This is a genomic window from Paenibacillus sp. CR_12 (genome assembly GCF_041953985.1).
Taxonomy (GTDB): Bacteria; Bacillota; Bacilli; order Paenibacillales; family Paenibacillaceae; genus Paenibacillus_AQ; species Paenibacillus_AQ lautus_A.
Genome location: NZ_JAVFHO010000015.1, coordinates 1 through 57,671, shown reverse-complemented (window position 1 = coordinate 57,671; position 57,671 = coordinate 1). Strand labels below are relative to the sequence as shown.

The window sequence follows — 57,671 nt, the reverse complement described above, 5'->3', positions numbered from 1 at the left end:
TTCCTTCCAGCACGTCTTGTGCCGGAGCTCCAAGCGCGGTTTGGATAAACCTTTTGCGGGAGGTAGCCAGCAGTACCGGAAACCCCAGCCCCACAAGCTGATCGAGAGATGCCATCACTTTCATGTTCTCGTCATAGTCCTTAGCAAAACCGATGCCCGGATCAAGCAAAATTTGGTGATCCTGCACACCGGCAGCGCGCGCAATTTCGACGCTTTCCAGCAAATCGCGTTTTACGTCTTCTATCAGATTCGTGTAATTTCGATCGCGTCGATTATGCATAAGAATGACGGGGCATCCGAGCTCTGCCGCCGTCTTAGGCATATCAGGATCGTCTTTAAAGCCCCAGATATCATTAATGATATGAGCCCCCGCTCCAATAGCCTGACGCGCCACTTCCGCTTTATAGGTGTCAATCGACAACGGAATTTGCGGCGCGTGCCGGTGAATAGCTTCAATAACTGGGATTACGCGGGCAAGCTCCTCTGAAGCTCCAACCGGCTCGTGTCCCGGCCGCGTCGATTCCCCGCCGATATCGATGATGTCGGCTCCCTCCTCAATCAGCTGAAGCGCATGCTCAACTGCTCGCTCCGTGTCGTTATAACGGCCTCCGTCCGAGAACGAATCCGGCGTCACATTCAATATGCCCATAATGAGCGTCGATTGACCGAGCTTTAACTCAGCGTCCTTGCTCAAACGATATTCACGTTCATAGATGGTTGTTTTCATATATCAAGCCCTGCTTTCCTTCTATACGCATACAGCAATGTACGGGTTATCGGGCCGGCCACTCCTTGTCCGATGGTCAGTGCCTCACCTTCAACTCCAATCAACGTCGTGACCGGAACAATCTCCTGAACAGAGCCTGTCGTAAATATTTCATCCGCTCCGGTAAATACATCCCAACCATAACGGCCTTCTTCGGCCTCGATGCCAAGATCGGCAGCCAATTCCAGCACCACCGCCCGGGTAATCCCCGGCAAAATGCCGGTACCCACGTCCGGCGTATATAAACGCCCCTTCTTGACGAAAAAGACGTTGCTGACGATGCCTTCGGCCACGTCTCCCGCCGAAGTTAACATCAGCCCCTCTGCCGGACCACCCGATGGTTCCGGATATTTTGCCAATTCCCGCTTTGCGAGTATATTGTTCATATAATGCAGGGATTTCATCCGGACCGATGATTCCGGCGTGTTCCGCGGTAGGGACAGCAGCCTCATGGCTCTGCCTGTCTCGTAGAGCGCAGCGTTGGCGGCCGGCAGCTCTTTGGCGAATAGTACCTCGGCCGGCTTCGCATAATCTCCGGCAGGCAAACCGAGCAATCCTTCTCCTGCGGTTACGGTGTACCGTATATAGGCATCCTGAAGGCCGTTCGCCTCCATCAGCTCGGCAATCCAGCCGCTGATCCTCTCGGCATCCGCCTTGTGGGCGATCCCGAGCTCCCGACAGCTGTCCGTCAGCCGGTTCAAATGCCGCTCTAGCAAAAAGGGCTTCCCCTGATACGTGCGGAAGGTCTCGAATAGACCCATTCCATATAAAAGCCCATGATCCATCACAGGTATGACCGCGTCGGCAGCTTCAACGATGCCGCCGTTCATGCCTATATATTTCATGCCTTAGCGCCAGCCGTGCGCTTCAGGAAGTTGCGCAGCATCTGATGGCCATGGTCGGTAATGATGGATTCCGGATGAAACTGTACACCTTCCACGGGATAATGCTTGTGCCGAAGCCCCATGATTTCGCCCTCTTCCGTCCAGGCGGTAATCTCCAGCTCCTCGGGGAGGGTCTCCTTCTCAACGATCAGCGAGTGATATCGCGTTGCGGTGAACGGAACCGGCAAACCTTCGAAGACCGATTCTCCTGTGTGTTGGATGGCGGATGTTTTTCCATGCATGAGGCGCTCCGCACGGATGACGTTGCCGCCAAAGGCTTGCCCGATCGCCTGATGGCCGAGGCAGACGCCGAAGATGGGAATGATCCCTTTGTAATGCGAAATCACGTCCAGACTAATGCCCGCTTCATTCGGCGTGCACGGTCCCGGCGATATCAGGATATGGTCCGGCGCCAACGCTTCGATGCCGGCGATGTCGATCTCATCATTCCGGTAAACCTTGACTTCCTCGCCGAGCTCCCCCAAATATTGAACCAGGTTATACGTAAACGAATCATAATTGTCGATGACAAGTATCATGTTATTTCCCCCCTATATAGGCAGCCGCCGCTGCGGCTTCTTCTTCACTGCACATCAGCGCCGCTATCAAAGCTTTGGCCTTGTTATGGCACTCCCGGTATTCCCGATAAGGATCGGAATCAATGACGATCCCAGCACCTGTCTGAATGTAACCGACCCCATCCTTCACGGCGAGGGTTCGGATAATTATGTTAAGCTCCATATCGCCGTTATAATCGATCCAGCCCATGGAGCCGGTATAAGGCCCCCGCGTCACGGGCTCCAGCTCTTCGATGATTTCCATGGTCCTGATTTTGGGTGCGCCGGTAATGGTGCCGCCAGGGAACGCTGCCGCAATGACATCATATGCATTGTTGCCCTCAGCAATCCGCCCTTCCACTTGGGACACCAAATGCATGACGTGCGAGTACCTCTCCACGGTCATCAGCTCCGGAACATGCACCGTCCCGTATGCGGCAATGCGGCCGATGTCATTCCGCTCCAGGTCGACCAGCATAATATGCTCGGCCCGTTCCTTCTCGCTGCCAAGCAGCTCCGCTTCCATGGCCGCGTCCTCTTCCGGATTTCTCCCCCGGCGGCGGGTACCCGCGATCGGCCGGGCTGATACGGTATCGCCATCCAGCTTCACCAGCAATTCCGGTGAGCCGCTGGCCAAACTGAAGCCTGGCGAGGATAAGTACCCCATGTAAGGTGAAGGGTTCAGAATGCGCAGCCACTCGTAAATATCGGAAGGTTCCGCATGAAGCTGCAGATGCCGGCGAAGAGACAAGTTGACCTGAAAAACATCGCCCTGCCGAATATATTCTTGGATCGAGAGAACCGCCTGCTCGAACGCTTCCTGCGAAAAATCAATCTCCAGCCGATCCCAGATCTCCACATTCGGCCCTGACAGCTCCTGCGCTTTTTTCCATCGTTCCTGCCGCACCCGTTCATCTTCGGATCTCGAATCGTTCTCCGGCCCCGTTCCGTACATTTGATTCCATTGGGAGAGCATCGATTCGGCTCTTAGGCCGGCCTTCTCATATAATTCCTCCAAAATTCCTTCCTGCCCCTGTGAGAGCTCAGAACCTTCAGAAACATTCGCTGAATCCTCAAGCGCCGTCGCCTCCTTCGAATCTTCCCCGCTCCCGAAAGCCCAAGGCAGAGGAACATGCACCGAGCAGTATAGGCTGTCGTCCGCATGATCGTAAATCCAGACTTCTTCCATGCGCATCCACAAATAATCCGGAAAGCCGGGCTCATCCTTGGCCATCACGGGCAGCTGCTCGATCGAGCGGATGACATCGTAGCTCAGAAAGCCTGCACAGCCTCCCCGAAAATCCGGCCATCCCGGCACTCGGGGTGATTTCCACGCTTTCATCCACTGCTCCAACAGACGCAGCGGCTCTCCCGTTACCTGCGTTCGCAATCCGCCTGACATTTCGACGACCTCGCCCTGGCTTCCTTTTCCCTGCAAAATGGACACCGGTCGTAACCCAAGATACGTGTAGCGTCCGCCCTTACCGCTCTCCAGCACAAAGGCATAAGGCGATGCCGCTTTCCAAGCATGTCTCCATGACAGGGGTAATCCTCGTGTTGCTCCTTTATATTGAACCAGATAGGGAACGACGGACCAGCCCTCTTTAGCCCATGACTGCCACTGGGCCAGCTCCACTCTTCTCTCCATGCCGATCCTCCCTTAGTCTTCAAAAGCCTTACTGTTGCCTGTCAGTATACTGTATCCCGCTTCTCTTGAAAACCCTAAATAGAGGCTTGTCCAACAATAATTTTTGAAGCGGTCAGCCCTTGATTCCATTAAAGCGTTATCTTAGGGAGTAGTATACGCAAAAAGCCCTCAATGCTATAAAAAACACATTGAGGGCTCCCTTCTCGCAGCACATTACCTCACTTGGGTGAGATGAAAATGCACAGCCTATTCCAGAACATTTTATTCGAAGTTATAGAGCGGCGTGCTCAGGTAACGCTCTCCGTTGCTTGGAATGACAGCGACAACCCGCTTGCCTTTACCAAGCTCTTTGGCGACCTTCAAGGCAGCATATACAGCCGCACCGGAGGAAATACCGCCAAGAACGCCTTCTTCCTTCGCCACGCGGCGGGAAGTTTCAAAGGCATCGTCATTCTCTACATGGACGATTTCATCGTACACTTCTTGGTTCAAAATTTCCGGGATGAAGTTTGCGCCAATGCCCTGGATTTTGTGAGGGCCTGGCTTGCCACCGGCAAGGATTGGCGATGCAGCAGGCTCCACCGCAATAATCTTGATGTCAGGGTATTGCTCTTTCAGCACTTCCCCAGCGCCTGTAATTGTACCGCCTGTTCCGATGCCAGCCACGAACGCATCCAGGGAACCGCCGATCGATTGGATCGCTTCAACGATTTCCGGACCAGTCGTTTCACGGTGGATCTTCACGTTCGCTTGGTTCTTGAACTGCTCGGCCATGAAGAATCCGGCATTTTCCTTCAGGATTTCTTCGGCCTTCTTAACGGCACCGTTCATTCCTTCCGATCCCGGTGTCAGGACCAGTTCCGCTCCGTAAGCACGCAGCAGGTTTCGGCGCTCCAAGCTCATGGTTTCAGGCATGACGATAACCGCTTTATAGCCTTTAGCCGCTGCCACCATAGCTAAGCCGATGCCGGTATTGCCGCTGGTCGCTTCAATGATCGTATCGCCCGGCTTCAAACGTCCATCCTTCTCTGCCTCTTCCACGATGCTGATCGCGATCCGGTCTTTAACGCTGGCGCCCGGGTTCTGGTATTCCAGCTTCAGATAGATCTCTGCGCTATCCTCAGGTACGATCCGGTTCAAACGGACGAGCGGGGTTTCACCGATTAATTCTGTCACATTATTTACGACTTTTGCCATGAAAGAAGACCTCCTCTAAATATGGATCTGGATAAAAATAGTGAATACATAATGGTGTTATTCATTCGAATGTCGAATCATGAATTTGTAGGTTCTCGATGTTAAAAAAATGGGAGCCGGCGGATTAATAAAATTCCTGTTGTTCAATGGCTCTCCAATATCCGAGTAAAAAGGTAGGTTTTTGTACCTTCATCTTATCAACGTTACAGGCCATTGTCAATATCCAGCTGCTCGAAAATCAACATTTCTAGGTGAATTTTCCTGCGACTCACGAACGAGCCGAACGCGAAATCCTTCGGAGGACTTCATGCGGGATAACCGCCAATTTTCCGCAGCCATCCAAGCTCAGGCATTAACTACAGCGAAAAAAGCCCCTGCAGCCAGATCTTTCTCCGCCACAGCGAGCTTTCCTCATGTTGTTGCTCTATTTACAGCGTAACCGTACCCGCACTGATCCGTGCCTCGTATTTCTCGCGAAGCTGCCGCTCCAATTCCGATAAGGACACCGACTGCTCCAGGGCCAGCTGCTTGCGAACCGCCTTCCGGATACTTTCCTCGCTAGGAGCTTGAGGCTCAATAATATCCCTCACATATACTATGGCGTATGTGTCCGTGAGCGATACAGGTCCCGCAATATCTCCGGGCTCGAGCGATAAAGCTGCTTCAAGCAGCTCTGGCGGCAAAAAGGGGTCATCCTCTTCTACCAAGCCGATCTGTCCGCCGTCTTCCCGAGTGTACTCGTCAAGGGAAACCTGAGCTGCGAGATCCGCAAAATCCTCCCCATTCTCCAGCCGATCCATGACGCGTTCCGCTTCATCTTCCGAAGCGACTTCAATCATGGATAAATTCAGCTGTTTCTTGGGCCGAAATTGATCAGGGTACTGTTCCAGATACGAATCGATTTGCTGCTCCTCGATGTGAACATCGGAAGTCGCAATTTTCTCAAGCAGGAGCCGATAAGTCGTCTCCGTCTTTAACTCACTCTCCGTAATGCCAAGCTGATCTTCCATTTCCGATAAGAACCGTTCCTTAGAGCCATAGCTTCGGCTCATGACTTCGATTTCCGTTTCGACTTCCGCGGTCGTCACATCAATGCCCTTCGCTTTCGCTTCCAGCGCCACGGCGTGCCGATTCAGCATGGTCATCAGCATTTCGCGCCCATATCGCTTCTTCAGCTCGTCAACCCACTCGTCTTCGGTAATCGCCCTGTCCTGGATGGATGCAACGGGCTGGGAGCCTGTTTTCCACGGCGGTGAAGCCTCCTGCGAAAAGCCCCCGGAAAACAGCATCCAGCCCCCCATACCCAATACGCATGCTGTCAAGACAATGACGGTCGCCCACAATCCCTTCTCTTGTCTCGTCATCACGGTCGCTCATCCCAACATTAAGATTTGGCCCGCTCTAGCACGGATTTAAGCTGTTCTCGGTCAAACGTATATCGTTCATTGCAAAAATGGCAGGAAACCTCTGCTTTGCCGTCCTCTTCGATCATCTGCTCAAGCTCTTCCCGTCCCAAGCTGATCAGTGCGCGCTCCACCCGCTCATGCGAGCAGTCGCAGCTGAAGTAGACTTCCGTTTCCTCCAGAATCGTCACATCCGGAACGACGCGTTTCAGGATATCCTCGAGATCCAGCCCTTCCTCCAGCATCTCGGTGATCGGAGGAATCTTGCTTAACGCAAGCTCGATCTCCGTAATCTCTTCATCGCTAACGCCGGGGAGAAGCTGAATGATGAAGCCGCCGGCATTGGCCACGGAATAATCCGGCGAAACCAGAACGCCCAAGCTTACCGCCGAGTTGGTCTGTTCGGATACGGCAAAATAATACGTGAAATCTTCGGCCAGCTCGCCCGAGATAATCGGCACGCTGCCACGGTAAGGCTCCTTCAATCCGAAATCCTTGACCACATCGATCTGACCGGTGGTCCCTACCGCAGCGGCTACGTCCATCTTGCCCGGGCGTATATTCGTCAGCTCCACATGCGGATTTTTGACATAACCGCGTACCTCGCCCTTGGCATTGCTCTCCGCCGCAATCAGACCGATCGGTCCATCGCCGCGAACCTGAATGCTAAGACGCTCATCTCCCTTCAGCATAGCTCCCATCATCGCTGCTGCTGACACGGTGCGGCCCAAAGCGGCTGTGACGACAGGGAACGTATCGTGTCTTCGGCGAAGCTCTTCCACCAGATCGGTTGTCCGAACGGCAAATGCGCGCACTTTCCCGTTTAACGCCGTTCCCCGCAGCATACGGTCTTTTTGATTACCCATCTTGAGGCCTCCTTGTCTTTCTGGTTGTTTGTAATATCTAACGGTTTTATATCGGTTCTAGTTACGCTCGTAAATAATACGCAAGCCTTCCAGCGTCAAGAGGGGGGAAATCTCTTCGATGGATTCCGTTTCGCCGGCAATCAGCTCAGCCATTCCCCCCGTGGCGATAACCTTAACATTGTCCGTTCCCATCTCGGCTTTTATGCGTTTAACCAGGCCATCGACCTGTCCTGCATAACCGAATACGATGCCGGCCTGCATGGCATGAACGGTGTTGCGCCCAATCACCTTTTTCGGCTTTTCGAGCTCTACGCGAGGAAGCTTGGAAGCACGCTGCACAAGGGCTTCCGTGGCAATGCCAATGCCCGGCACAATTACGCCGCCCAGATAGTTGCCTGCTTCATCAATGCAATCAAACGTCGTCGCCGTACCGAAATCCACTACGATCAGCGGCCCCCCGTACTGCTCGACGGCTGCTACTGCATTCACGATCCGGTCAGCCCCCACCTCGCGCGGATTCTCATACCGCAGATTGAGTCCGGTTTTGATCCCCGGCCCAACGATAAGGGGCGCCTTGCCAATATATTTATTGCACATTTCCTCGACCACGCGCACAAGCGGAGGAACTACGGAAGAGACAATAACGCCTTCTATTTGGCTTACCAATATATTGGACATTTGAAACAAATTGTGGATCAATACACCGTATTCGTCCACGGTAGACTGACGCGATGTACTGATCCGAAAATCATGCAGCAGTTTTTTTCCCTGGTACACACCCAGCACAATATTGGTATTCCCTACGTCCACAACGAGAATCAACCCTCTGCTCCTCCTTTCTTTGCATTCAGATCCAAACTAATATCGAGACTATGGAATGAATACGTCAGCCGTCCAACCGAAATGACATCGACCCCGGTCTCCGCAATCCCGCGCACGGTCTCCAGCGTCACGTTCCCCGACGCTTCGACGCGAACGTGGGGCGACTTGGCCTTGATTCTCCGCACGGCCTCCGTCATCATGTCATGACTCATGTTGTCCAGCATGATAATATCCGCGCCTGCAGCCAAGGCTTCTTCCACTTGCGCCAGGCTCTCGGTTTCAACTTCGATCGTCATGGTGTGCGGAATATGGGCTCTGGCCCGGCTGACCGCCTGGGCGATGCCGCCCGCACCCTTGATGTGATTATCCTTGATCATGACGGCATCGTACAGGCCGAAGCGATGATTCGCGCCGCCGCCGACCCGCACGGCATATTTCTCAAGCATCCGGTGGCCTGGCGTCGTTTTGCGGGTATCCACCAGCCTTGTCGGCAATCCCTCAAGCACATCAACAAAAGAACGTGTTTTGGTTGCAATGCCCGATAGACGCTGAAGCAAATTTAACGCGAGCCGCTCGCCTGTCAAAATACGATGGGTGCTTCCTTCCACCTCAGCGAGAACCGTCCCTTTTTCCACCACGTCTCCGTCACGGACCAATGCCGTAAACGTAAGCGTTGGATCTACCGTTTCGAATACCAGCTCTGCCACCGGCATGCCTGCCACGATGCCTGCCTCTTTGGCATGGATAACCCCTTTGGATTCGTGACCCGGCTCGATCGTGGTGAGGGTCGTAATATCCCCCGACCCAATATCCTCCTGAAGCCAAGTCCGTATGCTCTGGAGAAGGCCATCGTTATATCCGTTAAACATCATCGCTCAATTCCTCCGTCATTTCTTGGTCCCGTATAAACACAATATGCTTGCGCCATTCGCTGTCATTTCGCTCCGGATAATCCTCTCGGTAGTGAGCTCCCCGGCTTTCTTCCCGTCCCAGCGCGCCTTGAACCACCAGCAGGGATGCAGTCAGCATGTTCGCAAATTCGTATTCTTCACGCTTGGAGAGCATCGATTGGAACAAGGGCAGCTGACGGCCAAGCTCTTCCGCCGCTCTTATTAGAGTATCCCGATTTCTCCGAAGTCCTGCATAACGCACCATGACCTTCTGAAGCTTCAAGCGTTTTTCCACCATCGCTTGCGACGGAGCGTCCTTGCGGCCCAGATGAAATGATACCCCAAGAGGATCCCCAGAGGGTTCCGGGAGGCTCTTAATGCGCTCGACAATCCGACTGCCGTACACGACCGCCTCCGAAAGCGAATTGCTGGCCAACCGGTTCGCTCCGTGAACACCGGTAGACGAGACCTCTCCGCAAGCAAATAATCGCTTCACGCTGCTCTCGCCGTGCAGGTTGGTCTTGATGCCCCCCATCATATAATGCGCAGCCGGGGAGACCGGAATCCAATCGGACGATAAATCCAGCCCGTACTGCATGCATGTTTCATAAATCGTTGGGAATCGATGTTTGACCATTTCCGGCGACTCATGGGTAATATCCAGGTATACGAAGGTCGATCCCGTCGCTTCCATTTCACTGACAATGGCCCGTGCCACGATATCCCGGGGTGCCAGCTCCTGTAACTCATGGTATTTCGGCATGAACCGTTCCCCTCTTATATTACGAAGCACGGCACCTTCGCCGCGAACCGCCTCTGATATCAGGAAACGGGGAGCGCCCGGATAGCTTAGCGCCGTCGGATGAAACTGGATAAACTCCATATCCCGAATTTCCGCGCCTGCCCGATAAGCCATGGCGATGCCATCTGCGGTCGCAACCTCCGGATTGGTCGTGTACCGGTACAACTGACCGGCCCCGCCGGAACACATAATCGTCGCACGGCCGCGCACGAATACCCGCTTGCCATCCCGCATCTGTACCAATGCGCCGTGACACTCTCCCTGCTCGGTAATCAGGTCAATGACAAAATGATCGTCCCATACTTCTATATTGTGAAGCATTTCGACCTGAATGGAAAGAGCGCGCACAATTTCATAACCGGTAGCATCCCCGTTGGCATGAAGGATTCGTCGATGGCTGTGCGCACCTTCTTTGGTCAATGCAAGCTCGCCGTTCTCCACATCAAACGTCGTGCCGAGGCGAATCAGCTCCTGAACCCCGACGGGCCCCTCGTTTACAAGCACATCCACCGCGGCAGATGAGCATAGACCGGCCCCTGCTAGGAGGGTATCCTGGCGGTGATATGCTGGCGAGTCATCCTCCGCCGTTACGGCCGCGATCCCGCCTTGAGCATAACGCGTGTTGCTCTCGAGGAGCGATTTTTTCGTAATCAAAAGCACATTCTGAGTCGCACTTGCCATGATCGCCGTATATAAACCCGCAATGCCTGAACCGATCACGATGACATCCGTCTCTACAACCGGGAGATCGTTCAGCTCAAAATCAATCAAATACTGCGGTATCACGTTGCCTCACCTGTCTTTTCACGAAAGAGTAGCGCATGCTACTTAACCTGTAACATGCGCTCTAATGAAGTTCTGGCTTTCTCTGCAACGACCGGCGGCACATAGATCTGCGGCTTCATCGTTTCAAGTGCTCTCACCAGCTTTTTGAGATTATTCACTTTCATATTTGGACATACCAGGAATTTCGTCGCGAAGTGGAACGATTTATCCGGGCTATCCAATCGAAGCTGATAACCGGTACCGTCCTCAGTTCCCACGATAAACTCCTTGGCCGATGACTGTTTGCAATATTCCAGGATGGCGGTTGTGCTTCCCACAAAGTCACCCATGGCAACAACCTCCGGACGGCATTCCGGATGCACCACAAATTCAGCCTGAGGATATTTGGCCCTCATCTCGACGACATCCTTAACGGTCAGCATGTCATGCGTGTTGCAGTATCCTTCCCAAATAATGAGTTTCTTGTCGGTATGCTGCTGAACATAATGCCCCAGGTTCTTATCGGGAACCCATATAATTTCGTCCGAATCCACCGACTGAATCACTTTCACGGCGTTGGAGGAAGTGCAGCAGATATCCGTTTCGGCCTTGATTTCAGCGGATGAATTGATGTACGTAACCACCTTCGCATTCGGATGCTGCGCTTTCAATTTCCGCAGTCCGTCCACGTTCACCATATCGGCCATAGGACAGCCGGCCCGTTCATCCGGAATGAGAACCGTTTTGTTTGGTGCCAGGATTTTGGCGCTCTCGCCCATAAAATGCACGCCGCAGAATACGATGACCTCGGCGTCGGTTTGTGCCGCCTTCTGCGCGAGCAAGAAGGAATCCCCCCGGAAATCAGCAACCTCCTGAATTTCGTCCCGTTGATAATAATGAGCCAAAATAATTGCATTGCGTTCCTTCTTCAACTGCATTAACCGCTCACGCAGTTCACGGTTCTGTTCTGCCTTGCGCTCCAGTGCCAAAGCTTCCATGATCGACCCTCTCCCTTTATGTAGTCCGGCTGTTCGCCGCTGATGACCATGTGACTTTCAGGATGGTTTCCACCTTTGTGAAAGGAAGCGCATCCTTATTTAACAACTAATGTACACGTTCGTTCTGTCCCCTGTCAATGTGATAGAAAGCACAAAAAGAACCGGAAAACGAATTATCGTTCTCCGGTTCTTCTTTTTTATTCGGTATTCGATGTTTTATCAACGAATATTACGTTAATCTGCTGTTACCGTTGTCCGATCCGCCTGGAGGATCCTTGCGTTCGGAATCTTTGGTTTCCGGTGCTGGATCATTCGAATCCATCGGGTTGTTCGGAATTTCTTCCGTGGAAGTCGACTGCCCGCCGTCTTCTTTCCCTTGGATGCGAACTTTCACGTCGCCAATGTTGTCGATGATCGGTTCGCCGTTCTCCGAGGAACCTTCACCTTCGCCACTGCCATCGCCTTCAGCCGATCCGGTCTCAATGAGGTTCTTAATCTGCTCAAGCTCCAGTGTTTCCTTCTCCAGAAGCGTGTTAGCAATCAGATGAACCTCTTTGGAATGCTTGGTCAGAAGCTCTCTACACTTCTCATAACATTCGTTAATGAACCGCTGCATTTCCTGATCGATTTCATAAGCGATTGCATCACTATAGTTCTGCTCGTGTCCGATATCACGTCCCAGGAACACTTGTCCTTGGGATGTACCGAACTGCATCGGTCCGAGCTTCTCACTCATACCGTATTCAACAATCATGCTGCGGATGATGCCCGTTGCTTGCTGGAAGTCGCTGTAGGCTCCGGTTCCGATTTCGCCGATGAACAGCTCCTCGGCGACACGGCCGCCAAGCAAACCGGTTACGCGGTCCAGCAATTCCTGCTTCGTTACGAGCATCCGATCTTCCTTCGGCATCATGATGACATATCCGCCGGCACGGCCGCGAGGAATAATCGTTACCTTGTGCACCGTATCGGCATGCTCAAGGAAGTAACCCACAATGGTATGACCGGCTTCATGGTAAGCTACGATGCGTTTCTCGCGGTCGCTGATCACGCGGCTGCGCTTCTCGGTACCCACGATAACGCGGTCAATCGCTTCATCCACTTCTCGCATGGAGATATCTTTACGGTTGCGGCGAGCCGCAAGCAAGGCAGCCTCGTTCAGGAGATTCTCCAGATCGGCGCCCGTAAAACCGGTTGTACGTTTGGCGATGATGTCGAGCTTGACATCCTTCGTCAACGGTTTGTTGCGTGCATGAACCTTCAGTACGGCTTCACGGCCCTTCACATCCGGGCGATCGACGGTAATCTGACGGTCAAAACGTCCCGGGCGAAGAAGCGCCGGGTCCAAAATATCCGGTCGGTTGGTCGCAGCGACGATGATAATGCCTTCGTTCGCTCCGAAACCGTCCATCTCAACCAGCAATTGGTTGAGCGTCTGCTCGCGCTCGTCATGACCGCCGCCGAGACCGGCACCGCGCTGACGACCTACAGCATCAATCTCATCAATGAAGATGATACATGGTGCATTCTTCTTCGCGTTTTCGAACAAGTCGCGTACGCGAGAAGCACCGACGCCGACAAACATCTCTACGAAGTCGGAACCGGAAATACTGAAGAACGGCACTCCCGCTTCGCCGGCAACGGCGCGTGCAAGGAGCGTCTTACCGGTTCCCGGAGGACCGACAAGCAGGACGCCCTTCGGAATGCGAGCGCCAACCGTGTTAAATTTGCGCGGATCCTTCAAGAAGTCAACAACCTCGACAAGCTCCTGCTTCTCTTCATCTGCTCCGGCTACATCTTCAAATGTAATCCGTTTCTTCTCTTCATTATATAAGCGGGCTTTGCTCTTACCAAAGTTCATCACTTTGCCGCCGCCGCCCTGAGCCTGATTGAACAGGAAGAAGAACAGAACAAACATAATGATGAGCGGAATAAAGGATGAAAGCAATGTCAGCCAAATGCTTTGGCCTTCCATTGGCACCACGGACAGTTTGACATTGTTGCTATCACTGGCTGCAGTCAGCTCTTGCATCGCTGCATCCGTGGCAGGAATATAGGTCGAGAAATTCTCCGATTTTTTCTCTTCGGATATCTCCCTATACTTACCGGTCACCAGATAAGCGTAACCGTCAAATTGTACCGTCATTTCCTCTATGTTGTTAGCTTTGACTTCCTGCCGCAGTTGATTATAACTAGGGGCATCGGCTTGCTCGCCGCCATTGGTGACGAATTGTACTATGCCCACCACGACTAAAAATAGAATCAAATAAAAACCAGAATTCCGGATGAACCGACTCATCCCCTACCTCCTCTCAAGACACATAAGATATTTTACCACAGCCTGTCTGGCCATCTCAACAAAGGCCCCCGATCTGTGGCAGCAGCCCATTGGCGCGGTTTAACTGCTGTAGATTTCCGGTTTCAGAATCCCGATGTAGGGGAGGTTCCGGTAATGCTCGGCGTAATCGAGCCCGTATCCGACAACAAAAGCATCCGGCAGCACGAATCCGGTATAATCAGCCTGCAAATCCACCGTACGGCGTGCCGGCTTGTCGAACAGGGTGACAACACGCACCGAGTTTGCCTTGCGGCTCTTAAGAAGCTCAATCAAATGGCTGAGCGTAAGACCGCTGTCGATAATATCCTCCACAATCAGAACATCCCTTCCTTCAACGGAAGCGTCCAGATCTTTAATGATCTTGACCACGCCAGAGGATTTGGTTGATGCTCCATAGCTGGATACAGCCATGAAATCCAACTCTAGAGGTACTGATATGGATTTAACCAAGTCGGCCATAAAAATAAACGCACCTTTAAGAACGCAAATAACGAGCGGATTGCGTCCCTCATATTCGGCGCTGAGCTTGGAACCGAGTTCCTTAATTTTTGCGCGAATCTCTTCTTCACTGATGAGTATTTCCTGAATGTCATTCTGCAACTTAAGTGGACCTCCTACGTTTATACTATGAAAGCGTGAAACGGGCCATTCTTCGTTTTACACTTGCCTTAAACATCCGACAGCTCCATTCGGAGAACTCGTGATGTGTGCCGCCCGCAAGCGGCGTGAACGGAACGTCGTACACCTGGAATCCATACGATGCTGCCGGAACCGTCACAAAGAATAGGAATCCGGGCACGGACAGACGGCGGGATTTTCTCATCAATGAGAATATCTTTCACCTTTTTGCTTCCGTTTAATCCCATGATCTTCATCTTGTCTCCCGGCTGTCTGTTGCGCACGGTTAAAGGAAACTGCAGCTCATCCGCATCAAAATCCGCCACAAAGGCCGATGGTCTGGAGCCGCTCCGGCTTTCGCTTCCTGTCTTTAACGACAATGTCAGCATTTTTCCGATTTCCTTAACATAAAGCTCTGACGCATCAGGAGAATCAAGAATGTATATGTACTGTCCCTGTTCTTCCGGAGGTTTAGGCCAAAACTGGATCACTCCGTACTCACGAACACAGGTAATGCCGTCACCCAGATCCAGACGCCAGTTGCTTCGCTGATCGTTAAGAATGCCGTGGCGCACCGTTTCAATCTTGACAAAATCGGTGTTTTCCTGATCTGAGGGCAGGTAATTTAATATTAGTTTAATCAAACGCCGTTGTAAAGCGACATGTAAGCCCAAAAAGGAAGGCGCGTCGAAAGCGAGCCTCCCATCGTTCTCCTGTACCAAACTCCGAAATTGCTTCGCAGCTTCAAGCTCCACAAAATCATCCTCCTGCTGGACAATTTCGGCCAGCTGATTGAGTGAGGAGGAGAACTGCCCGTTGTATCGCTCCAAAAAAGGAAATACTTCCAGGCGAATCGCATTACGGCGGTACTTCGTCTGCAGATTGCTGTGATCCACCGCATACTGGAATCCGCATACGCGGCAGAGCTCCACGATATCCGCCTTGTACATACGAAGGAACGGGCGGATAAGTTCCACTTTTTTTTCCGTGCGCTTAAATTTGATGCCGCCCAGGCCCGACAAACCGCTTCCGCGCAGTAGCCTCATGAATACCGTCTCGGCTTGATCGTCGGCATGATGAGCCAGAGCCACGGAGCGCGCATTGTGTTTCCGGGCCGTTTGCAGCAGAAATTCGTAACGCTTCTCTCTTGCCGCCTCCTGTCCACCCTTGCCGCTCTCTTCCATATAAGCGGGAATATCGATGAACGCCGTTTCCAATGGAAGTCCGAGCGACTCCGCCAGCTCGCGCACCATCTCCGCCTCCTGATCCGACTCTTTTCGAAAACCATGATGCACATGAGCGCAGATCAATCGGAGCGGCGTACGGTGCTTTGAGATTTCATGCAGAACGTGAAGAAGCGCAACGGAATCCGGTCCGCCGGAAACGGCAACCACGATACCGTCGCCTTCCGACCACAAATCAAACTCTGCGGCGGTACGCTCGATATGTTGGACGAATGTTCGTAAATAATCCTGTTTCACTTCCAGATCCCCTTTAGAGGTTGTTCAAAAAGTCCGCTTTTGATAAGAAAACCCCTATCGAGGCCACTTCAAGGATGAGCGACCGCGATGCATAGGTAGGTTTTCTTGCGATATAGAATTTCACCAGTTCCACTGATAACTCATAAATTCTATATCTAACACGAAGTGAATCCGGAAGCCACTCGGCATCGAATCTTGAATTCAGCCGGGCCTAAGCAGATGCTTTCGAAGTATGTTTCCTGCGGAAACATTTCAGGTGCTCACGTACCAAAGCGTACGCTCCATTCCTGACGTCCCTAGTTTCATTCAACTGAAGCGTTTTGAAAAAACGCACATCGGAGCATAACCTTCTCGGTGCTGAAAACCGACCTTTTTGAACTCGCACCTTTATGAACTTCCAGTAACAAGGCAACTACTCATGAGCGGAAGAAGAAATAAACGGCGCAGGCCATAATGACCAAGGACAACCCAAACGCGTTCCTTAGCCAGCGCGGCGTACGTCCCGGAACGGGGCGCCCGCTTTGGCTCGAGCCTTCATATATCCGTTTTCTCCACTCGTTCAGCGCTTCCCGTGAATCCGCGAATTCTCCCGACAATGCCTTGTTCAGCCAGACGGCGTACGGCTTGAATACGGGGTTTCTTCGCAGCACCAGCTGCAGGTCGGCAACGCTCCGGGTTTGGGGAAGCTGACAAGACGCCTCCTTAAGCGACTTCTCATCCAGCAGGCCGATGCACATCACGGCAAACGAGAACAAATCATAGGATACGTCGCCGGTCCGGCTCCCGGCATTCCAGTATCCCCGGTCGTACCATTCCGTAAACTGCTTTACGCTGCGCCCGAAAGAGCTGACGCCGCCGTAATCGATCAGTTCCACCCTTCCGTAGGCCGAAACCATCACATTATTCGGCTTCAAATCACCGAATGCATAACCGGATGCATGCAGAACGGACAGCTTCTCAAGCAGCTTCAGCCCGATCAGGCCGACCCATTCGGTGCCCCGTTTGCGAATAAAATGATGCAGCGGGCTCCCCTCGATGTAACGCATGACATAGAAGGACACTTCGCCGCTGCCGTCATGATGATCGTCCGCCTCCACGAGGTAAGGGTCCGTCATTTGTTCTTTGAGCGCATTCAGCACATTAATTTCGGATTGTAGATCCAGAGCGTCATAGCCTACTTTTAAAGCATAACGCTCGCGCACTCCTGCCCGGTGGACCAGATACACCTTGCCGTTAGCCCCTTTACCGAGCATACGTTCCACGATGTACCGGCTGTTCCGCCATTTGCCCTTAATTACGGTTCCTGGCGGATAACCCGGGTTAGACAACGTAGTCACCGAGCATCCCTTCCTCTTGGCTGGAACGACCCTGCCATGATTGATTACCTTCTAGTGTACCATATCGGTAAAATTCAATCACCTTTAACAAGGCAGGTCCTGTCGGCGTCGCCCCCTTCATCTGCAGCCTGCTGAACATGCCGCGGGCACCGTCAAGATCCGAGGTCCAATCCACGTCCATGACGATATCCTCGCCGCTATGTTTTCCGGGAAAGTGGAATACCGACAATTCGCTTGAGCCTGCGCGCGCTTTCAAGCTCAGCATCAGGTCGCGTATCGCTTCCTCAACGGCTGCCAGCTTAGGCTTCATGCTTGCACTTGCATCGATTAACAGCGCAACCTGAAGGGATGACGTCTCGGCCAGCTCATCCACCACTTCGACGACTTGCGAACGCTTGTCCGGCGGAAGTTCCTCCAGCGTCCCGCCTCCCAAAATATGCTGTATCTCCTTATTTACCGCTTGTTGGATCGTCTGAACCACCGTTTTCCGAGTCATCATCTGCATCGTCTGTGCAAGCTGCGGCGTACCCACGATCCGGTGTATGCCTCCTCCCGCTTTGGCTATCTCCTGTATTTCCAATCCCCCAAGTTCACCGATCGTCCCGTAATCAAGGACCCCCACCACGTTGACGACAATACCATCCTGCAGCGCATGCGCCGCGGCCAGAACCGGACTGGCACCGACATTCGAACACCCGTCTGTAATCAGCAAGATTTGTTTCATAATCAAATTGCCTCCCGTCTGATCCATCCTATCGATTGGATTTCTATCTCTATCATTTCCACATTCAAGAGAGTTCAAACGACAATCAGGAAGAATAGACGGAAAAGAATTGACCGGCTCCGGGCCTCCATTTCCCGGGTAATCGCTTTGTTATATTGTAAATCCTCAGCTAACCGTTCGAGGCCGCTCCATGCGGGCGAATCCCGGAACATGCACATTTGACCATTCCGGATGGAAGTGATCCACGCGCCCGACCACCACCGTCATATCATCATGGATTTGATTCTGTTGATAGCGGATCACCTTCTCAAGCAGGCAATCGGCTATTTCCTGCGGGTCTTCACTGTTCACCTCCTGGATCATTCGTTTCATCCATAACTCCTTGTTCACCGCGTAACCCGGCGCATCATAAATGCCATCCGTCATCATAATGAGAACATCGCCCGCCTGCAGCTGCAGGGATACCAAATCCACCTCGATATCCTGGATAATGCCGATGGGAAGATTGCTGGCCGAGACCGGTATGACATCATTGCCCCTTTTGATAAAGCTTGGCGTCGAACCGATCTTCATAAAAGTGGTCTGAGCCGTGTATTGATCGATGAGAGCCATATCGACGGTAGCATAGATTTCATCCGGCGAGCGCAGCATCAGGATCGAGTTGACCGATTTAATCGCCAGCTTCTCATCCATGCCGGATTGTAGCAGCTGCTCTAATATATTCAGGGCCGAGCTGCTCTCGAGCCTTGCCCTTTCCCCGTTCCCCATTCCATCGCTGAGCGCTACCGCAAACGTGCCGTTGCCCAGCTCAACCGTGCTGAAACTATCCCCTGATAAAATATCTCCTCCCTTGGCCGCTGCCGCTACGCCCGTCATAATTTCAAATGTTTTGGCCGAACCGAAACGCACCGTCGCCAATCCGTCCCTTGGATGGGTCAGGGTTTCTTCCATCACGGCGATATGCTCCCCGAGAATGTCGGACAGCAGCGGCCCGATAATCTTCCTGCATTCGTCGTATCCGCGGGTATATGCATGAACGATCTCAATCTCGACCTGACCCGAATCCAGGCTAATAATATCGATGCCTTGAATCGATAACCCCAACTGCTGAAGCGCTTCCCTGATCTGCTCCTCCTGAATGTGCATCGTCTGGCTTTCCCGTTTAATCTCCCGAGCCAAATCCTCCATGACCTGCGACACGCCCGATAATTGTTCCGCTACCAGATGGCGGCTATCGTATATTTGGCGTTTCCACTGCATATCATGTTGGTAAAGATGATACTGCTGCTTCAGGATGCCGAGCACCTCCTCCTTCTTGGCGCAGATCCGGCTCCACTCCGGCGGCAGATCGTCTGCTTCCATCTCGGGATTCTCCTCGATCGAGGTCATCATATCGGTCATATATTTATAAGTCTGGTAGAATTTCATGTCCCAGCACTGATTCCGTTTATAGCAGGTGGCGCAGCTTCCTTCCGCCACGGCATTCATGAAATGATTCATCTCCTCCGCCTGTTTGCCTGGAGGCTGTATGACCCCTGACGTTTGTCCGAAACTTTGCGAGAGCTGGCGGAACACCTTGGAGAATTGGGTCACGCGATCGGCTGTGAGGTCCCGGACCCGCTTGGCATATTCATGCTGAGAACGGGTATGATCCTGCGTCCCCGGCACATATCTGCCGATGGCCTGCATCACGCTTTTCGGTGTAATGAGGAACAGCACGATGGCTGCGCAGGTTTCCCATGTGGAGATCATGACTTCTCCGGGATTGCTGAAATAGATGGAAAGAATGGTTGCCCCGAGCAGCATGCCCAGCGAAACGCCGCCCTTCTTCCCTTCCTTCAGCATACCGGCGAGCATCCCGGAAAAGGCGAGCAGGCTCATCTGCGAGAAGGCCGATATATTGGCCAAACTGAGGATTAGGCCCGTCACTACGCCAACCGAGGCGCCCAGCGGCGCACCCCCTACCAACGCAAACAGCAGAATCAGATACCGGGATAAGACATGCTCCACCGACAGGGATTGAACGGTCCAGCCGACGGCACCTGTCATGACCGACGCCAGCAGAATGATGATGCATAAAATTTCTTCATTACGAAGAACATGCGTTTTTTTACGAAGCGTCAGCACCGGAATCGCCTGGATAAAGACCAGCGTCAATACGAAACTGAGTACGGCATTCAAGGTGAGCATCATCATGGAGTACCAGGTAATGCTTGGTCCGATGAGGACGCTGAACAAGTTCACAAAGAAGGTGGAGACAAATACCATCAAAGGTGCATAAGACAATTCCGCCCGATCATACGTCTCCAATCCCCGCATCATAAAATAAAAGATCAAAATCTCTGCCGGCACCATCCATGCCACCGGAAAGGAAGCAAATAAACTTCCTGCAACGATCGCTGCGCCTACCGGCAGCAAAACATCGCGTCGCATAAAGGCGATGACTGCGAAATAGGCGACGGCAAATGGAGAAAGTTCCCCCAGAATCATAGCTCGTCCGAGCAGAAGACCCATGAAGGTTAGCAGGATCATCCACTTCTTTGCGGCCAGGAAGTGGATGGGACGCTGCAGGAAAGGCAGCTGCCCTAACCGTTCCGCCACGCGGGCACGAATGGAACCCGCTCCCCCTTTAACTGCCTCAGTACCCGGAAACATCACCAGATTTCTTTTATCCATTACGCTGGCACCCCATTCTTCACGAATTTGTTGGTCCCATTATAAAACCCCCGTTTCGGAAAGTTTGTCAGAACACCGGACAAGCCCCAAAGAAATTTCCGACAAAATCAACGTGCCCTGCGAACGTTCGGGAAACGACCGCTCATCCCCCGCGCCCAGCCGGGTTTCCGCAGGTCTAGCCTGGGGCGTTCGGGCAGACCATTTCCCGAATTGAGGCGGCCACCCTGCGTTCATTCCGCAGATTGGCGCCGTAAAATGCGTAGGAACCTGTCGTACCCTTGGATGCAACGACAAAAAAACCGCAGAAGGCAATTTCCCTCTGCGGTCAGTTTATATTTTATCGAATTACATACGTTTGGCTCCGCGTCCGCCGCGTTTGCCTTCCGTATTCTTCTTGAGCGAAGAGATTCGTTCTTCACTGTCTTTCAGGAAGCGTGACATTTTATCCTCAAATGAAGGCTTGTTGGCCGCAGGCTTAAACGGGCGTCCACCGCGTTCGCGGTTGAATCCTCCTCCACCGCCACCTCCGAATCGTTCTCCGCCGCCTCCACTGCGTTCCGGTCTCGGTGCGCGGGGTGGACGACTTTCGGAAGCCGGCTTGTCGACAGCCTGCTTGATCGAAAGACCGATCTTGCCGTCCTTGTCGACATTAATCACCTTCACGGTAACGACATCGTTGATCTTCAAATGATCGTTGACATCCTTAACGTAGTTGTCGGCGATTTCCGAGATGTGAACGAGACCCGTGACACCTCCTGACAGATCCACAAATGCTCCAAAATGCGTTATGCCTGTCACCTTGCCCTCTAACTTGGTGCCCACTTCAATTGCCATAGAATAAAATGATCCTCCCTTAAAAATATACAGTCCGATTTAGAAATCGCGCTGCGGTGATTTGATTATACGATAATGACCTAAACAAGGTCAACAGACGTCTGTCATGCCTAATTACGGCGATTCGCCCGAATTTTGGGGCTGAATGATCGGCGTTTCATTCGGCAGATACAATCCGAACTTCTTGCGGGCAATCTGCCCGATATATTCTGGGTCCTTCAATCGCTCCACTTCGTGAGTAATCTGGATGAGCGACTGTTCAACGGACTTATAATCCTCTTGCTTCTGAGCTAGCGCTTCGTTCTGATTACGGATGCGGTCATTCTGGGACCAGAGCGTTGATCCTGCCCAGATCAAAAACAGCGCCATCATCGCCACAAACATTCTCTTACGCCGGCGGGCGCCTTTGTTCTTTGTCTTGGTTTGTTGGGGAGCCTGCTTCGATGGATCAGCAAATCTTCCCATGACCATACCTCCTAAAACCAGCGCTTCCACGCCTTGATAACCTTGTCCGCTAATTGCCTGCTCCATGCCGGCAGCCTGACCCTGGACGTGATCGGTCTCAGCGTCCATTTCAGGAGTCGCCAAAAAGGCATGAGGCATTTAAGGATTAAACGCAACAGCGACAGGAGAAACTTCCATAGAAACCTTAACAGCCCTAAGCCCAGCATCAGGATTCCTTTGATCGGATTCCATAACAGCATACGGAACAGCTTGTACAAAAAGGACAGCAAGCCTTTTGTCACTTGAATTAACATTACCACAAAACGCTGGGTTATGACACTCCATAATAAAAAATAGATCCAAACCCCTATAAATAGCCCCACAAACACATAAAAGCGTAGCTGCCCGTCATTGGTCATGTATAACATGCGAAAAATGAAGAAGGCTGCCGCAATCCAGTAAAGGAAGTCCAGGGCATGCTTGGACCATTGCGGGAAACGGAGCTGCCCTGCCAGCACCCGGTAGCTGTCGAAGGCGACTCCCATCGCTGCTCCGGAGAAGAGCATCCAGAGCAGCGTGATCCATTGTACGCTGGGATTCATTTAAAAAGCTTGCCCAGCAGACTCTTGTTCTTGGTCTGCGAACCGGGATTCAAATATATCAGGGAGTGCACCTGACCTTCAATCGACAAAAGCCCCTCTTCCAGGCTGAGATTTTTAATATGTAAATTTTGCCCCCGAATGGTCAGATGCCCAAGCTCGGTCTGAAGCAGGAATTCTTCGCTGTCAAAGCTCTCCACGTTTTGGACACCCGTAATGTCCAGCAGCTTCCGGTTCTGCATCCGCAGATCATGAAACTTGCCCTTCCCTTGGTCGATCATGGCATGTACCCCTCCTTTTAACAATAGCTTATGGGGAGGTGCCTGTCTTTAGAACCGGAAGCGGCGCACACCTTCATGAAAGATCGGAAAGCAGCCGGGATGCTACATAAACGAACGGGAGCCCGGATCTCCCGTACATATATACACGCCAGGATGAAAACAGAAACGTCCCCCCCACCTTATGGTGAGAGGGACGTTTCATGGAACGGCTCGGGCTGTTTACCAGTCCAATCCGCGATCTTTAACGATCGGTTCTTCCTTGACCAAGGTATAGAGGCTGGTCGCCTCATCTTTACGGGTTGTCTCGGTAAGACGCTCGACCCGGACGGTCACCAGCTTCTGGCCAAACTGGACGGTGATCTCATCGCCCACTTTAACCGTGCTGCTCGGCTTGGCCTCGCGGCCGTTGATCAGCACCCGGCCTTGATCCGATACATCTTTCGCTACGGTACGCCGCTTGATTAACCTCGATACTTTCAGGAATTTATCGACGCGCATTATTTTACAGCTTCTTTAAGCTTGTTGCCTGCCTTGAACGCAGGAACGTTGGATTCTGGAATTTCGATCGTGTTTCCTGTTTGCGGGTTGCGGCCTGTGCGTCCAGCGCGCTTGCGAGTTTCGAATGTACCGAAGCCGATCAATTGAACTTTATCGCCATTAGCCAAAGCTTCCGTGATTTCGCCAAGGAAGCCGTTCAGGACGTTCTCTACGTCTTTTTTAGTCAATCCACTTTTACCGGAAATGTTGTTGATCAGATCTGTTTTGTTCATGAATTAAATCCTCCCAATTATCAGAAAAATATAAGATTTACGGTTATTCGGTTATACCGCCTTGCACTCTGCAAGATTTCACCATTAATGATTATTCTGGATGCCTTGCGGAATTCCTGCCGCATATCCCTATTTTTTTATTTTTTACGTGAAAAGATGCGTTTTTTCACTCTTCGATACCGCCGTGATGCGCCGATCCCGTTTTGGCGGACTGCCACAGGGCTTCCATCTCGTCCAAGGTGCTTTCCTGCAGGGTTTTGCCCTGGGCGGCAAGCTGCTCCTCTATGTAGCTGAAGCGACGGATAAACTTCCGGTTCGTTCTCGAAAGCGCCTCTTCCGGATCCGCGCCGATGAATCTTGCCGCATTGGAAACCGCGAACAACAGGTCACCGAGCTCGAGCGCCGTTTCCTCGTCGGATTGACCCTCCGTCACCGCTTGTCGCAGTTCACCGAGCTCTTCCTCAATCTTCTGGAATACGCCGTCGATGTTATCCCAATCGAAGCCCACCTTGGACGCCTTCTTCTGGAGCTTGTACGCCTTCATCAAGGCGGGAAGGTCCCGCGGGATGCCGTCCAGCGCCGAAGCCTTCTCCGGGGAGAGCCCCTTGCGCCGTTTCTCTTCCGCCTTCATCTGCTCCCAGTTCTGCAGGGCGGATTCCGCGTCTTTGGCGCTGCTCTCGCCAAAAACATGCGGGTGACGGAAGATCAGCTTGTCATTCAGGGCTTGAATGACGTCGTACACCGTGAAGGTGCCCAGCTCTTCTTCCATCTGGGAATGCAGCATAATCTGCAGGAGCAGGTCGCCGAGTTCCTCCTGCATATGCTCGGGGTCATCCTCGTCAATCGTCTCCAATACCTCGTAGGTTTCTTCGATCAGATTTTTGCGGATGGATTCGTGGGTCTGCTCACGGTCCCACGGACAGCCTTCGGGACTGCGGAGAATGCCAACGATCTCATGAAGCCTCGCAAACGTCCGCTGCCTTAGATTACTGTCATCGCTTCGGGGTACATAGATCAGCGACAAATTGCCGTAGCCGTCGATGCGATCGAGCTCGAAGAGCGGCACTTGCTGGATCGCTTCCTCGCCCTCAACGCCCAGCGCATGGCCGACAATGACCGGATAATCGTCCGGATACAGCTCCATCAGCGCCAGTTTCACTTCCGAAGCCGTAAACATGTCATACACCTGGCCGATCAGGGTATGCAGCTGCGGCTGGATGACGCTTGCCCGAAGCTCAGCGGCATCGAGCAGCTGGAAGCCCTCAATGGGATCGAAACCAAGGCGGACGAAGGCCTCGTCCAGAAAGCTCTCGCCGCCGAGCACCGTAAGCGTCACATTCTCTCCGGGGCAGCGCTCGCGCAATAGCCGGACCGTTGCCTCCGCTACCATCGGATGCCCGGGTACCGCGTAGACGATCTCGCGCTCGTCGTCCTTCGCGGCTTTGGCCAAATTGATTAGAGCGGCCGCAATGGATTCGTACACCTCGGGAAAGGTGTCATGCGCTTCATACACATGGTCAAACGATTCCGGCTGTACCTGGAACTCTTTCAACGCAGCCATGACGGGATGGGATAATGTGCGCACATACACCTTCGATGCCCGCTGCATGGTTTTGATGATGCCTATCGTCAATCGATCCGGATTGCCAGAACCCAAGCCGACCACCGTAATGGATGCACTCATAAGCTACTTCCTTTCGTCTTCGTCCGCCTTTGTCGACGTCGTTATCGTACACTACTATATCACAGAAGATCAAACATCTGCACGTCTGCCCGGTTCAGCGCAGCACGCGCAGGGCCCGCAAGAAGGCTGCCAGCGGTCTTCCGACCTTCGGCAGCATCCGAAGCTCCTCCTCGGTGAGGAGCTTCGTGAGCGCGGCGCCGATGAGGAAGGCGCCGCAGCCGGCCGCGACGCCGCTCAGGCTCGCGACCGCGTGGGTCAGGCGGCCCGGAGCTACGCCGGCCGCCCCCAGAAGGCCGCCGGACGCGGCACCTGCGCCCCAGGCGGCCAGCGCCACCGCAGCGAGGACCGGCAGCGTCCTCGCGAGCATCCCGCCGGCGTCAAGACGGGCGCCGGCCCTTCGCGAGAGCAGCGCGAGGTTGAGCGCGGCGGCGGTCAGATGCGCTGCCACGCCGGCGATGGCCGCGCCGGTAATGCCGAACTGCGGCACCAGCAGCAGGTTGAGCAGCAGTTTCAGACCTGCCGCAGCCAGCAGGTGAATCGCCGGCCCCTTGACCATGCCGATGCCCTGGAGCAGCGCTGCCGTAATCGTGCTCAGCGTCCCCCCGGCCGCTGTAAAGGCAATCACCTGCATCGTGCCCGTACCTGCGGCATCCTCATACAGCATGATATTGATCGGCTCAGCGAGCACAGCCAGGCCTACGGAGGCCGTCATGCCGATCAGCCAGAACCAGCGAAGGGCCATGCGGCTTTGGCTTGCGACCCGGTCCGATTCTCCCTTGAACTTGGCTTCCGCCAACGCAGGGATGAACAGCACCGACAAGGAAGCGGCCAGCATCGTAACCAGCTGGACCAGCGGCAGGCCGCGGTTATAGACCCCAAACTCCGCCATGGCCAGCGATTCGCCAAGTCCGCCGGACGCCAATAGCCGGGGCACGGTGAAGGTGTCCACCAGTCCGATCAGCGGAACCGCCAGCAGACTGAGGCAGACCGGGATGCCATAAGCGAGCAGGCGGCCAAGCAGAACACCTGCTCCCTCTTTAGTTACATCGGCACGCATCTCCGTTTTGTTCATACCGGACTCTCCGAATTCGTGCCTTGCTGTTCCCCGCGAAGCGCTCCGAGATGCCCGGTTATGCTTGCGCCAGTAGATCCCCATCACCAAAAGCCCGGCGGCACCGCCGGCAGCAGATCCAAGCAGCGCCCCCGCCGCAATCACGTCGGCATCGGCGCCGACACGGATCAGGTAGAGCAGCAGCACGATCATGACCCCGACGCGGACCATCTGCTCCGTAATCTGGGAGATGGCCGTCGGCACCATATTATGCAGCCCCTGAAAGTAACCGCGCAGAACCGACATCCAGGGCACGAAGGCCAGCGCCAAAGCTCCTGCGCGGAGAGCCGGTATTACCTGGCTGCTGCCGATCCACTTCCCGATCCACGGAGCGCAGGCGTACATCAGGAAACCGAGAACCAGACCGAACAGCACCAGCGCGGCGGAGGACAAGCGCAGCAGCCGATGACCGTCCCGCGTGCGCCCTTCCGCCTCATACTCTGCCACATACTTGGATACGGCCGCGGGAAAGCCGATCGCCGCGATCGTAATGATCATCATATAGAACGGATAAACCGTGTTGTAGATGCCAAAGACGGCATCGCCGCCCATGTTTTGCAGCGGTATTTTTTGCAGCGTGCCAATCAGCTTGGACAGAATGGCGGCTGCGCTGAGGATAAACGCTCCCTGCAGCAGCCTTGCCCCGGTTTGATCTGGTTTCATATCCTCTTCCAATCCCCTAGTCTCTTCTTTCGCATCGCAAGCCGATCCTCATGCAGACGCTGCCATGCGTACCTCCATTATAACCAAGGGTGGGAGAGTGGCACAAAAATCGACCGGACAAACAAAAACTCCCGCTGCCGATTGACCCTGTGATCAACGTTCAGCGGGAGTCTCCATCCAAGGAACGATGTCCTCGTCTACTGTTCCATTTGCTTGCCGAGGAAACCTGCGGCAGTTTCAGCCATTTTCACTTCCATCTCGCCCATGTTCACGGATTCGTCCTTGTTCAGCAGCACGACGCTGCCAATCGGGTCTCCTCCTGCAATGATAGGCGCGGCGACAAAAGCGGACAACGCTTCCGGATTGTCTTTGCTGATCTCATACGTACCGTTGTTGCTTTCCAGTACCGTCTTGCGATTTTCCATGCAGTTTTCAAGAAGGTTGCCGATCGGCTTGTCCAAATACTCCTTCTTGGAGCCGCCTGCAACGGCGATAAACGTATCACGGTCCGATATGATCGTGATGTGGCCTGTACTCTCATAAAGGGACTCTGCATATTCCTTCGCAAAATCGCCCAATTCACCGATCGGTGAATATTTCTTCAGAATGACTTCGCCATCCCGGTCCACGAAGATTTCGAGCGGGTCGCCTTCGCGAATCCGCAGTGTGCGTCTAATTTCTTTTGGAATGACCACGCGCCCGAGGTCATCAATACGGCGGACGATACCAGTAGCTTTCATGTCACTTGTTGCCCCACTTTCATAAGAAGATTTTTCAACTACTGTTCCATTCGGGAAGAGGATGTCCCCAGGTATATAAGAGTTAATGTCTGACCATAGTATTCATCCATTCCCAATTCCTTATACATCATCTACCCTCTGTTGGTTGCGAAATCCAAAAATAAATCTCGTCAGGAGCGACTTCACCGCCCGGGGGGAGAAAAAATCCATAACGCGCGCATCGCACGTTATGGATTCACAGGATCACGCCATTTCATCATCACGCTGGCCGTCGATTTGGCATCACTCGCAGCACAATATCCTTGTGCCGATGCCGGTCCACGGGCCACGGGCTTATTTACCCGTATCTTCCTTGCCTGCATCCGGTGTTTGGTCGCCCTCTGCCGGTTTGTCGGTCGTGCCGTCCGTCTTCTGGTCGCCCGTGCCTTCGGCAGGCTTGTCCGCATTCTCGCTCTTCGGAAGGTTCATGCTCTCAATTAGGTTGTTGAGTTCATTCTGCATAAAGTTGTCGATCTTCGCCGAAGCCAGTTCGCTACGAATGCCTTCCTTCTGATCGGCTGGAAGCTTGTCATACGTCACTTCCTCGCGCTTCTCCACTTTCATGACATGGTAGCCGTAATCGGTTTCTACCGGATCGCTGATTTTGTTCAGTTCCAGCGTTAAGGCCTTTTCCTTAAATTGAGGCACCCAACTGCCTGCCGGCTTGTTCTCATACAGGCCTCCGCTGTCCTTGGAGCCCGGGTCCTGGGAATATTCCTTCGCCAAAGCAGCAAAATCCTCCCCTTTATTCAGCTTGGACTGTACTTCCTTGGCAATTTTGAGCGCCTCGCCCTCCGGTCTCTCCTTGCCTTCGGCATCTTGAAAAGCAATCAGGACATGACGAACGCTAATGTTGGTGTAGTCCTTCTTGTTCGCATCGAATTCCTTCTTGATATCCTCTTCGGTTACCTGATTCTTCTCATGCTCCATGACGGTCATGACGCGAAGCATATAATTCTTCAGGTCGTCCTCCGTCAATTTTTGGGATTCCAGGGCGGATTTAAACTGTTCCTCGCCCATTCCGGCTTTTTGCTGCTTTAACAAATCATCCGTTTGCTTCTCGGCAGCTTCCTTGGCTTTATCGTCAGCATTGGCGTACAGGTACTCATACGCTACCCCCTGTTTCGCCAAATACTCCTTAAATTCATCCATTTGCAAAAATTGGGCATATTCCGGGGACATGAACTGAATCATGCGCTGTTCCAGGTCAAATTCCTTCTCGGTAATTTCTCCACCCTTATATTTGACAATGACTTTGCTGTTATCTTCTTCGGCACCTTTAGTCTTGTCGTTTCCGCACGCAGCGATCATCGACATGGATAGTACAGCTGTGATCGATACAATAAACGTCTTCCATGCCTTATTATTTCTTGACGGCATTTTGTAGTTCTCCCTTCAGGTTGAATGGCCCTTTTGCAGCCTCCAGGAATTGCTCAAGCAATTCTAACAGTTGTTGATCGGATAGTCCCTTGCCTTTGATTCGAATGGCCATCGCCGGCCCTTGTTCAAATTGTACACGTCTTTCGAACTGATTTCCAATTTGCGCAAGCCCTGCGGTGTCCACCGCTTTATCTTGCCCTTCATAAAACTGCAGGAGAACGTCGTCCCCGCGCTGGGTAATGGAATCGATCCCGTACGTACGGCCATATACCTTCAAACGGGATACGGCAAGCAGGTTGCTTACCGCCAGCGGCAGCTCGCCAAAGCGGTCAAGCAGCTCGTCCTCAAGCTCAGCCGATTCGTCGATCGAGGAAACGACGGCCACTTTTTTATAAATTTCGATCTTCTGAATGCTGTCATAGATGTAATCGGACGGCAGGTAAGCGTCAATCCCCAAATCGATGGACGTGTTCCAGTCCTTCGACGGCAATGACGGCTCGCCCAGCATGCTGACTTTGCGTTTCTGAATCTCCTCTGCCAGCATCTGTGAATACAGGTCAAACCCGACCGAAGCGATGAAGCCATGCTGCTCCGCCCCGAGCAAGTTGCCCGCTCCGCGGATCGACAAGTCCCGCATCGCAATCTTGAATCCGGAGCCCAGCTCCGTAAACTCTTTAATCGACTGCAGCCGCTTCTCGGCTACTTCGGTCAGCACCTTATCCCGCTGGTACGTGAAATAGGCATACGCGATCCGGTTGGAACGTCCGACGCGCCCACGCAGCTGGTACAGCTGGGAGAGGCCCATTTTGTCGGCGTCGTGCACGATAAGCGTGTTGACATTCGGAATGTCGACACCCGTCTCGATAATGCTTGTGCTCACCAATACGTCGTATTCGCCGTCCAGGAAATCGAGAATGGTCTTCTCCAGCTCCGTTTCCGACATTTGGCCATGCCCTACGCCTACGCGGGCCTCCGGCACCAGCATCGATATCTGGGCAGCCATCTCTTGGATCCCTTGAACCCGATTGTAGAGATAGTATACCTGACCACCTCGGGCCAGCTCCCGTTCAATGGCTTCCCGCACCAAAGTCTGGCTATGCTCCACGACATACGTCTGCACCGGAAAACGGTTCTCCGGCGGCGTCTCGATCACGGACAAGTCCCGAACGCCGAGCATCGACATATGCAGCGTGCGCGGAATCGGCGTTGCCGTCAGCGTCAGCACGTCGACATTGGTCTTCAGCTTTTTCAATTTTTCCTTATGCGTAACGCCAAAGCGCTGCTCCTCATCCACGATCAGCAGCCCCAGGTCCTTGAACACAATATCCTGGGACAGGAGTCGGTGTGTGCCGATCAGAATATCGACCGAGCCCTGCTTCACTTTTTTGATCGTCTCATTCTGTTCCTTCCGGCTGCGGAAACGGCTCAGCACCTGGATATTGATCGGGTAATTGGCGAAGCGCTCCCGGAACGTCTCGTAATGCTGCTGGGCCAGAATCGTGGTCGGTACCAGCACCGCAACCTGCTTGCCTTCGATCGCCGCCTTGAATGCAGCGCGAACCGCCACTTCCGTTTTCCCGTAACCGACGTCACCGCATAAGAGCCGGTCCATCGGCCGGTTCTGCTCCATGTCTTTTTTGATTTCGGTAATGGCCCGAAGCTGATCGGGGGTTTCATCATAAGGGAACATGTCCTCGAATTCCTGCTGTTCGGACGTATCCTTCTCAAATCCGTACCCCGGCGCAGACTGACGCTCGGCATACAGCTTGATCAGATCGTCGGCGATATCCTGAACGGAGGAACGAACCTTGTTCTTGACCCGCGTCCATTCATTTCCGCCCAGCTTGTAAACCTTCGGCTCCTTATCCTCGGAACCTACATATTTCTGGATGAGATCGATCTGTTCGATCGGAACGGACAGCTTATCGCCCCCAGCATAGAGAATATGCATGTAGTCCTTATGGATTCCGTTGATTTCGAGCGTCCCGATCCCCATATATTTCCCGATGCCGTGGTTTTGATGCACTACATAATCGCCGACCTTGAGCTCCGTATAACTCTTGATGCGCTCGGCGTTGTCCATATTCTTCGTGGTTTTGCGTGTTTTTCGCTGCTTTGAGGAGAACATCTCGCTCTCCGTAATAATGGCCGCGTGAACCGAGGGCATCTCGAAGCCGTTCTGGAGATGGCCTTCCAGCATAACCGGTTCTTCGATGCCGTAGTCCTGCAGAACCCGCCGCATCCGGTCCATCCGCTCCGCATCGCCGGCAAGCATCATGACCTGGACGCCTGACTTCTTCCAGCGTTCCATCTCGGCCTTGAGCACGTTCATCTGGCCATGGAAATCCTGCATGCCGCGCGTAATGACATTGACGATATTCTGCGGCTGCATTCTCGGCACCTGGCGCAGGAAGATGGAGATCATCAGACTCTGGTAAGGATGCTGATAAATCAGCTCCTCCGTATCCAGGGACAACGGCAGATCCGGCAGCGATTTGCCGTTTTGCATCAGATGCAAATTCCATTCCGCTTCATCCCGCTCCAACTGCTTGGCTGTTTCCAGCAGACGGGCAGGCTCATCCATGATCAGAATCGTATCCTTCGGCATGTAATCGTACAAATTGGTCTTCTCCGGATACAACAAGGAGATATATTTATAGATTTCAGGGAAGTAGATCCGCTCGCGCAGCATTTCGACTTCCCGGTGTATTTCATCCCGCAGGCGGAGCTTGGCCTGACGGTCGCTCATGCGTTCAAGCTGCGCCTCCAGCAGGCGGACCACCGTATCCGCCGTGCGGCTGAGCCGCTCCGCATCCGCAATGATTTCCTTGCACGGTGTGATCATGACCTCCCGGACCTTGTCGATAGAGCGCTGATCCGTCGGATCAAAGGTTCGGATCGAGTCGATATCCTCATCAAACAGCTCGACACGGTACGCCATGGCCGTTGTCATCGGGTAGAAGTCGATGATCCCCCCGCGGACGCTCATCTCGCCGCGGCGCTCTACCCGTTCCACGCGTTCGTACCCCATCTCGATCATCCGGTTGAGGAAGGCGTCCAACACGAGGGTCCCGCCGTCGTGAAGCACGATTCGGGCATCGGACATCACCTCGGGAGCGGGGAGAAGGCGGCGCACGCCGGAAAATGGCGCAACGACAATACCCCGGAAGCCTCTTGCACAACGGACGAGCACATCGATCCGCTGCGCCAGAGTCTCGGGGCTTGAAACGGCCGACTCCGCCGCCACCAGTTCATTCGCAGGGTATAACAGCACTTGATCCGATGACAGCGCTTCCTGTAAATCATCTGCGATTTTCTGGGCTGAAAACATATTATGAGTGACCACGAGCAGCGGGCGCTGCTGGTCCTGGTGCAGGGCAGCCATTAAGATCTGCCTGGACGACCCGGAAAGACCGGAGATCAATTGCTCCCTCATGCCGGCATGAACGCCAGACGTTATGGATTTGAAGTCCGAATCCTTCGAAAATACATCAATAAGTGCTTGTAACAAAAGGGGCACCTCTCTTATGCAAAAGAAATGAATTTCCTAGACTCTATTTCTCATGGAATTTTAGACGATTGCCGAAAAATTATAACCGAAAAGAAGCCTTGAGCAAAACTGCCAAGGCTAAAGCAGCGGCAGGCTCTGCCGCTGTATGTCGTCTACGAAAAAACGTCGTGTACCCCATTATACTCTCATTGCAGGGGGTTTGCCAAAAGGCTGAGTTCCGGATGGGCCTCGAGCGCTTCCCTGCAATGATCGCAGGTTACCCGAACCATCACTTCTCCGTTAAAATCATACGCTATTATATCCCTGCGTTCCTCAGGGGTCAAGGAATCAAATCCGAGACGGGCTTCGGATACATCATGGGAATCGATGCGGCCCTGGAACGCTCGACAATGTCTGCAAACATAGGTTATCGCCATCATATGCCTCCTGAAGGTCGTATATTACCTTCAGTATGTCCGGATTTCCCTTGTTTAAGACCCGGATGTCCCCATTATCGAATGCCTCGGAGTCATCTTACCGGGATACTTCATCTATGTTCCTCATCTATGTTGCTCTTCTACGACTTGTTAAACTTCGCCATAGTCTGCTCAAAGGTATGACCCAAACTGAATTCCAGTGCGTCACAGGTCTCTTCCACCATGTGCTGCAGCTGTTCGCGCTCCTTCTTCGGGAACGTCCCGAGCACGTAGTCGACAATCGCATAACCCGGCTCGGGTCTCGAAATGCCCATTCGGACCCGGTTGAAGCTCTGGGTCCCGATATGCTGAATGATGGACTTGATACCGTTATGTCCTCCGGCGCTGCCCTGATACCGCAGGCGGATTTTACCGACGACGGTATCCAAATCATCATAAACCACAATCATGTCTTCCAGGCTCACCTTATAATAATCCATATAAGCACGCACAGCCTCGCCCGAGAGATTCATGAACGTCATCGGTTTGATCAGGACGGTTTTGGTGCCGCCAATCATTCCTTCGGCGATGACCGATTTGCATTTATTCTGATTGAACTTCAGGCCATGGCGCTCTGCGAGGGCATCCAATGCCATGAATCCAACATTGTGGCGTGTCTTCTCATAATTGGGACCGGGGTTGCCCAGTCCGACAATCCATTTCATCACAGGTTGATTCCTTTCACGATTTATACTTTCTTCTTTGCGCATTTCTGAGTACAATATGAACAAAACCTATTGGCGTTATGCCCTCATAAGAAGGTGAATCGGCATTGAAAGCTTTCGAACAGAAATTAACGCATCACAGCCATTTTCAATACCATATGAAGCATGGCATCCCTGTTCAGGTCTATGAACTCGGTTGTCACATCGACGTGGGTCTGATCACTGCGGTCGACGCCTATTTTGTCGAGCTTGAGGGAACGCTGTACAACCGGAGTACGTTCACTTTCATCTCCAGGCCCGGATACTGACAGGGGATGGACGTCGCCCTGTTATTGGCAGGTCATGATTTTGAAAACGTTTTCTTGGTGGCTGTCCATCTGCATCTGCTCAAAGGCCGTAATGCCGTCATAGCCGACAAGGGCTACATTTCCCTCATGAGGAGATGTAACCCTGCCTTTTACACGGTTTATTATTCTATTTCAAACAACTTGCTGATCGACAATTCCTCGTGAACCCGGATGATGGCTTCACCCATCAACGGAGCAACCGACAGTACCGTCAGTTTGCTGCTAGGGTTCGGATTGGTGATCGGAATCGTATCCGTTACGACAACTTCCTTCAGCGGGGAGTTTTCCAGACGCTCATGGGCAGGGCCCGAGAGAACCGGATGCGTACAGCACGCATAGACTTCCTTCACGCCGCCTTCCATCAACGCATTGGCACCCAGCACAATCGTTCCGGCGGTATCGATGATGTCATCGATCAAAATGGCGGTCTTGCCTTCGATATTCCCGATAATGTTCATGACTTCACTGACATTCGGCTCCGGCCGGCGTTTATCGATAATCGCCAGCGGGGCATTCAGGAAATCAGCAAGCTTTCTCGCGCGAACCACGCCGCCGTGATCCGGAGATACAACGACCGGGTTCTCGATCTGCTTCGAACGGAAATATTGGGCAAGGATCGGCACGCCAAGCAAATGATCCACCGGAATATCGAAAAATCCTTGAATCTGCATCGCATGCAGGTCCATCGTAATGACGCGATGAGCCCCTGCCTTTTCGATCAGGTTGGCAACCAGCTTAGCGGTGATCGGATCCCGCGAACGCGCTTTACGGTCTTGACGGGCATATCCGTAATACGGAATAACCACGTTGATGCTCTTCGCGGATGCCCGCTTGAGCGCATCCACCATAACCAGCAGCTCCATCAGGTTATCATTCACCGGCAAGCAAGTGGACTGCACAATATAGACATGACAACCCCGTACGCTCTCGGAGAGCTTAACTTGAATCTCGCCGTCACTGAAGCTGGTTGTATGCGACTCTCCCATCGGAATGCCGATATAATCAGCGATTTGATGGGCAAGTTTAGGATTGGAATTACACGTGAATATTTTTAATTTAGAATCAAGATAAGTCATAGAATAAAAACCCTCCGTGCTGGTTCGTTGAATTAGGCTATCCGATCACCGCTTCTTATCTTGGAAAAGAGAAGCAGGGATAATTACGATTTCTTGTTCTTCTTGGCGATGGCGCGTGCCCGGATCTTCTCTGCGTACCCTGGCTTGTTCTCCTGACGCTGTCTGGCGATGGCCAGATCATTGTCCGAGACGGAATGCGTAATGGTCGAGCCTGCAACAACGAATGCGCCCTTGCCCACCTTCACCGGTGCAATCAAATTCACGTTGCTGCCGATAAATGCATCATCTTCAATCTCGGTAATGGACTTATTATAACCATCATAGTTGACTGTAATCGCACCGCAGCCGATATTGACGTTTTTGCCGACTTTGGCATCGCCAACATAACTGAGATGGGATACCTTAGAGCCGTCGTCAATCGTCGCGTTCTTCACTTCGACGAAGTCGCCCACCTTCACGTCAGCTCCGAGTTTTGCCCCCGGACGGAGATAAGCAAAAGGCCCTACCGAGGTTCGGGAGCCGACTTCAGCGCTGCTGAGCACCGAATGTTTGACGCTGGCACCATCCGCGATAACGGAGTCCTCGATGTCGGTGTCCGGCCCGATGACGCAGTCTTCGCCGATTACCGTGTTCCCTTTCAGAACGGTACCGGGATAAAGCACGGTATCCGAACCAATCTGAACGTCGGCTCCGATATACGTAGAAGCCGGGTCAATGATGGTAACACCGTTCAACATGTGCGAGCGGTTGATGCGCTCTCTCATGAAGCCTTCGGCTTCCGACAACGCCAGACGGTCGTTGACGCCAATCGATTCGGCGTAGTCATCCGTCTGATAAGCAAGCACGGTCTCGCCGGCTTGTTTCAGGATGCCGATGCAATCGGTCAAGTAATATTCCTGCTGCGCATTCTGGTTGGTTACGTTATCCAGTGCAGCAAATAGCTTTTTATTGTCAAAGCAATAGGTACCGGTATTAATTTCAGTGACGGCGTCCTCTTCCGGACTGCAATCTTTCTGTTCGACGATCCGAAGCGCGCTTCCATCCTCGCCTCGAATGACCCGGCCGTAGCCTTTCGGGTTATCCATATGCGCGGTGAGCACCGTGGCGGCCGCGTTGCTGCTTTCATGAAGCTTCAGAAGATTCTCCAGCGTCTCAGACGTCACCAGCGGAGTGTCCCCGCAAATGACGATCGTGGATCCCTCTTCACCGCCAAGCAGTTCCTTGGCTTGCTTCACGGCGTGACCCGTTCCGAGCTGCTGCTCCTGCAGAACATACTCGGCTGCGTCTTGCAGATAGGTGCGAACCGCTTCCGCGCCGTGGCCAACGACCACAACACTGCGTTCGCAGTTCACCTGCTGTACCGTTTGGACCACATGTCCGACCATCGGCTTGCCACAAACAGGATGCAGCACTTTATATAGTTTGGATTTCATACGTTTGCCCTGCCCAGCGGCGAGCACAATAGCAAATCTTTTCAAGGGCCATGCCTCCTCCTCTTGAACTCACTACTGAATATATATCATTCTACAAAAAAAGAAAAGAGAGCCATAGGTATGGCTCTCTTTTCCTTGAACCCCAATTATAAAACTTAAGCGCCTTCTTCAATCACTTCTTCTTCAGTAGCCGCTCGCTCATACTCGGCCAATACAGCCGATTGAATCTTCTCGCGGGTACCGGAAGAAATGGGATGGGCAATGTCGCGGAACTCTCCGTCAGGAGTGCGTTTGCTCGGCATTGCAACAAACATTCCATTGTTTCCGTCGATGACGCGAATGTCGTGAACGACAAATTCATTATCGATGGTAATGGATGCGATTGCCTTCATTCTCCCCTCAGAGTTAACACGGCGGAGTCTGACATCCGTAATTTGCATATGTGTTCACCACCTTTTTCCATCAGAGACTTGGTGTATAATTCCACACAGCAAACCCGAAATCCTTCTTTTTTCTACTACAAAATGTCCTAAAAACAGGAATTTTTTTTAGAATGTGATATTTTCGACAGACTTCGTGCCGATTCGAATGAAAACGCTATTATATCGACAAAAACCGCGTGCCTAGTTTTCGAAATAATTACCAGGTTTGACGGTAATTCTCTTGGTTTTGGAGTCTACGTCGCTCAAAACCGCGAGTGAGATATAGTCCTCCAGGAGTCTTTCCTCGGTTTCTACCGATCCCGATTCCACGAGGACCCCGACGCCTGCGACTTCGGCATTAAATTCACCCAGCAGATCGACCATCCCCTGAATGGTGCCTCCTGCCTTCATGAAATCGTCCACGATCAGCACCCGGGAGCGTTCCTTGAGCGCCCGGCGGGATAAAGACATCGTATGGATGCTCTTGTGCGAGCCCGACACATAATTGATGCTTACGGCCGACCCCTCCGTCACTTGATGGTCCCGGCGAACTAGTACGACCGGCAGGTTCAATTGCGCCGCCGTCGCATAGGCCAACGGAATTCCTTTGGTCTCCACGGTCATGACCACATCGATCTCCCGGTCGGAGAATGCCGTCGCAATGATCTTGCCCGCTTCGTTCATGAGTGTAGGTTGTCCGAGCAGATCGGACATGTACAGGTAGCCGCCCGGCAGAATCCGATCCGATTGCTGAAGCTGCTGGCACAGCTCCTCCGCAAAGCGCAGGGCATGGTCTCTGCGCAGCTTCGGAATGTACCTTACCCCTCCGGCCGCGCCGGCCAGCGTCTGAAGCTCTCCGAGCCCCTCGCTCTCAAATACGTCCTTAATGATCGCCAAATCCTCGCTAATGGACGACTTGGCTGCTCCATATCGCTCGGCGAACGTTGTCAGCGGAATCAGCGTATGCGGTTTGGATAGTAAATATTGGGTCATATCGACCAATCGTTCGCTTCGTTTTAATTTTTTCACCTAGGGTTCCTCGCTAAATCCGAATATTATATGTTAAATATAACACTTTTGTACGTATTTATACAACTTTGATTGCAATTCGCCCCCGAATTGTCAATTCCAACCGTTTCTAAGTGAGCAGGCGAACGGCATACACTTCCTTGCAGAAGCCCCGAAGGCCATTGTAAATCCGGGCCACCTTGGATTCCTTGGAGACCAGCCCGAAGACGGTAGGACCGCTGCCGGACATCAGTGCGCCGTCAGCGCCCAATTTCAGCATACCTTCCTTCAGCTGCTGAACTTCCGGGTGCATCTTCAAGGTGACTTCTTCCAGCACGTTGCCCAGCGACTGGCACATCTGCTGGAAGCTGCCCTGCGCCAGCGCGTCCACCATCCGCTCAGCCGAGGGATGGGACTGAATTTGCTCGCTGCGCAAGCGGCCATACACCTCCGCCGTCGACACATTGATCGGCGGCTTCGCCACGATCACCCAGCATTGCGGCGGATTCTGGATCGGCGTGAGGACTTCGCCGCGCCCCGTAGCCAATGCCGTGCCGCCAGTCACGCAGAACGGCACATCGGAGCCGAGCTCGGCACCGAGCGCGAGCAGCTCCTGCTGGGGGATGCCGAGCCCCCAGAGGCGGTTCAAGCCGCGCAGCGTTGCCGCCGCATCGCTGCTGCCTCCTGCGAGTCCCGCGGCAACGGGAATTTTTTTGTCCAGGTGGATATGTACACCCTTCTTCACGTCGTAGCGCTCTTTGATTAGTCTTGCTGCCTGAAAGGCCAAATTCTTCTCGTCCAGCGGTATGTATCCTGCCTGCGAGGTGATGATGATGGTGTCCCGCTTCTGTTCGGACATTTCGAGCCGATCGGCGAGGTCGATCATCGTCATGACCATCTCTACCTCATGAAAGCCGTCAGGACGTTTATGGAGTACATCCAGCATCAAATTGATTTTGGCCGGTGCTTTTTCGTATATTTTCAAGAACGTTCACCTATCCTTAGCTTTTCCCATATGCTTGAACTTAACATATTCGAGGAAAAACATCTAATGCCTCTATATTATCAAACTCAGGCTTTGAAGTCATGGGACCGTTTGATGACGTTTACGATGCACCGGCTTTAAGAAAAACGCCTATCGACGCGCATAACGTAAGCTGTTCCTGCGAGTCAGGAAGCTAAAGATGAAACAAACAGGGCCTTCCGCTTAATCGGAAGACCCTGCTGCGATGCGGCCATACTCTTACAGGTCGGATTTGCGGGCTGCCCGCTCGGCGAGCTCAATCGCCCGTTTTACCATGTTGCCGGCATCCTTGGCCTTAATGCCTCCCCAGCCCTCTTTTTCCACGGTGTCGTAGAATCCCAATTCTTTAGCCAATTCGGTCTTCAATTGATCGGACATGATGCTTCGTCTTCTTCTGCTCATCAATCCCGCCTCCTTGGAAAATGTATTGAGTATGGCATGAACAGCATCCTGCGCGACGCAGCGGCCTTCCATGGGCCTTACGCATGCTTAAGTCTCCGTCACCGCGTATAGAACGGCTGGGATAAGCTTCGCGCAGCTTTAGTATGCGTTCAACCCGTCCTTGTCATCCCTCCGGAAGGATGGCAACAAAAAACAGCCTCCCTGTAAGCGGAGACTGCTCTCATGACGTATCGTTATGACTTGATATAGGTGATTCGCATCTCGTTGTCGTCACCGGTGACCATGATCTCCACGGTTTCGGTCAAAATATCCGCATAACTGTAAGACACACGTTTAAAAGTTTGCTGGTCTTGGTCCAGCTTCACAATGAAAACAGAAGGGTACGTTTCTTCCAAAACACCAGTACGCTCGACGGTCTTCCGACGGCCACCGTTTGCCCGAAGCGTAATTTTTTGCCCTAAATGGGCATCGAGACTGCGTTTGATTTCCAACAGCGCATTTTTAGCCATTGTCGACGACCACCTCTTTCCTTGTCCATTATACCGAAGATTACATCATTTGTCAATTCAAAAACATTAATTATATCAGCATCAAAAATATATTGTCAATGTATTTTTTTTGACCCTGCCATTCTCGCGCTCATTTGCTTTAATATGTGCTAAATTGACAAGCTTTATGTATTTTTTTTGACAACTTTCTTAACGAAAAATAAAAAAACCCCAGCGAGTGGGGTTCTTCTTGGTTCATTTTCCAGCGGTTATTGGACCTCTGATCGAACGGATTAGGCGCCTAACTGACTGAAGGCGTAACCTTCAAGGTGGACAAATCCTGCAGCTTGGGCAGACCGATCCGGTAGCTGCCTCTCGTCTCAATTCCGCCTACGCCCTGGCTGCCGCTGATCGTATGATGGACCACGTCATGGATGTTCACGGTATCCCGGACCGACGTATAGGCCGCTTTAGCGGCGACGTAAACGGGATCCAGCGCATGGATGAGGATTCGCCCCGGCGAGCTGGCAAAATTGGCTCCAGCCTGCAGCAGCGCCTCAAAATGCGATTGGCACGCTCCGGCCACGATGACCAGGGAATCCAGGTTCCGCTCATATTGACGCGCCACCTGAATCGCCGTGACGAAGTTGTGGGAATTCTTATAGCTGTCCAGGCTATATAAATCGTATGGCTGACGTCTCTTCAGAACCCCATCATGTCCCGTGATCACAACGATATCAGGTCTTACCCGCGGAAGAAGACGATATAATGAATCGGCCATCCCCGACTCATTGATATAATGGCCTTCCGCTGGGACCCGAAGCTGGTTGTACAAGGTCATGCTCTTCTTCAGATATTGGGGATCTCCATCCAAATGCAGCACCTTGCCCGGCACGTCAAAGTATCCTTTATCCGCAAGCTGGCCGCCGTCAGTATGCCGCAGGCTGGCCAGTTGACGCTCGCTCTGCTCCTGTCTTTGCTTCTGCAGGCGGTCCAGCGATTCATTGGCTTTGATCTGCGCCTGCTTTGTTCGTTCGCTTAAGGTGGGATGCGGGACCGTAACCAGATCATCAACGGGAGCATCGGCCAGTAACCGGAATTCCGTCCCTTTGATGACGATATTGTTATTTTGCCGCATGCCTTCTACCCGGAACGTTACATCGCCGCCGTAGGATTTACGAACGACCAAGTCTCCCAAGTTCATCACAACATCACCCCTACCCTATGGTATGGGCTACTGTGACTATTGGTTCTTGTTCAGCGCCAATTTATCGCGCGGAGGCCATCCGTAAGCTCCAGAGACTCCCTGAACGGCTGCGTCAACGGATATTGGCGCCGAACAGCACGTTGCTAAGCCGCGCATACTCCTCAATGCTAAGCGTCTCCCCGCGCCGTGAAGGGTCGATCCCTGCTTCCTGCAGCAGCTGCTCCAGCCGTTCACGTCCCTCACCCGGGAAGAACCGGCTCTTCAAATTGTTGGCAATCGTCTTCCGTCGCTGTGCAAATGAAGCCTGGACCACCTCGAAGAAGAATCGTTCATCTTCCACGCGGACGGGCGGCTGTTCCCGGACCGCCAGGCGAATCACGGCCGACTCGACGTTCGGCTGCGGAATGAACACCGTGTGCGGCACGATGCAGACCAGCTTAGGCTCGCTGTAGTATTGAACGGCAATGCTGAGACTTCCGTAATCCTTGCTTCCCGGTGCAGCGGCCATCCGTTCGGCCACTTCCTTCTGAATCATCACCACGATGTTCTCCAGCGGCAGCTTCTCCTCCAGCAGCTTCATGAGAATCGGCGTCGTCACGTAATACGGCAGATTGGCAACCACGCTTACCTTCGATACGTCCGCGAAATCCTGACGGAACAGCTCATGAAGATCCACCTTCAGCACATCCCCATGATGAACCCTCACGTTCCCGTAGGGCTCCAGGACTTCCCTTAGGATGGGAATCAGGCGCTGATCGATTTCGACCGCGGTGACGGTTCCTGCCGTCTGTGCCAGCTTCTCCGTCAGTGCACCGATGCCAGGTCCGATCTCGAGCGCGCCTTTATCTTCATCCAGTCCTGCAGCTTCCACGATTTTATACAAAATATTCTGATCGATGAGAAAGTTCTGGCCCAGACTCTTCTTGAAGGAGAATCCATGGCGCGAGATGATCTCCTTCGTCCGTCTTGGTGTTGATATATCCTCGATCCGACTCATTAGCTAAACGCCCCCTTCTTCCAGCTGTGCAAGTGCTGCCAGAAATTCTTCCCGCGATATTTGAAACATGGCCAATCGTTTATGGAACTGCTTGCTGTTGCAGTATCCGATGCCCAGCAGATTACCCATCGCCATCCGTCTTGCCGCAGCCTCCGGGTGAGCCGATAATCCTGCCTCCAGCATATCCTCCAAACTGATCAGGCTCTCTCCACCCTCAAAAGACGTGTGAACCCGCTCCAGCGCCCGCCGGATCGCCTCTGGCGAGGCATTCTCCACGCCGATATCCCCTTTCCGGGTAGCATCCGCTTCCGGAATGAAGGCGTGCTTGCAGCCGGGTACGCCCTGATCCACGATTTTGCGGATTCGTTCACCCGCATGGTCAGGATCCGTCAATATGATAACGCCTCTGCGCTCCTGGGCAAGCGCTATGCGCTTCAGGATTTGTTTGTTGATCGCTGAACCGCCGGTTTCGATCGTGTCGGCTTCTACGGCCCGTTTAATGGCAACGGTATCGTCCCTGCCTTCCACGACAATCACTTCTTTAATCATGCGTTCGTTCTCTTCCTTCCCAAGCAGAGCAGGCCTGTACAATGTTAAGGCTCAACCCGTTTAGCCTTGATTACTCCGGTCTTAACAAAACAAAAGAAGAGGAAATATTCCCTCTTCTTGATCATCATATATTATAAGCTAAATAGTATAGCATTAGAATGGCAAAGTAAATTGGAATTCATGCGTCTAGTTCAATTCAGGTTTAACCGGACCGATCACGTAAACGGTGCGGCCGCTCTTCCGGCCGAAATTCATGGCCGATTTCAACGAATCGTAATAGACATCGATTTTGTTGCCTTTGATGGCGCCGCCCGTATCTTCAGCACGGCGGAAGCCGATGCCTTCGATGTAAACCCACCATCCGATCGGGATGATATTAGGATCAACGGCGATGGTGCGACCTTCCGTAACGCGTGTGCCGGATGCGGTACGCGTACCGATTCCTTGCTGTTCGGCGGAATACGCGGTCATCGACACGTTGTTCAATACCTTCTTGTATTTAAAATCAACGCCTGCGCGGGAAACCACGTTGTTCTCAACAGCCTTGGCGGTCGTTACTTTTTTCGTGCCGGACAATTTAGCCGGTGTAGCTTTTACATCGGTGGCTGCCGCCTGGACGATAACAGGCTTCTCCACTTTTTTCGTGCCTACGGCAATGATTTTATCCTTCGTTCTGCGTTCGATTTGTTGGGAGACCTTCGTCTTGGAAACCAGCTTGCCATTGTGGTAGACCTTCTCGTAATGGTTCACCATAAGACCAGACTCGCCCCGCTGAATGACGCGGTTATCGCCCTTTTCAAGCGATGGATCGGCCGTCTTGATCACGCGGAATTCGCGGTCTTCCGTTTCCTTAACTTTTTGCTTCGTGACGCGAACGACATGGATATTCATATTGCTGGTCAGCTTCGTGTCTTGCGACGGTTGTACTATATCTTCACCCTGGATCGTAACGCCAGCCTCTTTGAGTACATGATCAACTGTATCCTGGGATGTAAATATGGTTTTGGTTTTGCTGCCTACCGTAACGTTGACTGGAATAGCTCTGTCAATAATAATTCGGTCTCCGTCCCGGATTGCGCCGTTCAGGGGCATCGAAATTTGATCTTGGGGACTCAACGTGATCGCTTGCTCATCCAGCAATTCCTGCAGCAACGATCCACGTGTTTCCACCGTAGTGACCCGGCCGTCGACGACAAGCTGAACTTCCTTGCCTGCCTGGTCATGTACAACCAACGATATGAGAAGTGATACCGTAACGGCACCCATGGCGCCGAGCAACATCAGTTGACGCAAATTGTCATGCTTCCATCTCAATGCGTAAGACATGCTGGATGATTGTGATTCATGGGTTTCTTCAGGTTGAAAAATGCCCACTATTCCATCCTCCTTCATAGTCCCGCCGTCTAGGTAAACGCATGAATGCATTTGACGTGACTATAGCAATTTTTCTCACAGGGCGCCCTGCTATCTATCTACACCCTGCGTCAATTCCCGTCTTCCGTCCATCTGCCATCACCTCCTGTTTACCAAGAGTATGATGGACCCGTCTCCATTATTCAAAAATAAAAGAAGCCATTGAAAGAGTACTAGAGGCTCTAACGTGGCTTCCTGATGAATGAAATCATGGAAATGGTATGCACGAGATTTCCCCTCTTATTTCGCTTACGGAGTTAGCTGTCGGGTTCGGACGTAAGAGAGACGCCCTATATCCGGATGCCCGCTCATGGCGAGATCCTTCAAATTCACCCCAAAGACCCGAAAAAGAAATCAAATACAGCTTCGTGCATCCAGACCAGTATGCACCGCAGTATCGGTTCCCCCGTTCTCCAGAATTTCGGAGATTAAGCGAGACGGTTCATGAAATATTCGGCTGCGATCTGCACATCGCAGCTTCTTATCACTGAAAAGATGATATCCTGTTTGTATGCAGGTTGTAAAGCGACATTCAACCACATTTTCTCAAGTAAAAGGTTAAAATATTGTAATATCAACGCCTTTTCTGATTAAAAAACTTTAATTAATCGAAAATGCTCCCTTTTTCATGGCTTTTGCTCTTGTTTTCGTTAAATACCAAATCGTTCCAGCGCATTTTTGGTGGTAATTTGGGCCAATTCCTCATAGGACAACCCTCTAATTTCGGCCGCCGCCTCCGCCACCAATTTTACATATGCGGTCTCATTTCGTTTCCCGCGGAAGGGATGAGGTGTCAGGTAAGGCGCGTCCGTTTCGATCAATAATCGATCAAGCGGAACCTTTGCCAAAACCTCTTTGGGCTGCTTCGCATTCTTGAACGTAATCGGCCCCCCAAACGAGATATGGAATCCCATATCCAGGCACATTTTGGCCGTTTCCCAGCTTCCGGAGAAGGAATGCATGACACCGCCGACCTCGGAGGCTTTTTCCTCACGCAAAATGTTAACGATATCTTCATGCGCATCCCGGTTATGAATGACAATGGGCATGTTCAATTCCCGGGCAAGCCCGATCTGGCGCCGAAGCACGCGGTGCTGCACTTCCTTGGGGGACGTATCCCAATGATAGTCCAAGCCGATCTCCCCGATTGCCACCACTTTATCGTGACTGCATAAAGAGGCGATCCAATCCAGGTCCTGATCCTCCATGGTGATCGCATCTACAGGATGCCAGCCTACCGCTGCATATATAAAATCATAAGTCTCAGCCAGCTTCATCGTGGTCGGGATCGTCTCCCGGTTAAATCCGATATTGATCATCCGCGTAACGCCGGCTTCAAGCGCCCGCTGAATTGCAGCTTCCCGGTCTTCGTCGAATTGGGGAGCGTCCATATGAGTGTGCGTGTCGAACAGCATACTATCCACACTCTCCTTCCTGTCGTTTCTATGTCGTCTATTTTCCATTAGTTGGTTGAATGCAAGGGGATTAACGGTTGTCCTGTTTTGCCTGATTTAATGCTGTTGTTTGAAAACGTCGGCTATCGTCTCCGGCATTTGACCCAGGAGCGGGCCCACCTTCTCCTCCGGATAATAAAGATGGTACCGCCCTTTATGAATGCCGCTGATCGAGCGTACGATATCGGATACCTCCGAGATTTCCCTCAGCTCGTCATGCCGGTCCAGAAGGAGAATCTGTTTCTCGTTAAGCGGCATATCGGAATGAACCTTATCATAAGGAAGATCCGTTGGAAAATCAATCTCCAGGTCATATTCCGGATGCAGCCCCACCGCGCGGAACGCTTGGCGGATCCCGTCGATGGTTTCCAGATCGATGTTGTCGATTTCTACGTATTTGTAGAGCTTTCGGTGCATGAAACGGCCGCATAATTCGCTAAGAAGCGGGTCTTCCTCCTCCGTCCATTGCAGAAAGGCCGTTTGAATCAAGGCTTCATCAAGACGCAGGTATTGTTTCACGCCGATATTCCCCGAAAACAACGCAGGCAGCGGTTCGATCATGAAACGGAAAGCATATCCACGGTCATGCAGCTCCTTGGCCCGGCGAAAGATTTGGCGCAGGATGATTTCGGAGCTTCGGGTGACGGGATGAAAATACACCTGCCAGTACATCTGATACCGCGACATGAGATAATCCTCCACCGCGTGCATGCCCGATTCCTTCACGACGACCCGATCGCGGTACGGCCGCAGCATCCGCAAGATTCGGTCGATATCAATCGTTCCATAATTGACTCCCGTATAGTAGGCATCCCTTAGCAAATAATCCATCCGGTCTGCATCCAGCGGACTAGTGACCAGATTCATGACAATTGGCTTATCGTAGGTTTTGTTAATAACGGAGGCGACCTTCTCGGGAAAATCGGAACCGAGCTCCTGAAGTACCTGATTGACGCAAGTATCTCCGAGCAGGATCCGGCATGTCCAATCCTCGTGGTTCATATGAAAAGCTTCTTCTATGGAATGCGAAAAAGGTCCATGCCCCACATCATGCAGCAGCGCCGCGCAGAGCGCAACTTGCCGTTCCTCGGCAGGCCAATCGGAATACCCTCTCCGTTCGAATTGAGAGATGATTCTTCTCGTAATTTCATAGACTCCAAGAGAATGGGAGAATCGGCTGTGCTCAGCTCCATGAAAGGTCAGGAAAGAAGTGCCCAACTGCCTGACCCGGCGAAGCCGCTGGAATTCCGGGGTATCGATTAACCGCCAAATGATGTCGTCCTGTACATGAATATAGTTGTGGACGGGGTCCTTAAACACTTTTTCTTCCGAAATGGGTGAATGCATTTCATCTCAACTCCTTCTCGTTAACTCTTTAGTTTTAGCCGATAAACACTTCTTTTGACATCTAATGTCGAACTGTGTCGAATAACGTAAAATCGCGCTTTCCAAATCGACAAATCCAAAATCGTCGTGAAAATTGGTTCGATTATGGTAATTCCGTTGCTATATAAGGCTTTTGTTCACTATACTTTCGTAAACAGGTTCCGATTTCTCAAAAATATAGGTTGACTGTTTTGGGAATCGTTGGTACTATAAATAACATAAAAACTAGAACTATGTCGAATTATGACTTTTTTAAATTATGGCGAGAGGGGCATTTATAAGTTATGATGAAATCAACAGGAATTGTAAGGAAAGTCGATGAGCTTGGACGGGTCGTCATTCCGATTGAGTTGCGCCGCACGCTCGGAATTGGTGAGAAAGATGCATTGGAGATTTATGTAGACGGCGAACGCATCATGCTTAAGAAATATGAGCCTGCGTGCATCTTCTGTGGTAACGCTGAGAACGTCACTTACTTCAAAGGTAAAATTGTTTGCCATGAATGTATCTCGGAAATCCCTACACCTGTGACAAATTAAGATTTTTAGTATATAATAGCATTATTACATTTTGTTAATTCTAACCTTTTTCATATCTCCTTGGTGCCTTCCTCGGCTATGAACCCGGCCGCAGGAGGGTCTTTTTTTGGGATTAAAGAATTATACGTTTTCAGTGAAGCGTATCCTTTCTTTAATCCCATTTATATGTTTTGGGGTCCCCGTAAAGTATTTGGAATAAGCATCGAAGCTTGGGTCCACTTTGTGGGGCTTTTTGTTTATCCCCCTTGGGCCAGGCAAGCCATATTCACGACTCCGTCAGGAGTGCGTTATAGATGTCCCTTTTCGATACGCCGCGATCACCCGCGGTTTTTTTCATGGCATCCTTGCGGCTTAGTCCTTCCTGCTCATAGTGCCCCACATGCTCCTCCAGCGAAAGCTCCTGCCACCAGGCATTTTTCTCTTTCTGCTCCTCTTCTGCACTGCCGGCTTCCACCACCAAACAATATTCGCCCAGCGGCGGATGCTCCGTGAGCCAGTCCAGGCATTCGGAAATGCTGCCTCGCACAAATTCCTCGTAGCGCTTGGTGAGCTCCCGTGCCAAGGTCACCTTCCGATTTCCCAGTACCTCCTGCAGAATCTCCAGCGTCTTCTTCACGCGATGCGGAGATTCATAAAATAATAACGTTCCCTGCGCCGATTGCAAAGCTTGCAGCTGTTGGACGATATCTTTGCGCTCCCTCGGCAAAAAACCGATAAACGTAAACCGTTCGGTCGGCAAACCCGACACGATTAAGGCGGATAACGCCGCATTGGCTCCCGGGATCGGAATGACCGAAATTCCTGCCTCAATCGCAAGCGAAACCAGATCACTGCCAGGGTCTGAAATCGCCGGCAGACCGGCATCGCTGACGAGTGCCACATTTTTTCCTTCTATTATATAACGTATGATTTCAGGACCGCTTGCCGCCTTGTTATGCTCGTGATAACTAAACAGCGGTTTAGCCGGAATTTCGAAATGGGTCAGCAGCTTGCGTGACTGCCTTGTATCCTCTGCCGCTATAATATCGCATTCCTGCAGGATGCGTACGGCCCGGTACGTTATATCCTCTAAATTCCCGATCGGCGTTGCCACCAAATACAGCGAACCCGGACTTCCCGCTCCCCGGTCAGCATAACTCTGTTGCACAAGATTTCTCATTCTTTTGTCTCATCCTCATGTGTTCCATAGTAAATTTCCATAAAATCCGGGCCGTAATTCCCCTGCTCATCATACACAATCAGCGGTGGCTTCAGCCGAACCTCGGGCTTTCCATCCCGAATGCCCTCGATCAGGACCATGTTGGCTTCCATCTTCACTCGCGGATGCACAAATCGGATGACCTTGGGCTCAATCCGGTATTTGCTCATCAGGGTGATAATCTCCGCCAGCCGCAGAGGCTTATGAACCATGCTCATCTTCCCGCCTTGTTTGAGCAGCCTTGCACAGGACTCAATGACTTCTTCAAGCGTACAGTGAATTTCATGCCTCGCAATCGCCTGATGCTCATTCAGCTTCAAGTCGCTGCCATTCATCGGCATATAAGGCGGGTTGACCGTAATCAGGTCATACGCTCCATATCCCTTTTCCTTGTACAGTTCTCGCAGATCGCCTTCATGGATCGTGATCTGGCCCTGAAGGTCATTCATCGCTACGCTCCGTCTGGCCATATCCGCAAGTCTGGGCTGAATTTCAATCCCCTCGATCGGCGCGCCTGTACGTGTCGACAGCAGAATGGGAATTACCCCGTTACCCGTGCACATATCCAGAATCCGGCCCCTGCGCGGTATGCTGGCAAACCTGGCAAGCAGGACCGCGTCCATGGAGAAGCTGAATACCTCTTCGCTTTGAATGATGCCGAGCTCATGGGTAAGCAGATCATCGATCCGCTCGGATGGTTGCAGTAACACTTCTTTCAATTTCATGGTTTCAACCCTTTATCTCTATAATTCGTTATATCCCCGCTACTTTGGTGTGTAACTCTTTCCACCCTTGCCTGATGATATGAAATACGTAAAAGGCTGCTCTTCACATTGCATGACAAGCAGCCATATGTCTCACTCGCGATCCTTACAGTATAACCTTTCGATTCTAGAAAAAAACCGTAGGCAATTTCCCCTACGGCTTCTTATTTATTCAGAAAAGACAAGCAGAACAGGCAATCCCCTTCCGTCCGCAGATGTCCATAATAGACATTGCAAATGTGGAAGCCTTCATGATACAGCCGTGCCAGGTTATCGTACCCCTCACCGACCACATCTTCATGTTCCTCATCCTTCACATGAGGCTGAGGTTGTAAAGCAACTGGGTTTTCCAATTCTGCCGGATTGACTTCCCTCTTTAATATTTTCCGGAGCTGTTCATTTTCAAGACTGAGGCGATGGTTCTCTTCCAGCAGTTCCTTGATGACCAGCTTAAGTCCACCCAGTTCACTGTGTATATGTCCCATCTGTGTTTCCAACTCTTGAATGAGCACAAAAATGTTTTTCTTCTCCAAGTCTACACCCCGAAAATAAACATTCTATTGGACTATTTGATGACAACGTCATCCATTGGAAGTTCCTTGACCTTTCCAATTTCAAACAGCTGAACATGAACCGTCCGCTTATCCGCATTGAGCCCGACTACTTTGCCTTCTCCAAGCGAAGTAACGACCAGTTTCCCAGCGGATGGAAGCTCTTCTTTCACGCTTTCATAATTATCATGCTCAAACTTCAGGCAGCACATCAATCTTCCGCATAGCCCGGAAATTTTAGTCGGATTGAGCGATAGGCTTTGATCCTTTGCCATCTTGATCGATACCGGCTCAAAATCACCAAGCCATGAGGAACAGCACAGTACGCGTCCACAAGGTCCAAGACCGCCGAGCATTTTGGCTTCATCGCGAACTCCAATCTGGCGAAGTTCGATTCTTGTTCGGAATATGCTGGCCAGATCCTTAACCAGTTCACGGAAATCCACACGGCCTTCCGCCGTGAAGTAGAAAATGATTTTGTTTCGGTCAAAGGTAAATTCCACGTCGACCAGCTTCATTTTCAGTTCGTGATCCCGAATTTTATTTAAACAGGTGGTGAATGCATCCTTCGCCGCTTGTTTGTTCTCTTCAACCACACGGGCATCGGAGTCACCAGCGATACGAATGACCTTCTTGAGGGGAAGGACAACGTCCGATTCACCTACCTCCTTCTTTCCTATCACAACTTGACCATACTCGATCCCTCTCGCGGTTTCCACAATTACGGATTGTTCCTTCTCCACGGGGAGGTCGAGCGGATCAAAGTAATATATTTTGCCCGCTTTCTTAAAGCGGACACCTACTACACTGTACAAAAATAAACCCCCTTGTGCCTGTACATATTGGCCATTCTTCGGGCCTGGGGGTGTGCTCACGCCGGAGTGTTACCGCCCAAACCCATCAATAACTGCTCTAAACTGAGCTGTCCATTGACATTATAGCGTAACTTCTTCTGACACTCTGCGGCCAAATCCATGTATGACACCCACTGTGCTGTGCTGCGGGCTGATGCATGACCAGAGATATACTCTGCCTGATCTATGAAAACGAGAGACTCTTTCCTTCCATACTGGACATGGATCATGTCCTTAAACCATAAATGAAACATACTGAACAATAAGTCCAGATGATCGGAGAGTTCGGTTTTGAACACTTTTTGACTCGCGGTGATCATCGCAGAGCCGCTACGGTTCAAAGACTCCTTCCCTAATTGTAACACTACGTTTCTAATTTCTGCAAACCAATTCTCATTCAATATTTTCCTGCACTCGTCAAGCCCGGATGCCAGATGAACGGCACAGCGTACAAGCGCGGCAGGATAGCCCTCACCTACAAGGACCTTTTCCATCATCTGCGGATCGAGTGCCCGAAACGGGACTAACTGGGATCGCGATTGAATGGTGGGCAGAAGGGCTTGTCCATTCTCGGCAATCAGTATGGCGACGGCAGGCGCCTGCGGCTCCTCAAGAAATTTCAGCAGGCTGTTGGCTGCCTGCGTGGTCATCTTCTCCGCACGGTCAATAATATATACCTTGGGGTTCCGATTCTCCGATCGATAGGAGAATATCCGCTGAAGATCGCGGATCTGATCGATCTTGATGCTGGCCCCATCCGGCTCGACCATCGTCAGATCCGGATGGTTGCCGTGCTCCACCTTGCGGCATTCCAAACATTGCCCGCAAGCATCGTCTTCCCGTTCCGTACAAAACAATGCCTTGGCAAACGTAAGCGCCGTCTGCATCTGTCCGGCACCGTTCGGGCCGCTAAACAGATAGGCATGACTGACAGCATTACGGCGCAAGGCATTTTGCAGCAGTTGCTTCGCAGTCTCTTGACCTACGATATCGTTAAAAGACATATGTCCTCACCTTCTACCAATCCTTCATGATCCTCTATGACGGAACAGTCCATCATTTCAAGTAAACTTTCTTACGCTTGCGGCTAGAATACAAGATTGATCAGCATGCCCCGGATTTCCCCTACCTTGTTCAGCAGATCAATTCTCCCCTGTTCCGTATCCAGCAGCTCATCCGCCATCTCGAGCAGCGCCGAATCGACCTCATCGATTACGTTATAGCGCTTGCCGCGCCCCCGGCGGTCCCAGCCTCGCGTTTCCTTCATTTTTACGCCGCGACGAACCGTTTCTTCCAGGAAGCGGCGAACCATCAATTTATATGCCTTTAACTCCCGGACGGTCATTGCTTTGGCCAAACGATCCCCTTGCATTGCAATTTCACGCATTTGACGACTCAGCTCTTCATGGGTCGCACGTTCTCCCTGCTGCTGCATCATATCCGAGAACGATCGCTTCTGAATCGGTCTGGCGTTGCCATCCGGCACCGTGATTTCGCTTTTCATGGGCCGAAAGCCCGGATTGATCTTCACCTGAATCCACCGCCTATTGCGTTATTTGTTGCATCTAATAAAACGGAGGCATCTGGTACGTTCATATCGAACAACCTATGCCTCACGTGAACGTACCTTGAAATGGTTATCTTGTCAAGCGATTCGCCGACAATGATCGAAATACGGGGTGCTTGATCCGGAGTCCATCTACAATATCCATTTATGAAAGATCATCTCCCGATTGCAGCGATCTACGGTAACTATTTTTATTATGATACAGAAGTGGTTCAGAAGACTTTCAATACAGGAGAACACAGCCGTCAAATATCCCAATAAAAACATCCGTTACGTATCTATCGCAGATCTAGAGAATGAATTTAGAAATGCTCGAAACGTTCTACAGGGAGCACAAATACCGTTGCGCCGCCAACCTGCACTTCAACCGGAAGCGGCAAATAGGAATCGGTTGTACCGCTCATAGGGGTTACCGGAGTGACCAGCTGTTCGCGGACCTTACAGCTTGTGCGAATGACGCTGAGCACACTTTCAACCTGTGAATCGTCTACCCCAATCATAAAGGTGGTGTTCCCCGCCTTCAGAAAGCCGCCCGTACTTGCAAGCTTTGTCGCCCGAAAGTTAGCTTTGACCAATGCGGCGGAGAGACGGTTGCTATCTTTATCCTGGACAATCGCAACAATCAATTTCATGGTAAACCCTCCTTGTTTATTTTGGGCATCGTATGCCCTTAACACTACTTATTTGACAAACAACCTCAAAAATCCTTTAATATCGCGTCTTCCAAGTGGCGATTCATTTCCCTTTCGACCTGCGCGGGCGTCTTGGAAGCATCCACGATGCGAATTCGATCCGGATTACGCTCTGCTACCAATAGATAGCCTTCCCTAACTTTCTCGTGAAATGTCAGGTTCTCCATATCCAGTCGATTCCATTCCCGTTCTGCATTCGCCGCGATCCTTGACAGGCCGATCCTCGGCTCGATATCGAATAACAGCGTCAGATCCGGCATCCGGGTATCAATGGCGAACTGATTGATGCTCCATACCTCTTCCATGCCCAATCCTCGCGCATACCCCTGGTAAACCAGGCTGCTGTCCACGAATCGGTCGCATAGGACGGTCAATCCCTGCCTTAATGCCGGCTCCACCTTCTCCACAAGATGCTGGCGGCGGGCTGCCGCGTATAACAATGCTTCTGTGCGTGCATCCATCGCGGTGTGCTCCGGATCCAGAATAATGGAGCGGATCTTCTCGGCGATGTCTATGCCTCCGGGCTCGCGGGTAATCAGATACGGGATCGAATGATTCTGCATAAAGGCGGCGAGTCTGCCCATCATGGTCGTTTTACCGGAACCTTCTCCTCCTTCTACGGTAATAAATAGTGGTCTGCGATTATTCATAGCGTATCCTGCTTTCATCATTTGTTGATCATATGCCCCAAGTTTTACGTACCGGCGCATTACGGAGGTTTCCATCCTTTACGTTTCCTTGTAAACGACAATGGTTTGCAGCGTGGGATCGGTTATTCCTTGACACTTGGCCCCGGCCATCCTCAATGCCAGCATTCTCTGTTCCATTTCTGCTGTTATGTCTTCGCCGGGGTATAATATCGGAATGCCTGGCGGATACGGAATAACCATCTCGGCCGCCTTTCGCCCGGCGCTATTTGCTAACGGCACCGATTCCAATCGCTCCTTGTCAATCGGCTTAAGCGAGAAAGGGACTGGAGCTGAATATGGAGCCTGTCGCAGCAAATTGTTCCACGTGGAAACATCGGAGACCGAATTTTCTTCAGTTAACAAGTTAGCATCGACATTGAAGTGAGAAGAACCCTCATTCAAGTGGATACCCGGCCGCTCGTACTTCGCGAAATCCCCCTGTTCCCGCAATTTCCGGATCAGTAATTCCGTATCTTCCGCAGCAGTGCCTGGTTCCATTCCGGTCTCATCTGTCTTCTCCCCCTGCTCTACAATATGCACAAGAGCCCATAAGACGTGATTCGCATCTTCGCGGGTCGATCCCAATGTAAACAATAAGACGACGCGCAGCTCGTCACTCATCTCCGGCACGCAGCCGCGCGCCTCCAGTGCGCGCTGTAGTGCATACCCGCTAAGGGCCCCGGTGCGGTCATAAATGACCGCCTTGAACGGGTCCTGGCGGGTGTACGCCGCGGCGGCTGTGCCCGCGGCGCCTTCCATGGGCTGCGGCGGCTGCAGCAGCCCGAAGCGCGGCAGCTTCGCGAGGCCGCGCCGGAAGGCATCCACGGCGGCTAGGCCAGCCGTGAAGGCGCCTGCGCCCTGCGTGTGCAGCAGGCGCCGTGCCAGATCCAGCGAAGCCATGAGCGGGTACGAGGGGCTGGAGCTTTGCACCATCGCCAGCCGCTGGCGCAGCAGGCTCCGGTCGAGCAGCCCGCCCTGTACATGCAGCATGGCTCCCATCGTCATTGCGGCTAACATCTTGTGCGTGGATTGGACCACGCCGTCCGCGCCGCATGACAAAGCATTCATCGGCAGCTGTGGATGCTGCCCGTAATGCGCTCCGTGCGCTTCGTCCACCAGCAGCGGCACTCCGCGCTTATGGCAGGCCTCCGCCAGCGGCCTTATGTCGCTCCCCATCCCGTAATAGTTCGGCATCGTGATGATCGCTCCCTTGGCCTCAGGGAAGGCCTCAAGAGCCGCTGTCAGCGTAGCTTCTGATGGGGCAACGGCTAAACCGCTCTGCTTGTCCAGCTCCGGCTGAAGAAACACCGCCCTTGCACCGGCCAGCATCAATCCGTTCAACACGGACTTATGTACGTTCCGCTGCACCAGCACGAGATCGCCCGGCTCACGGCATACCGTCAGGATCAGCGCCAGATTGCCGGCCGTGCTTCCGCCCACCAGAAAAAAGCTTTCTTCGGCGCCAAAACAATCGGCAGCCAGCTCCTGCGCTTCCTGAATCACGCCTTCCGGATGAAATAAATCATCGGTTCCGGTAATTTCCGTCACATCGATGCGCATCGCCTCTCGCAGCATCTCCGCTGCGTCACCTTCTGCCCCGTATGCCCTGCCGTTCTTATGGCCGGGTACATGAAAAGATGAAGCCCCGCGTTCCCGGTATAACCTTAAAGCTTCAGCAAGTGGGGCACGCTCTCTATGTGTAGTCATCGACATATCCCTTCGGATTACATTCTCTAACCTATTTTAACTCAAATTGAAACCTACGCCTACGTTTCCATGCCCTGAAAATCCTCTCTAAACAAAAAAAGGCCCTTACTTCAGGCCCATTTAACACGCGTACCCGCGCCTATGCATTCTTCGGCATCGCAATCTGTTTTAATTGACGGATAAAAAAATGATATTTGGCATCTTCCGCACTGGTATGGACGATTTCCGATTCACATTCCTCGCATACGAATTGCGATACAATGGTGATTCCATCGGTCTTCGACTGATTGCATATGATACACACGTGTTCGGTCAATTCTTCCATAACCATCCCACCTTGATCCTTTTCCTATTAGTATGACACAGTTTCTATTATTTTAAACCTTTTCATAGGATATCTTTCTACGCTTTATTTATATGTACCCCTTGATGGCCTTGTGTCTGTACCTTTTTTTTCAGCTTAATAAAAATATGATTTTGTCCGATAAAAACATAAAAGACTAAAACTTCTCGTCTATCGAAATTTATCTTCTATTTAAAGGGGGACGGCATAGCCCAATGGCAGATCCACACGGTCAAGCCACCTTTTATCACTACCGCTTAATCAAGAAAATCCAGTTTTCCAAAAGCTTGCTCATCCTCTACTTAAGTCTGCCTTGGCTTGCTGCAGCTGCAGGGACCCTATGGGTGTCTCCGTACATTCTGCTTTATATGCTCATCGCTTTTCCGCTTATGTTATGGATCCAGTACGTTATCGGTCATACCGTGCTTGTCCTTCTGGGAACAGGCTATCGAAAGCGCTGGCGCTTCAGGCTGAGGCTGCCTTGGCTTGGTTATATCCCAGATCAACATGTCAGCCGTCGCGTATTCATGTTGGTGCAGTTCTATACCTGTTGGGTAGGGATAGTCTTAAGCGCTATCATGGCCTTCTGGTCATCGCTGCCGTTTGCCATTGCGATTGTGTTCTGGCATCTATGGCTGCTTCTTCCGCGAGCTTATACCATGCTGCGCCTGAGCGGTCAGCGCAAAGACGGGATGTTAAAAATGAATGAGCAGGATATCTCATACTACCAGCAATAAAGTAAAGGATTTTTCGTGTTTGAATTTATTACATAGCATTGTAACCATATTCTCTTGTACATGAAATAAAGACCTCATTCCGAAGCCGGAAGAGGTCTTTATTCATTCGCTTTATTGCTTTCCAATCCTTGTATGACTTGTTTCTTAAGCTGAGTAGGAACCGTGATTATGAGAAAATCGTCTTGCACCGACAGGTGGACGATACTTTTACCTTTTTCAAACACTAACGAAGACCCGTTGTCTTCAACTTCCTTCTGCTTCCATCCCCAGGACTCGATTTCATCCAAGTAAGGCTCAGGAATACTGTCGTCTTCCTTCAAGCCTGGAAGCGCATAGCGTACATAATCCAAGTCACTATTGCCTGTCGTCTGCTCCGTTTTATTCGCTTCCTTCGGAACCGGGAATGATTTCACATTCGCTGCCCCGTCAAAGGATTTCCAGCTTGGTTCCGTGGATGCCCCGCATCCGGATCCGATTAACAGTATCGTACCCGCACAGATCATTCCTGCCACATGCAGACCACTTTTACGCAACATGTCATTGTCCTCCTTCCCCCACAATAACCGGTCTCCAGATGAGTATTCATAGTTGGTTGGTTAATGGAGAACCTTCCAATCAGGCCTTCATTCCTATAGCCTGCGTAAATCGGTAAACACTTACCCGATTATGCCTAATTCTATTATACTGATTTTCGGCGTGGTATCGGTAACAAAATCTTCATCTGTTTACGTCAATTTTATGATCATGTTATATAACAGAAAAGCCGCTGGCACTTACGTTTGGTGCTATTTTAAGCGTTGGACCTCTTAATACGGCAAAGCATCAAAAGTCCCATAAACAAATAAAAACCACCATCGATTACATCGACAGTGGTTT

At 52.0% G+C, this 57,671-nt stretch carries 57 protein-coding genes and 1 riboswitch (1 of these 58 running past the window's edge); of the genes, 3 read left to right on the top strand and 54 right to left on the bottom strand.

Annotation, left to right across the window (positions count from 1 at the left end; genetic code table 11):
• The 30 genes from folP to pth form a co-directional block, all read right to left on the bottom strand.
• On the bottom strand, positions 1 to 727 hold the 5' portion of the coding sequence (folP, locus tag RB297_RS30730) for a dihydropteroate synthase (RefSeq protein ID WP_096777309.1). Its footprint begins 134 nt before the window's first position; 727 of the gene's 861 nt are visible here — the first part of the coding sequence; its start codon is at positions 725 to 727; the stop codon falls past the left edge of the window.
• Positions 724 to 1,611 carry an aminotransferase class IV gene (locus RB297_RS30725; RefSeq protein ID WP_375122079.1) on the bottom strand — a complete coding sequence of 296 codons (888 nt, stop codon included), beginning with the start codon at positions 1,609 to 1,611 and terminating at the stop codon, positions 724 to 726. Before RB297_RS30725 ends, folP begins: the two co-directional genes overlap by 4 nt.
• Positions 1,608 to 2,189, bottom strand: a complete 582-nt coding sequence (gene pabA, locus RB297_RS30720; protein WP_375122078.1) for an aminodeoxychorismate/anthranilate synthase component II — start codon at positions 2,187 to 2,189, stop codon at positions 1,608 to 1,610. Before pabA ends, RB297_RS30725 begins: the two co-directional genes overlap by 4 nt.
• 1 nt (position 2,190) lies before the next feature.
• On the bottom strand, positions 2,191 to 3,855 hold the full coding sequence (locus RB297_RS30715) for an anthranilate synthase component I family protein (protein ID WP_375122077.1): 1,665 nt from the start codon (positions 3,853 to 3,855) through the stop codon (positions 2,191 to 2,193).
• A gap of 261 nt (positions 3,856 to 4,116) precedes the next feature.
• Complete coding sequence (gene cysK, locus RB297_RS30710; RefSeq protein ID WP_012818329.1) at positions 4,117 to 5,052, bottom strand: cysteine synthase A; 936 nt, start codon at positions 5,050 to 5,052, stop codon at positions 4,117 to 4,119.
• A 428-nt stretch (positions 5,053 to 5,480) separates the two neighbouring features.
• Positions 5,481 to 6,416, bottom strand: coding sequence for a peptidylprolyl isomerase (locus tag RB297_RS30705; RefSeq protein WP_096777312.1), 936 nt, complete (start codon positions 6,414 to 6,416; stop codon positions 5,481 to 5,483).
• Between the two features lie 20 nt (positions 6,417 to 6,436).
• Positions 6,437 to 7,321 (bottom strand): Hsp33 family molecular chaperone HslO, encoded by an 885-nt coding sequence (gene hslO, locus RB297_RS30700; protein ID WP_009591925.1) that lies wholly within the window; start codon positions 7,319 to 7,321, stop codon positions 6,437 to 6,439.
• Positions 7,322 to 7,378: 57 nt separating this feature from the next.
• Positions 7,379 to 8,143, bottom strand: coding sequence for a type III pantothenate kinase (locus tag RB297_RS30695; RefSeq protein ID WP_009591942.1), 765 nt, complete (start codon positions 8,141 to 8,143; stop codon positions 7,379 to 7,381).
• The gene (gene nadC / locus RB297_RS30690; protein ID WP_036661689.1) at positions 8,140 to 9,015 is read right to left on the bottom strand and encodes a carboxylating nicotinate-nucleotide diphosphorylase; all 876 of its coding nucleotides are present in this window, start codon (positions 9,013 to 9,015) and stop codon (positions 8,140 to 8,142) included. Before nadC ends, RB297_RS30695 begins: the two co-directional genes overlap by 4 nt.
• The gene (gene nadB / locus RB297_RS30685) at positions 9,005 to 10,621 is read right to left on the bottom strand and encodes an L-aspartate oxidase (RefSeq protein ID WP_375122076.1); all 1,617 of its coding nucleotides are present in this window, start codon (positions 10,619 to 10,621) and stop codon (positions 9,005 to 9,007) included. Before nadB ends, nadC begins: the two co-directional genes overlap by 11 nt.
• Positions 10,622 to 10,659: 38 nt before the next feature.
• Positions 10,660 to 11,598: a quinolinate synthase NadA gene (gene nadA / locus RB297_RS30680; protein ID WP_096777315.1), complete on the bottom strand. Its 939-nt coding sequence runs from the start codon at positions 11,596 to 11,598 to the stop codon at positions 10,660 to 10,662.
• A gap of 229 nt (positions 11,599 to 11,827) precedes the next feature.
• On the bottom strand, positions 11,828 to 13,897 hold the full coding sequence (ftsH, locus tag RB297_RS30675; protein WP_375122075.1) for an ATP-dependent zinc metalloprotease FtsH: 2,070 nt from the start codon (positions 13,895 to 13,897) through the stop codon (positions 11,828 to 11,830).
• A 99-nt stretch (positions 13,898 to 13,996) separates the two neighbouring features.
• Positions 13,997 to 14,536: a hypoxanthine phosphoribosyltransferase gene (gene hpt / locus RB297_RS30670; protein WP_012818323.1), complete on the bottom strand. Its 540-nt coding sequence runs from the start codon at positions 14,534 to 14,536 to the stop codon at positions 13,997 to 13,999.
• Positions 14,537 to 14,604: 68 nt separating this feature from the next.
• Entirely contained in the window at positions 14,605 to 16,035 is a 1,431-nt protein-coding gene (gene tilS / locus RB297_RS30665) for a tRNA lysidine(34) synthetase TilS (RefSeq protein WP_375122074.1), read from the bottom strand.
• A 416-nt stretch (positions 16,036 to 16,451) separates the two neighbouring features.
• Positions 16,452 to 17,372: a serine/threonine protein kinase gene (locus RB297_RS30660; RefSeq protein WP_375122073.1), complete on the bottom strand. Its 921-nt coding sequence runs from the start codon at positions 17,370 to 17,372 to the stop codon at positions 16,452 to 16,454.
• Positions 17,356 to 18,096 carry a vWA domain-containing protein gene (locus tag RB297_RS30655; RefSeq protein WP_009591933.1) on the bottom strand — a complete coding sequence of 247 codons (741 nt, stop codon included), beginning with the start codon at positions 18,094 to 18,096 and terminating at the stop codon, positions 17,356 to 17,358. Before RB297_RS30655 ends, RB297_RS30660 begins: the two co-directional genes overlap by 17 nt.
• Before the next feature lie 165 nt (positions 18,097 to 18,261).
• The gene (spoIIE, locus tag RB297_RS30650) at positions 18,262 to 20,772 is read right to left on the bottom strand and encodes a stage II sporulation protein E (RefSeq protein ID WP_375122072.1); all 2,511 of its coding nucleotides are present in this window, start codon (positions 20,770 to 20,772) and stop codon (positions 18,262 to 18,264) included.
• 345 nt (positions 20,773 to 21,117) lie between these two features.
• Positions 21,118 to 21,606, bottom strand: a complete 489-nt coding sequence (locus tag RB297_RS30645) for a S1 domain-containing RNA-binding protein (RefSeq protein ID WP_009591896.1) — start codon at positions 21,604 to 21,606, stop codon at positions 21,118 to 21,120.
• A 114-nt stretch (positions 21,607 to 21,720) separates the two neighbouring features.
• A complete protein-coding gene (locus RB297_RS30640; protein ID WP_009591911.1) occupies positions 21,721 to 22,071 on the bottom strand; it encodes an FtsB family cell division protein in 351 nt (116 codons plus the stop codon).
• An 11-nt stretch (positions 22,072 to 22,082) separates the two neighbouring features.
• Positions 22,083 to 22,652, bottom strand: coding sequence for a spore cortex biosynthesis protein YabQ (yabQ, locus tag RB297_RS30635; RefSeq protein WP_192570141.1), 570 nt, complete (start codon positions 22,650 to 22,652; stop codon positions 22,083 to 22,085).
• Complete coding sequence (gene yabP / locus RB297_RS30630; protein ID WP_009591926.1) at positions 22,649 to 22,930, bottom strand: sporulation protein YabP; 282 nt, start codon at positions 22,928 to 22,930, stop codon at positions 22,649 to 22,651. Before yabP ends, yabQ begins: the two co-directional genes overlap by 4 nt.
• 219 nt (positions 22,931 to 23,149) lie before the next feature.
• Entirely contained in the window at positions 23,150 to 23,428 is a 279-nt protein-coding gene (locus RB297_RS30625; protein WP_009591909.1) for an RNA-binding S4 domain-containing protein, read from the bottom strand.
• Positions 23,428 to 23,700 (bottom strand): HU family DNA-binding protein, encoded by a 273-nt coding sequence (locus tag RB297_RS30620; protein WP_009591918.1) that lies wholly within the window; start codon positions 23,698 to 23,700, stop codon positions 23,428 to 23,430. Before RB297_RS30620 ends, RB297_RS30625 begins: the two co-directional genes overlap by 1 nt.
• A 166-nt stretch (positions 23,701 to 23,866) precedes the next feature.
• Positions 23,867 to 25,384: a bifunctional methyltransferase/pyrophosphohydrolase YabN gene (gene yabN / locus RB297_RS30615; protein WP_277747443.1), complete on the bottom strand. Its 1,518-nt coding sequence runs from the start codon at positions 25,382 to 25,384 to the stop codon at positions 23,867 to 23,869.
• A 94-nt stretch (positions 25,385 to 25,478) separates the two neighbouring features.
• Positions 25,479 to 27,158 (bottom strand): putative polysaccharide biosynthesis protein, encoded by a 1,680-nt coding sequence (locus tag RB297_RS30610; protein WP_375122071.1) that lies wholly within the window; start codon positions 27,156 to 27,158, stop codon positions 25,479 to 25,481.
• Positions 27,159 to 27,355: 197 nt separating this feature from the next.
• The gene (gene spoVT / locus RB297_RS30605) at positions 27,356 to 27,898 is read right to left on the bottom strand and encodes a stage V sporulation protein T (RefSeq protein WP_009591908.1); all 543 of its coding nucleotides are present in this window, start codon (positions 27,896 to 27,898) and stop codon (positions 27,356 to 27,358) included.
• 333 nt (positions 27,899 to 28,231) lie between these two features.
• On the bottom strand, positions 28,232 to 29,317 hold the full coding sequence (locus RB297_RS30600; RefSeq protein ID WP_375122070.1) for a peptidylprolyl isomerase: 1,086 nt from the start codon (positions 29,315 to 29,317) through the stop codon (positions 28,232 to 28,234).
• On the bottom strand, positions 29,301 to 32,828 hold the full coding sequence (mfd, locus tag RB297_RS30595; RefSeq protein ID WP_213581012.1) for a transcription-repair coupling factor: 3,528 nt from the start codon (positions 32,826 to 32,828) through the stop codon (positions 29,301 to 29,303). Before mfd ends, RB297_RS30600 begins: the two co-directional genes overlap by 17 nt.
• 185 nt (positions 32,829 to 33,013) lie before the next feature.
• Entirely contained in the window at positions 33,014 to 33,244 is a 231-nt protein-coding gene (locus tag RB297_RS30590) for an anti-sigma-F factor Fin family protein (protein WP_009591947.1), read from the bottom strand.
• Between the two features lie 140 nt (positions 33,245 to 33,384).
• The gene (gene pth, locus RB297_RS30585; protein WP_375122084.1) at positions 33,385 to 33,948 is read right to left on the bottom strand and encodes an aminoacyl-tRNA hydrolase; all 564 of its coding nucleotides are present in this window, start codon (positions 33,946 to 33,948) and stop codon (positions 33,385 to 33,387) included.
• Positions 33,949 to 34,055: 107 nt separating this feature from the next.
• Between pth and RB297_RS30580 the strand changes: the two genes are divergently transcribed.
• A complete protein-coding gene (locus RB297_RS30580) occupies positions 34,056 to 34,256 on the top strand; it encodes a hypothetical protein (protein WP_006207422.1) in 201 nt (66 codons plus the stop codon).
• A gap of 161 nt (positions 34,257 to 34,417) precedes the next feature.
• On the opposite strand, the gene RB297_RS30575 is transcribed toward RB297_RS30580, so the two are convergent.
• The 13 genes from RB297_RS30575 to RB297_RS30515 all read right to left on the bottom strand — a co-directional run bounded on the left by RB297_RS30575 (position 34,418) and on the right by RB297_RS30515 (position 47,115).
• A complete protein-coding gene (locus RB297_RS30575) occupies positions 34,418 to 35,371 on the bottom strand; it encodes a ribose-phosphate diphosphokinase (protein ID WP_006207421.1) in 954 nt (317 codons plus the stop codon).
• Positions 35,372 to 35,454: 83 nt separating this feature from the next.
• Positions 35,455 to 36,849: a bifunctional UDP-N-acetylglucosamine diphosphorylase/glucosamine-1-phosphate N-acetyltransferase GlmU gene (glmU, locus tag RB297_RS30570; protein WP_009591944.1), complete on the bottom strand. Its 1,395-nt coding sequence runs from the start codon at positions 36,847 to 36,849 to the stop codon at positions 35,455 to 35,457.
• Between the two features lie 110 nt (positions 36,850 to 36,959).
• Complete coding sequence (spoVG, locus tag RB297_RS30565; protein WP_006207419.1) at positions 36,960 to 37,244, bottom strand: septation regulator SpoVG; 285 nt, start codon at positions 37,242 to 37,244, stop codon at positions 36,960 to 36,962.
• Positions 37,245 to 37,427: 183 nt separating this feature from the next.
• On the bottom strand, positions 37,428 to 38,255 hold the full coding sequence (gene purR, locus RB297_RS30560) for a pur operon repressor (RefSeq protein ID WP_012818313.1): 828 nt from the start codon (positions 38,253 to 38,255) through the stop codon (positions 37,428 to 37,430).
• A 109-nt stretch (positions 38,256 to 38,364) separates the two neighbouring features.
• Entirely contained in the window at positions 38,365 to 39,219 is an 855-nt protein-coding gene (gene ispE / locus RB297_RS30555) for a 4-(cytidine 5'-diphospho)-2-C-methyl-D-erythritol kinase (RefSeq protein WP_192570145.1), read from the bottom strand.
• 258 nt (positions 39,220 to 39,477) lie between these two features.
• Positions 39,478 to 39,660, bottom strand: coding sequence for a small, acid-soluble spore protein, alpha/beta type (locus tag RB297_RS30550; RefSeq protein ID WP_009591920.1), 183 nt, complete (start codon positions 39,658 to 39,660; stop codon positions 39,478 to 39,480).
• A 233-nt stretch (positions 39,661 to 39,893) separates the two neighbouring features.
• The gene (gene veg, locus RB297_RS30545; protein ID WP_006207415.1) at positions 39,894 to 40,169 is read right to left on the bottom strand and encodes a biofilm formation stimulator Veg; all 276 of its coding nucleotides are present in this window, start codon (positions 40,167 to 40,169) and stop codon (positions 39,894 to 39,896) included.
• Positions 40,170 to 40,449: 280 nt separating this feature from the next.
• Positions 40,450 to 41,352, bottom strand: a complete 903-nt coding sequence (gene yabG, locus RB297_RS30540) for a sporulation peptidase YabG (RefSeq protein WP_375122083.1) — start codon at positions 41,350 to 41,352, stop codon at positions 40,450 to 40,452.
• A gap of 115 nt (positions 41,353 to 41,467) precedes the next feature.
• Complete coding sequence (gene rsmA, locus RB297_RS30535; protein WP_375122069.1) at positions 41,468 to 42,352, bottom strand: 16S rRNA (adenine(1518)-N(6)/adenine(1519)-N(6))-dimethyltransferase RsmA; 885 nt, start codon at positions 42,350 to 42,352, stop codon at positions 41,468 to 41,470.
• Positions 42,353 to 42,355: 3 nt separating this feature from the next.
• Positions 42,356 to 42,901: a ribonuclease M5 gene (gene rnmV / locus RB297_RS30530; RefSeq protein ID WP_036661712.1), complete on the bottom strand. Its 546-nt coding sequence runs from the start codon at positions 42,899 to 42,901 to the stop codon at positions 42,356 to 42,358.
• Positions 42,902 to 43,087: 186 nt separating this feature from the next.
• Positions 43,088 to 44,275 carry a resuscitation-promoting factor gene (locus RB297_RS30525; RefSeq protein ID WP_277747439.1) on the bottom strand — a complete coding sequence of 396 codons (1,188 nt, stop codon included), beginning with the start codon at positions 44,273 to 44,275 and terminating at the stop codon, positions 43,088 to 43,090.
• Positions 44,276 to 44,544: 269 nt separating this feature from the next.
• A riboswitch (cyclic di-AMP (ydaO/yuaA leader) is annotated at positions 44,545 to 44,759 on the bottom strand.
• A gap of 205 nt (positions 44,760 to 44,964) precedes the next feature.
• Positions 44,965 to 45,729 carry a TatD family hydrolase gene (locus RB297_RS30520; protein WP_192572725.1) on the bottom strand — a complete coding sequence of 255 codons (765 nt, stop codon included), beginning with the start codon at positions 45,727 to 45,729 and terminating at the stop codon, positions 44,965 to 44,967.
• 96 nt (positions 45,730 to 45,825) lie between these two features.
• Positions 45,826 to 47,115, bottom strand: a complete 1,290-nt coding sequence (locus tag RB297_RS30515) for an HD domain-containing protein (RefSeq protein WP_375122068.1) — start codon at positions 47,113 to 47,115, stop codon at positions 45,826 to 45,828.
• 323 nt (positions 47,116 to 47,438) lie between these two features.
• Between RB297_RS30515 and RB297_RS30510 the strand changes: the two genes are divergently transcribed.
• Positions 47,439 to 47,693 carry an AbrB/MazE/SpoVT family DNA-binding domain-containing protein gene (locus tag RB297_RS30510; RefSeq protein WP_006207408.1) on the top strand — a complete coding sequence of 85 codons (255 nt, stop codon included), beginning with the start codon at positions 47,439 to 47,441 and terminating at the stop codon, positions 47,691 to 47,693.
• Between the two features lie 265 nt (positions 47,694 to 47,958).
• Here the strand turns inward: RB297_RS30510 and rsmI are convergent, their stop codons facing one another.
• The 10 genes from rsmI to RB297_RS30460 all read right to left on the bottom strand — a co-directional run bounded on the left by rsmI (position 47,959) and on the right by RB297_RS30460 (position 56,040).
• Positions 47,959 to 48,852, bottom strand: coding sequence for a 16S rRNA (cytidine(1402)-2'-O)-methyltransferase (rsmI, locus tag RB297_RS30505; RefSeq protein WP_213581016.1), 894 nt, complete (start codon positions 48,850 to 48,852; stop codon positions 47,959 to 47,961).
• Positions 48,849 to 49,616, bottom strand: coding sequence for a tRNA1(Val) (adenine(37)-N6)-methyltransferase (locus tag RB297_RS30500; RefSeq protein WP_375122067.1), 768 nt, complete (start codon positions 49,614 to 49,616; stop codon positions 48,849 to 48,851). The genes rsmI and RB297_RS30500 overlap by 4 nt, the downstream gene beginning before the upstream one ends.
• A 203-nt stretch (positions 49,617 to 49,819) precedes the next feature.
• Positions 49,820 to 50,188: a DNA replication initiation control protein YabA gene (gene yabA, locus RB297_RS30495; RefSeq protein WP_009591928.1), complete on the bottom strand. Its 369-nt coding sequence runs from the start codon at positions 50,186 to 50,188 to the stop codon at positions 49,820 to 49,822.
• Between the two features lie 32 nt (positions 50,189 to 50,220).
• On the bottom strand, positions 50,221 to 51,021 hold the full coding sequence (locus tag RB297_RS30490; RefSeq protein ID WP_009591910.1) for a PSP1 domain-containing protein: 801 nt from the start codon (positions 51,019 to 51,021) through the stop codon (positions 50,221 to 50,223).
• A gap of 56 nt (positions 51,022 to 51,077) precedes the next feature.
• Positions 51,078 to 52,064 (bottom strand): DNA polymerase III subunit delta', encoded by a 987-nt coding sequence (gene holB, locus RB297_RS30485; protein WP_096777327.1) that lies wholly within the window; start codon positions 52,062 to 52,064, stop codon positions 51,078 to 51,080.
• An 83-nt stretch (positions 52,065 to 52,147) separates the two neighbouring features.
• Positions 52,148 to 52,591 carry a YaaR family protein gene (locus RB297_RS30480; protein ID WP_009591907.1) on the bottom strand — a complete coding sequence of 148 codons (444 nt, stop codon included), beginning with the start codon at positions 52,589 to 52,591 and terminating at the stop codon, positions 52,148 to 52,150.
• Between the two features lie 338 nt (positions 52,592 to 52,929).
• Positions 52,930 to 53,259 carry a cyclic-di-AMP receptor gene (locus RB297_RS30475; RefSeq protein WP_006207400.1) on the bottom strand — a complete coding sequence of 110 codons (330 nt, stop codon included), beginning with the start codon at positions 53,257 to 53,259 and terminating at the stop codon, positions 52,930 to 52,932.
• Between the two features lie 65 nt (positions 53,260 to 53,324).
• Positions 53,325 to 53,969, bottom strand: coding sequence for a dTMP kinase (gene tmk / locus RB297_RS30470; RefSeq protein ID WP_012818301.1), 645 nt, complete (start codon positions 53,967 to 53,969; stop codon positions 53,325 to 53,327).
• 78 nt (positions 53,970 to 54,047) lie between these two features.
• The gene (locus tag RB297_RS30465; RefSeq protein ID WP_375122066.1) at positions 54,048 to 55,715 is read right to left on the bottom strand and encodes an aminotransferase class I/II-fold pyridoxal phosphate-dependent enzyme; all 1,668 of its coding nucleotides are present in this window, start codon (positions 55,713 to 55,715) and stop codon (positions 54,048 to 54,050) included.
• A gap of 139 nt (positions 55,716 to 55,854) precedes the next feature.
• Positions 55,855 to 56,040: a sigma factor G inhibitor Gin gene (locus tag RB297_RS30460; RefSeq protein WP_006207397.1), complete on the bottom strand. Its 186-nt coding sequence runs from the start codon at positions 56,038 to 56,040 to the stop codon at positions 55,855 to 55,857.
• Positions 56,041 to 56,273: 233 nt separating this feature from the next.
• Between RB297_RS30460 and RB297_RS30455 the strand changes: the two genes are divergently transcribed.
• The gene (locus RB297_RS30455) at positions 56,274 to 56,795 is read left to right on the top strand and encodes a hypothetical protein (protein ID WP_192570152.1); all 522 of its coding nucleotides are present in this window, start codon (positions 56,274 to 56,276) and stop codon (positions 56,793 to 56,795) included.
• Between the two features lie 98 nt (positions 56,796 to 56,893).
• Here the strand turns inward: RB297_RS30455 and RB297_RS30450 are convergent, their stop codons facing one another.
• Positions 56,894 to 57,331 carry a hypothetical protein gene (locus RB297_RS30450; RefSeq protein WP_012818298.1) on the bottom strand — a complete coding sequence of 146 codons (438 nt, stop codon included), beginning with the start codon at positions 57,329 to 57,331 and terminating at the stop codon, positions 56,894 to 56,896.
• Positions 57,332 to 57,671 lie beyond the last annotated feature (340 nt).

Bases quoted from the DNA above. Each gene is read 5' to 3' on its own strand.
- RB297_RS30715 (WP_375122077.1), bottom strand. From the start codon at position 3,855: ATGGAGAGAAGAGTGGAGCTGGCCCAGTGGCAGTCATGGGCTAAAGAG.
- RB297_RS30645 (WP_009591896.1), bottom strand. From the start codon at position 21,606: ATGGCAATTGAAGTGGGCACCAAGTTAGAGGGCAAGGTGACAGGCATA.
- RB297_RS30515 (WP_375122068.1), bottom strand. From the start codon at position 47,115: ATGCATTCACCCATTTCGGAAGAAAAAGTGTTTAAGGACCCCGTCCAC.
- spoIIE (WP_375122072.1), bottom strand. From the start codon at position 20,772: ATGGATAAAAGAAATCTGGTGATGTTTCCGGGTACTGAGGCAGTTAAA.
- RB297_RS30455 (WP_192570152.1), top strand. From the start codon at position 56,274: ATGGCAGATCCACACGGTCAAGCCACCTTTTATCACTACCGCTTAATC.
- RB297_RS30590 (WP_009591947.1), bottom strand. From the start codon at position 33,244: ATGGCGATAACCTATGTTTGCAGACATTGTCGAGCGTTCCAGGGCCGC.
- cysK (WP_012818329.1), bottom strand. From the start codon at position 5,052: ATGGCAAAAGTCGTAAATAATGTGACAGAATTAATCGGTGAAACCCCG.
- RB297_RS30575 (WP_006207421.1), bottom strand. From the start codon at position 35,371: ATGACTTATCTTGATTCTAAATTAAAAATATTCACGTGTAATTCCAAT.
- RB297_RS30460 (WP_006207397.1), bottom strand. From the start codon at position 56,040: ATGGAAGAATTGACCGAACACGTGTGTATCATATGCAATCAGTCGAAG.
- rnmV (WP_036661712.1), bottom strand. From the start codon at position 42,901: ATGATTAAAGAAGTGATTGTCGTGGAAGGCAGGGACGATACCGTTGCC.
- rsmA (WP_375122069.1), bottom strand. From the start codon at position 42,352: ATGAGTCGGATCGAGGATATATCAACACCAAGACGGACGAAGGAGATC.
- RB297_RS30625 (WP_009591909.1), bottom strand. From the start codon at position 23,428: ATGCGCGTCGATAAATTCCTGAAAGTATCGAGGTTAATCAAGCGGCGT.
- RB297_RS30610 (WP_375122071.1), bottom strand. From the start codon at position 27,158: ATGAAACCAGATCAAACCGGGGCAAGGCTGCTGCAGGGAGCGTTTATC.
- yabQ (WP_192570141.1), bottom strand. From the start codon at position 22,652: ATGAATCCCAGCGTACAATGGATCACGCTGCTCTGGATGCTCTTCTCC.
- RB297_RS30450 (WP_012818298.1), bottom strand. From the start codon at position 57,331: ATGTTGCGTAAAAGTGGTCTGCATGTGGCAGGAATGATCTGTGCGGGT.
- holB (WP_096777327.1), bottom strand. From the start codon at position 52,064: ATGTCTTTTAACGATATCGTAGGTCAAGAGACTGCGAAGCAACTGCTG.
- pabA (WP_375122078.1), bottom strand. From the start codon at position 2,189: ATGATACTTGTCATCGACAATTATGATTCGTTTACGTATAACCTGGTT.
- rsmI (WP_213581016.1), bottom strand. From the start codon at position 48,852: ATGAGAAATCTTGTGCAACAGAGTTATGCTGACCGGGGAGCGGGAAGT.
- RB297_RS30500 (WP_375122067.1), bottom strand. From the start codon at position 49,616: ATGAAATTGAAAGAAGTGTTACTGCAACCATCCGAGCGGATCGATGAT.
- RB297_RS30475 (WP_006207400.1), bottom strand. From the start codon at position 53,259: ATGAAATTGATTGTTGCGATTGTCCAGGATAAAGATAGCAACCGTCTC.
- spoVG (WP_006207419.1), bottom strand. From the start codon at position 37,244: ATGCAAATTACGGATGTCAGACTCCGCCGTGTTAACTCTGAGGGGAGA.
- RB297_RS30620 (WP_009591918.1), bottom strand. From the start codon at position 23,700: ATGAACAAAACAGATCTGATCAACAACATTTCCGGTAAAAGTGGATTG.
- hslO (WP_009591925.1), bottom strand. From the start codon at position 7,321: ATGGGTAATCAAAAAGACCGTATGCTGCGGGGAACGGCGTTAAACGGG.
- pth (WP_375122084.1), bottom strand. From the start codon at position 33,948: ATGAAATGGATTGTCGGACTGGGCAACCCCGGTCCCAATTATGAGAAG.
- RB297_RS30655 (WP_009591933.1), bottom strand. From the start codon at position 18,096: ATGAAACAAATCTTGCTGATTACAGACGGGTGTTCGAATGTCGGTGCC.
- yabN (WP_277747443.1), bottom strand. From the start codon at position 25,384: ATGAGTGCATCCATTACGGTGGTCGGCTTGGGTTCTGGCAATCCGGAT.
- tmk (WP_012818301.1), bottom strand. From the start codon at position 53,969: ATGAATAATCGCAGACCACTATTTATTACCGTAGAAGGAGGAGAAGGT.
- RB297_RS30725 (WP_375122079.1), bottom strand. From the start codon at position 1,611: ATGAAATATATAGGCATGAACGGCGGCATCGTTGAAGCTGCCGACGCG.
- yabP (WP_009591926.1), bottom strand. From the start codon at position 22,930: ATGATCGACCAAGGGAAGGGCAAGTTTCATGATCTGCGGATGCAGAAC.
- RB297_RS30600 (WP_375122070.1), bottom strand. From the start codon at position 29,317: ATGCCGTCAAGAAATAATAAGGCATGGAAGACGTTTATTGTATCGATC.
- RB297_RS30640 (WP_009591911.1), bottom strand. From the start codon at position 22,071: ATGGGAAGATTTGCTGATCCATCGAAGCAGGCTCCCCAACAAACCAAG.
- RB297_RS30705 (WP_096777312.1), bottom strand. From the start codon at position 6,416: ATGACGAGACAAGAGAAGGGATTGTGGGCGACCGTCATTGTCTTGACA.
- ftsH (WP_375122075.1), bottom strand. From the start codon at position 13,897: ATGAGTCGGTTCATCCGGAATTCTGGTTTTTATTTGATTCTATTTTTA.
- veg (WP_006207415.1), bottom strand. From the start codon at position 40,169: ATGGCTAAAAATGCGCTGTTGGAAATCAAACGCAGTCTCGATGCCCAT.
- RB297_RS30465 (WP_375122066.1), bottom strand. From the start codon at position 55,715: ATGACTACACATAGAGAGCGTGCCCCACTTGCTGAAGCTTTAAGGTTA.
- spoVT (WP_009591908.1), bottom strand. From the start codon at position 27,898: ATGAAAGCTACTGGTATCGTCCGCCGTATTGATGACCTCGGGCGCGTG.
- nadC (WP_036661689.1), bottom strand. From the start codon at position 9,015: ATGATGTTTAACGGATATAACGATGGCCTTCTCCAGAGCATACGGACT.
- RB297_RS30550 (WP_009591920.1), bottom strand. From the start codon at position 39,660: ATGAGCAGAAGAAGACGAAGCATCATGTCCGATCAATTGAAGACCGAA.
- yabG (WP_375122083.1), bottom strand. From the start codon at position 41,352: ATGAACTTGGGAGACTTGGTCGTTCGTAAATCCTACGGCGGCGATGTA.
- nadA (WP_096777315.1), bottom strand. From the start codon at position 11,598: ATGGAAGCTTTGGCACTGGAGCGCAAGGCAGAACAGAACCGTGAACTG.
- RB297_RS30520 (WP_192572725.1), bottom strand. From the start codon at position 45,729: ATGCTGTTCGACACGCACACTCATATGGACGCTCCCCAATTCGACGAA.
- RB297_RS30510 (WP_006207408.1), top strand. From the start codon at position 47,439: ATGATGAAATCAACAGGAATTGTAAGGAAAGTCGATGAGCTTGGACGG.